Origin of the sequence: Demequina sp. (genome assembly GCF_047975725.1) — a bacterium.
GTDB lineage: Bacteria > Actinomycetota > Actinomycetes > Actinomycetales > Demequinaceae > Demequina.
The window spans coordinates 56,353-114,023 of record NZ_JBKEED010000007.1; the positions used below are offsets into that span (position 1 = coordinate 56,353).

At 68.1% G+C, this 57,671-nt stretch carries 48 protein-coding genes and 2 pseudogenes (2 of these 50 only partly in view); 16 read left to right on the plus strand and 34 right to left on the minus strand.

Translation table 11 applies throughout. The features are described from left to right. Both cimA and ACK5NO_RS01595 read right to left on the minus strand, forming a co-directional pair. A protein-coding gene (gene cimA / locus ACK5NO_RS01590; protein WP_416810915.1) for a citramalate synthase crosses the window boundary here: on the minus strand, window positions 1-112 show its beginning. The gene continues 1,484 nt to the left of window position 1, outside the view; only the first 112 of its 1,596 coding nucleotides appear in the window; it begins with the start codon at window positions 110-112; the stop codon falls past the left edge of the window. Window positions 113-324: 212 nt separating this feature from the next. Beyond that, window positions 325-882, minus strand: a complete 558-nt coding sequence (locus ACK5NO_RS01595; protein WP_416810916.1) for a M48 family metallopeptidase — start codon at window positions 880-882, stop codon at window positions 325-327. A 105-nt stretch (window positions 883-987) separates the two neighbouring features. On the opposite strand from ACK5NO_RS01595, the gene ACK5NO_RS01600 reads away from it, so the two are divergent. Continuing rightward, window positions 988-1,572, plus strand: a complete 585-nt coding sequence (locus ACK5NO_RS01600; RefSeq protein WP_416810917.1) for a SigE family RNA polymerase sigma factor — start codon at window positions 988-990, stop codon at window positions 1,570-1,572. Next, window positions 1,569-2,552 (plus strand): endolytic transglycosylase MltG, encoded by a 984-nt coding sequence (locus ACK5NO_RS01605; RefSeq protein ID WP_416810918.1) that lies wholly within the window; start codon window positions 1,569-1,571, stop codon window positions 2,550-2,552. The genes ACK5NO_RS01600 and ACK5NO_RS01605 overlap by 4 nt, the downstream gene beginning before the upstream one ends. A gap of 273 nt (window positions 2,553-2,825) precedes the next feature. Here the strand turns inward: ACK5NO_RS01605 and ACK5NO_RS01610 are convergent, their stop codons facing one another. Together ACK5NO_RS01610 and ACK5NO_RS01615 are read right to left on the minus strand one after the other, a co-directional pair. Next, window positions 2,826-3,932: a branched-chain amino acid aminotransferase gene (locus ACK5NO_RS01610; protein ID WP_416810919.1), complete on the minus strand. Its 1,107-nt coding sequence runs from the start codon at window positions 3,930-3,932 to the stop codon at window positions 2,826-2,828. A 145-nt stretch (window positions 3,933-4,077) separates the two neighbouring features. Beyond that, window positions 4,078-5,883, minus strand: a complete 1,806-nt coding sequence (locus ACK5NO_RS01615; protein WP_416810920.1) for an AMP-dependent synthetase/ligase — start codon at window positions 5,881-5,883, stop codon at window positions 4,078-4,080. A gap of 170 nt (window positions 5,884-6,053) precedes the next feature. Between ACK5NO_RS01615 and ACK5NO_RS01620 the strand changes: the two genes are divergently transcribed. Continuing rightward, window positions 6,054-6,437 carry a RidA family protein gene (locus tag ACK5NO_RS01620; RefSeq protein ID WP_416810921.1) on the plus strand — a complete coding sequence of 128 codons (384 nt, stop codon included), beginning with the start codon at window positions 6,054-6,056 and terminating at the stop codon, window positions 6,435-6,437. 6 nt (window positions 6,438-6,443) lie between these two features. Here the strand turns inward: ACK5NO_RS01620 and ACK5NO_RS01625 are convergent, their stop codons facing one another. The 4 genes from ACK5NO_RS01625 to ACK5NO_RS01640 all read right to left on the minus strand — a co-directional run bounded on the left by ACK5NO_RS01625 (window position 6,444) and on the right by ACK5NO_RS01640 (window position 10,138). Continuing rightward, window positions 6,444-7,661 (minus strand): MFS transporter, encoded by a 1,218-nt coding sequence (locus ACK5NO_RS01625; protein ID WP_416810922.1) that lies wholly within the window; start codon window positions 7,659-7,661, stop codon window positions 6,444-6,446. 109 nt (window positions 7,662-7,770) lie between these two features. After that, a complete protein-coding gene (locus tag ACK5NO_RS01630; protein WP_416810923.1) occupies window positions 7,771-8,190 on the minus strand; it encodes a hypothetical protein in 420 nt (139 codons plus the stop codon). Window positions 8,191-8,282: 92 nt separating this feature from the next. Beyond that, window positions 8,283-9,173 (minus strand): ABC transporter permease, encoded by an 891-nt coding sequence (locus ACK5NO_RS01635; protein ID WP_416810924.1) that lies wholly within the window; start codon window positions 9,171-9,173, stop codon window positions 8,283-8,285. Then, entirely contained in the window at window positions 9,170-10,138 is a 969-nt protein-coding gene (locus tag ACK5NO_RS01640; RefSeq protein WP_416810925.1) for an ATP-binding cassette domain-containing protein, read from the minus strand. The genes ACK5NO_RS01635 and ACK5NO_RS01640 overlap by 4 nt, the downstream gene beginning before the upstream one ends. A gap of 104 nt (window positions 10,139-10,242) precedes the next feature. Here ACK5NO_RS01640 and ACK5NO_RS01645 point away from each other — a divergent pair, with 104 nt between their 5' ends. Next, window positions 10,243-10,899: a TetR/AcrR family transcriptional regulator gene (locus ACK5NO_RS01645; protein WP_416810926.1), complete on the plus strand. Its 657-nt coding sequence runs from the start codon at window positions 10,243-10,245 to the stop codon at window positions 10,897-10,899. Here the strand turns inward: ACK5NO_RS01645 and ACK5NO_RS01650 are convergent. The 6 genes from ACK5NO_RS01650 to ACK5NO_RS01675 form a co-directional block, all read right to left on the minus strand. Then, complete coding sequence (locus ACK5NO_RS01650) at window positions 10,881-11,576, minus strand: response regulator (protein ID WP_416810927.1); 696 nt, start codon at window positions 11,574-11,576, stop codon at window positions 10,881-10,883. The genes ACK5NO_RS01645 and ACK5NO_RS01650 overlap by 19 nt on opposite strands. Continuing rightward, window positions 11,573-14,131, minus strand: a complete 2,559-nt coding sequence (locus tag ACK5NO_RS01655; RefSeq protein ID WP_416810928.1) for an ATP-binding protein — start codon at window positions 14,129-14,131, stop codon at window positions 11,573-11,575. The genes ACK5NO_RS01650 and ACK5NO_RS01655 overlap by 4 nt, the downstream gene beginning before the upstream one ends. A gap of 2 nt (window positions 14,132-14,133) precedes the next feature. Next, entirely contained in the window at window positions 14,134-14,781 is a 648-nt protein-coding gene (kdpC, locus tag ACK5NO_RS01660) for a potassium-transporting ATPase subunit KdpC (protein ID WP_416810929.1), read from the minus strand. Window positions 14,782-14,805: 24 nt separating this feature from the next. Further along, window positions 14,806-16,947: a potassium-transporting ATPase subunit KdpB gene (kdpB, locus tag ACK5NO_RS01665; protein ID WP_416810930.1), complete on the minus strand. Its 2,142-nt coding sequence runs from the start codon at window positions 16,945-16,947 to the stop codon at window positions 14,806-14,808. Then, window positions 16,944-18,620, minus strand: a complete 1,677-nt coding sequence (kdpA, locus tag ACK5NO_RS01670) for a potassium-transporting ATPase subunit KdpA (RefSeq protein WP_416810931.1) — start codon at window positions 18,618-18,620, stop codon at window positions 16,944-16,946. The genes kdpB and kdpA overlap by 4 nt, the downstream gene beginning before the upstream one ends. A gap of 271 nt (window positions 18,621-18,891) precedes the next feature. Continuing rightward, on the minus strand, window positions 18,892-19,812 hold the full coding sequence (locus ACK5NO_RS01675; RefSeq protein WP_416810932.1) for a LysR family transcriptional regulator: 921 nt from the start codon (window positions 19,810-19,812) through the stop codon (window positions 18,892-18,894). Between the two features lie 86 nt (window positions 19,813-19,898). Between ACK5NO_RS01675 and ACK5NO_RS01680 the strand changes: the two genes are divergently transcribed. After that, on the plus strand, window positions 19,899-20,957 hold the full coding sequence (locus ACK5NO_RS01680; RefSeq protein ID WP_416810933.1) for a YeiH family protein: 1,059 nt from the start codon (window positions 19,899-19,901) through the stop codon (window positions 20,955-20,957). Here ACK5NO_RS01680 and ACK5NO_RS01685 read toward each other — a convergent pair. The 5 genes and pseudogenes from ACK5NO_RS01685 to ACK5NO_RS01705 all read right to left on the minus strand — a co-directional run. Next, window positions 20,941-21,747 carry an amino acid ABC transporter ATP-binding protein gene (locus tag ACK5NO_RS01685; protein ID WP_416810934.1) on the minus strand — a complete coding sequence of 269 codons (807 nt, stop codon included), beginning with the start codon at window positions 21,745-21,747 and terminating at the stop codon, window positions 20,941-20,943. The genes ACK5NO_RS01680 and ACK5NO_RS01685 overlap by 17 nt on opposite strands. Further along, window positions 21,728-22,399, minus strand: coding sequence for an amino acid ABC transporter permease (locus tag ACK5NO_RS01690; protein WP_416810935.1), 672 nt, complete (start codon window positions 22,397-22,399; stop codon window positions 21,728-21,730). Before ACK5NO_RS01690 ends, ACK5NO_RS01685 begins: the two co-directional genes overlap by 20 nt. Further along, window positions 22,399-23,217, minus strand: coding sequence for an amino acid ABC transporter substrate-binding protein (locus ACK5NO_RS01695; RefSeq protein WP_416810936.1), 819 nt, complete (start codon window positions 23,215-23,217; stop codon window positions 22,399-22,401). The genes ACK5NO_RS01690 and ACK5NO_RS01695 overlap by 1 nt, the downstream gene beginning before the upstream one ends. 421 nt (window positions 23,218-23,638) lie before the next feature. After that, window positions 23,639-24,142, minus strand: a complete 504-nt coding sequence (locus ACK5NO_RS01700) for a hypothetical protein (protein ID WP_416810937.1) — start codon at window positions 24,140-24,142, stop codon at window positions 23,639-23,641. A 209-nt stretch (window positions 24,143-24,351) separates the two neighbouring features. Then, window positions 24,352-25,002: pseudogene (locus ACK5NO_RS01705) on the minus strand (NADPH-dependent F420 reductase); the annotation flags it as partial. A 79-nt stretch (window positions 25,003-25,081) separates the two neighbouring features. Here ACK5NO_RS01705 and ACK5NO_RS01710 point away from each other — a divergent pair. Further along, window positions 25,082-26,083, plus strand: a complete 1,002-nt coding sequence (locus ACK5NO_RS01710) for an HNH endonuclease (RefSeq protein ID WP_416810938.1) — start codon at window positions 25,082-25,084, stop codon at window positions 26,081-26,083. 136 nt (window positions 26,084-26,219) lie between these two features. Beyond that, window positions 26,220-26,783 (plus strand): dihydrofolate reductase family protein, encoded by a 564-nt coding sequence (locus ACK5NO_RS01715; RefSeq protein ID WP_416810939.1) that lies wholly within the window; start codon window positions 26,220-26,222, stop codon window positions 26,781-26,783. Window positions 26,784-26,854: 71 nt separating this feature from the next. On the opposite strand, the gene ACK5NO_RS01720 is transcribed toward ACK5NO_RS01715, so the two are convergent. The 4 genes from ACK5NO_RS01720 to ACK5NO_RS01735 all read right to left on the minus strand — a co-directional run bounded on the left by ACK5NO_RS01720 (window position 26,855) and on the right by ACK5NO_RS01735 (window position 32,923). Further along, complete coding sequence (locus tag ACK5NO_RS01720; protein WP_416810940.1) at window positions 26,855-27,148, minus strand: hypothetical protein; 294 nt, start codon at window positions 27,146-27,148, stop codon at window positions 26,855-26,857. A gap of 222 nt (window positions 27,149-27,370) precedes the next feature. Further along, window positions 27,371-28,369: an alpha/beta fold hydrolase gene (locus tag ACK5NO_RS01725; RefSeq protein ID WP_416810941.1), complete on the minus strand. Its 999-nt coding sequence runs from the start codon at window positions 28,367-28,369 to the stop codon at window positions 27,371-27,373. A 4-nt stretch (window positions 28,370-28,373) separates the two neighbouring features. Continuing rightward, window positions 28,374-28,817: a YbhB/YbcL family Raf kinase inhibitor-like protein gene (locus ACK5NO_RS01730; RefSeq protein WP_416810942.1), complete on the minus strand. Its 444-nt coding sequence runs from the start codon at window positions 28,815-28,817 to the stop codon at window positions 28,374-28,376. A gap of 137 nt (window positions 28,818-28,954) precedes the next feature. Continuing rightward, window positions 28,955-32,923 (minus strand): SdrD B-like domain-containing protein, encoded by a 3,969-nt coding sequence (locus ACK5NO_RS01735; RefSeq protein WP_416810943.1) that lies wholly within the window; start codon window positions 32,921-32,923, stop codon window positions 28,955-28,957. A gap of 362 nt (window positions 32,924-33,285) precedes the next feature. Here ACK5NO_RS01735 and ACK5NO_RS01740 point away from each other — a divergent pair, with 362 nt between their 5' ends. Then, complete coding sequence (locus ACK5NO_RS01740; RefSeq protein ID WP_416810944.1) at window positions 33,286-35,739, plus strand: response regulator transcription factor; 2,454 nt, start codon at window positions 33,286-33,288, stop codon at window positions 35,737-35,739. Here the strand turns inward: ACK5NO_RS01740 and ACK5NO_RS01745 are convergent. Further along, the gene (locus ACK5NO_RS01745) at window positions 35,736-37,430 is read right to left on the minus strand and encodes an N-acyl-D-amino-acid deacylase family protein (RefSeq protein ID WP_416810945.1); all 1,695 of its coding nucleotides are present in this window, start codon (window positions 37,428-37,430) and stop codon (window positions 35,736-35,738) included. The two genes, ACK5NO_RS01740 and ACK5NO_RS01745, sit on opposite strands and share 4 nt — an antisense overlap. After that, a complete protein-coding gene (locus tag ACK5NO_RS01750) occupies window positions 37,421-38,668 on the minus strand; it encodes an alanine racemase (RefSeq protein ID WP_416810946.1) in 1,248 nt (415 codons plus the stop codon). Before ACK5NO_RS01750 ends, ACK5NO_RS01745 begins: the two co-directional genes overlap by 10 nt. Before the next feature lie 41 nt (window positions 38,669-38,709). Between ACK5NO_RS01750 and ACK5NO_RS01755 the strand changes: the two genes are divergently transcribed. Continuing rightward, window positions 38,710-39,114 carry a RidA family protein gene (locus ACK5NO_RS01755; RefSeq protein ID WP_416810947.1) on the plus strand — a complete coding sequence of 135 codons (405 nt, stop codon included), beginning with the start codon at window positions 38,710-38,712 and terminating at the stop codon, window positions 39,112-39,114. A 5-nt stretch (window positions 39,115-39,119) separates the two neighbouring features. On the opposite strand, the gene ACK5NO_RS01760 is transcribed toward ACK5NO_RS01755, so the two are convergent. Both ACK5NO_RS01760 and ACK5NO_RS01765 read right to left on the minus strand, forming a co-directional pair. Beyond that, a complete protein-coding gene (locus ACK5NO_RS01760; protein WP_416810948.1) occupies window positions 39,120-39,446 on the minus strand; it encodes a YrdB family protein in 327 nt (108 codons plus the stop codon). 66 nt (window positions 39,447-39,512) lie between these two features. Further along, window positions 39,513-39,626: pseudogene (locus tag ACK5NO_RS01765) on the minus strand (branched chain amino acid aminotransferase); the annotation flags it as partial. Between the two features lie 230 nt (window positions 39,627-39,856). Between ACK5NO_RS01765 and ACK5NO_RS01770 the strand changes: the two are divergent. Next, a complete protein-coding gene (locus ACK5NO_RS01770; protein ID WP_416810949.1) occupies window positions 39,857-40,168 on the plus strand; it encodes a hypothetical protein in 312 nt (103 codons plus the stop codon). 378 nt (window positions 40,169-40,546) lie between these two features. On the opposite strand, the gene ACK5NO_RS01775 is transcribed toward ACK5NO_RS01770, so the two are convergent. Next, entirely contained in the window at window positions 40,547-41,359 is an 813-nt protein-coding gene (locus tag ACK5NO_RS01775; protein WP_416810950.1) for a hypothetical protein, read from the minus strand. 359 nt (window positions 41,360-41,718) lie between these two features. On the opposite strand from ACK5NO_RS01775, the gene ACK5NO_RS01780 reads away from it, so the two are divergent. After that, a complete protein-coding gene (locus ACK5NO_RS01780; protein ID WP_416810951.1) occupies window positions 41,719-43,281 on the plus strand; it encodes a DUF5979 domain-containing protein in 1,563 nt (520 codons plus the stop codon). Between the two features lie 316 nt (window positions 43,282-43,597). After that, window positions 43,598-45,973: a helix-turn-helix transcriptional regulator gene (locus ACK5NO_RS01785; RefSeq protein ID WP_416810952.1), complete on the plus strand. Its 2,376-nt coding sequence runs from the start codon at window positions 43,598-43,600 to the stop codon at window positions 45,971-45,973. A 201-nt stretch (window positions 45,974-46,174) separates the two neighbouring features. Here ACK5NO_RS01785 and ACK5NO_RS01790 read toward each other — a convergent pair whose 3' ends face one another. The 5 genes from ACK5NO_RS01790 to ACK5NO_RS01810 form a co-directional block, all read right to left on the minus strand. Then, entirely contained in the window at window positions 46,175-47,293 is a 1,119-nt protein-coding gene (locus ACK5NO_RS01790; protein ID WP_416810953.1) for a branched-chain amino acid aminotransferase, read from the minus strand. A gap of 111 nt (window positions 47,294-47,404) precedes the next feature. Continuing rightward, window positions 47,405-48,454 carry a 3-isopropylmalate dehydrogenase gene (locus ACK5NO_RS01795; protein WP_416810954.1) on the minus strand — a complete coding sequence of 350 codons (1,050 nt, stop codon included), beginning with the start codon at window positions 48,452-48,454 and terminating at the stop codon, window positions 47,405-47,407. An 11-nt stretch (window positions 48,455-48,465) separates the two neighbouring features. Next, window positions 48,466-49,494, minus strand: a complete 1,029-nt coding sequence (gene ilvC, locus ACK5NO_RS01800) for a ketol-acid reductoisomerase (protein WP_416810955.1) — start codon at window positions 49,492-49,494, stop codon at window positions 48,466-48,468. Window positions 49,495-49,577: 83 nt separating this feature from the next. Next, a complete protein-coding gene (gene ilvN, locus ACK5NO_RS01805; protein WP_416810956.1) occupies window positions 49,578-50,096 on the minus strand; it encodes an acetolactate synthase small subunit in 519 nt (172 codons plus the stop codon). Between the two features lie 3 nt (window positions 50,097-50,099). Further along, a complete protein-coding gene (locus ACK5NO_RS01810) occupies window positions 50,100-51,917 on the minus strand; it encodes an acetolactate synthase large subunit (RefSeq protein ID WP_416810957.1) in 1,818 nt (605 codons plus the stop codon). 640 nt (window positions 51,918-52,557) lie between these two features. Here ACK5NO_RS01810 and ACK5NO_RS01815 point away from each other — a divergent pair. After that, window positions 52,558-53,262 (plus strand): TetR/AcrR family transcriptional regulator, encoded by a 705-nt coding sequence (locus tag ACK5NO_RS01815; RefSeq protein WP_416810958.1) that lies wholly within the window; start codon window positions 52,558-52,560, stop codon window positions 53,260-53,262. A gap of 1 nt (window position 53,263) precedes the next feature. Continuing rightward, window positions 53,264-54,274 (plus strand): DUF5692 family protein, encoded by a 1,011-nt coding sequence (locus ACK5NO_RS01820; RefSeq protein WP_416810959.1) that lies wholly within the window; start codon window positions 53,264-53,266, stop codon window positions 54,272-54,274. 137 nt (window positions 54,275-54,411) lie between these two features. Here ACK5NO_RS01820 and ACK5NO_RS01825 read toward each other — a convergent pair whose 3' ends face one another. Continuing rightward, window positions 54,412-54,738 (minus strand): hypothetical protein, encoded by a 327-nt coding sequence (locus ACK5NO_RS01825; protein WP_416810960.1) that lies wholly within the window; start codon window positions 54,736-54,738, stop codon window positions 54,412-54,414. 180 nt (window positions 54,739-54,918) lie between these two features. Here ACK5NO_RS01825 and ACK5NO_RS01830 point away from each other — a divergent pair, with 180 nt between their 5' ends. Both ACK5NO_RS01830 and cydC read left to right on the plus strand, forming a co-directional pair. Next, window positions 54,919-56,502 carry an ABC transporter ATP-binding protein/permease gene (locus ACK5NO_RS01830; protein ID WP_416810961.1) on the plus strand — a complete coding sequence of 528 codons (1,584 nt, stop codon included), beginning with the start codon at window positions 54,919-54,921 and terminating at the stop codon, window positions 56,500-56,502. Continuing rightward, on the plus strand, window positions 56,499-57,671 hold the 5' portion of the coding sequence (gene cydC / locus ACK5NO_RS01835) for a thiol reductant ABC exporter subunit CydC (protein WP_416810962.1). 579 nt of this gene lie beyond the right edge of the window; only the first 1,173 of its 1,752 coding nucleotides appear in the window; it begins with the start codon at window positions 56,499-56,501; its stop codon lies off the right edge, out of view. Before ACK5NO_RS01830 ends, cydC begins: the two co-directional genes overlap by 4 nt.

Consider the following 57,671-nt stretch of genomic DNA (forward strand, 5'->3'; position numbering starts at 1 on the left):
CATCCAGCAGCGGGGCGATCGCCATCTTGTCCGCGACGGACAGGTTCATGCCCTCTTGCTGCGCGCCGTCGCGCAGCGTGGTGTCGTAGACCTCAACCGTGAGATCGGTCATCGCTAGCTCCTTGAGTCCGGGTGTCACCCGCAGGTCCCGGCGTCGCCGCCCCAACAAAAAAGCCCCCCTACGGTACGGGAGGCTGCGCGTCGGGGAGGTCTCGCCGACGCGCTACAGAATGATCAGAGCGGTGTGCATCCCGGCCAGTATGGCATACGGCCGATGCGCCTGGTAGTGGCGATGCGCCGTCACCTTTCGCTCGCACCGGGCCGCTACAGCCTGCCGAGGGCGCGCTTGCGCGTGCGCCAGTCCGGAAGATGGCGGTCCATGAGGGCATAGAAGCGCGGACCGTGGTTGAGTTCGAACAGGTGGCACAGCTCGTGCACCAACACGTACTCGAGGGCGTCGTGGCCGCGCCGCGCGAGTTCCACGTTGAGGTTGATCTTGTGCAGGCTGGGGTTGCACGATCCCCAGCGGGTCCGCATGACCTTGAGCGAGATGCGCGGCTCGTCGCGCACCCCCATCCGCTCACACCACAGCGGGAGCATCTCCACCAGTGACGTGCGCACCTGCTCAGCCAGCGCATCGGCCTCATGACCCCGCTCAAGCGGCGGCTCGCGCCGCGCCGTCTCGCGGCGCGCACGCTCAATCCATGCCCGCTTAGACGCCACAAGCTCGTCGATCCGGCGCAGCGGGGTGCTGTGTGGGGCGCTGACCTTGATCTCGAGTGTCGCCGAGTCGATCCGCATGCGGATGGTGCGCATGCGTTTTCGGGTGAGCACATACTCGGGCACGGGCGCGCTGTCGAGCGGGAGATCGCGGTGGGTCATGTCGCACGTCAGTATGCGCCACGCGCGAGGGCCGCGTCGCCTTGTCCCCAACCTCGCGGCGCGACAATGCGTAGTAGCAGTCATGAACACTTCAAGGAGGACACCGTGAGCACCTGGTCACGCACCCTCGATGAACTCGTCCGCGAACGCGGCCCCGCCCTGTTCGGTTACGCCTACGTTCTGACCGGCAACCCCACGGAGGCCGAGGACCTGCTCCAAGACGCCTTGGTGAGGACGTTCCGCTCTGGCCGCCGGGTGGGCACCATCGACTCCGCGCACTCCTACGTCAAGCGTGCGATCTCGTCGGCCTTCATCGACGGGCATCGGCGCGCATCGGCCCGGCCCGTGCGTGCCACAGGCGACGCGGGGGACGTCACCCAGCAACCCGCATCGGCCGTCACGACGGACCCAGCCGCGAATGTCGCGGCAACGCTCGACCTGCACAGCGCCATCCTCGACCTGCCGCCCCGCGAACGCGCGTGCGTGGTGCTGCGCTACCTCGACGACATGCCGGTCGCCTCGGTCGCGAGCGAACTTGGCATCGCCGTCGGCACGGTCAAGCGCTACCTGTCCGACGCGGTGGCCCGCTTGCGCGTCACCTGCGCAGACGTCGACTTCGACACCACCGACTCCGTGCCCGTCGACTCCCGATCCCACTCAAACGCACCTCAGCAAGGGGGCCCCCGATGAACTCCGCACACGACAAGCTCGCCGCGATCCAGCGTGCGGGCGCCCAGCAGTTCGCCGCCACTGACCTCGCCGCCGGCCATGGCTCTGTCACCCGCACGGTGCGCCGTCAGCGCGCGGTGCGCGGCTCCGTCGCCGCCGTCGCGGGCGTGGGTCTGGTAGGCGCGGGGGCGTTCGGCATCATGCAACTGGGAGGTCCCCAGGTGGTGGGTCCCATGGTGACCCCATCGGACTCGCTCACTCCGACACCCAACGAGTCCGCCTCGCCCACCCCTGCGGTGACGGACACGGAGACGCCTGTCGCCCAGACCGTCACCGTGGAGCCCGGCATGCGGGTCTTCGAGATCGTCCACAATACTGCCAATGCGTTCGGCATGAGCGAGGAAGAGGCGCACGGCGTGTTCGAGGCCGCACTGCCCTCGCAGGCCGACGGCGAGGTCGAGGGGTGGCTGGCCCCCGGCACCTATGACGACGCCACGTCCGTCGAGGAGATTGCCCAGCAGATGGTGGATGCCCAGCTCGCGGCGCTCGACGCGGCTGGTGTCGCAGTCGATGACCAGCACCGCGTGTTGACGCTCGCGTCGATTGCTCAGGCCGAGGCGGTCCCCACGGACACCGAGGACATGCGAGGCGTCGTGACGGTCATCGACAACCGCCTCGAGCAGGGCACCATGCTCCAGTTGGAGTCGCCGCTGCGCTACTACGCCGCCCTCAACGGCCTCGACCCGAGCGACGACGGCTGGCTCATCGACACCCCGTACAACACCTACATGTACGAGGGCCTGCCTCCCACTCCCATCGGTAACCCGGACGCCGCGGCCATCGAGGCGGCGCTCAAGCCGGCCGACGAGGACTGGCTGTACTTCGCCGCCAACCCCGACACCGGCGACCTGGCGTTCTCGTCGACCTTCCACGAGTTCCAACTGGATCTGGTGGAGTTCGGGCTCATCGAGGAGGGCGACGTGCTCCCGCCGGAGAACTGATCTGCCCCGTCCCACTCCTCCCCACCGGCTCTGCCCGCCCCCTCCCGGTTGATACCCGTCTCGACAGGATCTGGGCCTCGGGTGCGTGCCTGATACCCGCCGATGCGGTGGCGCCATCCCTCCGGGGGCGCCACCGCATCGGCGCGTCGGGAGGGGCACCACTGACGTAGACGGGTATCAGTGGCGCACACACGCGCAAAAACGCGCAGAGACGGGTATCAACGGCGCTGGGGCGGCAACGCACCACGCCGGCGGTGACGCCGCCGCCGACACTCAGACGATGCGCTGCATCCAGCCGTGCGGGTCGTCCGCCCGGCCGTACTGAATGTCCGTGAGACGACCGCGCATGGTGGCAGTGAGCGCACCCGCTCCGCCGTCGCCCACAAGCACGTCCATCTCGGGAGAGACCAGGCGACCGATGGGCGTGATCACCGCGGCGGTGCCGCACGCGAACAACTCCGTCACCGCACCGGACTCGATGCCTTCGCGGAGCTCAGCGAGGGGGATGTCGCGCTCGATCACGTCGCGCCCATCGCCGCGCAGCAGGGTGATCACCGAGTCGCGCGTGACACCCTCGAGGATCGTGCCCGTCACTCGCGGCGTCCACACGGACCCGTCGCGGCGCACGGCGAACACGTTCATGCCGCCCAGCTCTTCGATGTACGTGTCGTGCTTGGCGTCCAGGAACAGCACCTGCTCGCAGCCATGGTCGGCGGCCTGCTGTTGCGGGAGCATCGACGCGGCGTAGTTACCAGCGGTCTTGGCTTGGCCGGTGCCGCCTGCACCTGCACGGTGGAAGTCCTGCGCCACCCAGATGGACACGGGCTTGACCCCGTGCGGGAAGTACGCGCCCACGGGCGAGGCGAGCAGCACGTACTCGACGGTGCGCGACGGCCGCACACCCAGGCACGCCTCCGTGCCCATGAGCGTGGGCCGCAGGTACAGCGAGGACTCATCGACGGCGGGCACCCACGCGGCGTCTACGCCCACGAGCGCCTCGATCGAGGCCATGAAGTCGTCGACCGGCAGCGCCGGGAGCGCGAGTCGCTGGGCGGAGCGCGCCAGCCGCTCGCCGTTGGCCTCGGGGCGGAACAGGTGGATGCCACCGTCGGCCCAGCGATATGCCTTGAGCCCCTCGAACACCTGCTGGCCGTAGTGCAGCACGGTCGCTCCCGGGTGGAGCACCAGGTCGGCGAAGGGCTCGACCCGGCGAGCATGCCAGCCGTCCTCGACAGTCCACGTCGCCTTGGCGATGTGATCGGTGAACTCGGTGCCAAACGGCGGGGCATCCATGCGTCGTGCGCGCTCGGCATTGGATGCCGGAGCAGGATTGCGCGTCACCTCGTAAGCGAGCGGTTCTGAGGGCACCTTTTGCTCCATGATTTCACTGTACCTGCGCTATCAGAGGGCCGATGCGACGGCTGGGTGGCGTACTCCCGTAGACATGACTTGCCTCAAGACGCGTTGAGGCCCGCGAAAATGATCCTCACTTGCCTCCAGAGAGGGAGGGTGGGGGCGATGCCCGCTAGGCGGCAGGGGCCGGGGGCTTGCCTGAGTAGATGGACTCGACCACGTCGGAGAAGTGCTGAATGACGACGGCGCGGCGGATCTTCAGCGACGCCGTCACCTCCTCGCGAGCCTCGGAGAACTCGCGCGGAAGGATCCGGAACTCCTTGATCGCCTCCGCGTGGGAGACCTGGGCGTTCGCCACGGCGATGGCCCGGCCGATGAGTTCGCGCACCCGCTCGTTGACGGACGCAGTCTCGAGGTCCATCTCGGGCAGGTCGTGGGCCGCGAGCCAGTCAGGCAGCAGCAAGGGGTCGAGGGTGACCATGGCGGACACAAAGTGACGGCCGTCGCCCAGCACGACCGAGTCTTGGATCGCGGGGTGCGAGCGCAGGGAGTCTTCGAGGATCGCGGGCTGGATGTTCTTGCCCGACGACAACACCAGGATCTCCTTCTTGCGCCCGGTGATGACCACGTGGCCGTCCTGGATCTCGCCCAGGTCGCCGGTGGCGAACCAGTCTCCGTGCATGACCTGCGCAGTCGCCTCGGGGGCGTTCCAATAGCCGGCGAACAGGCCAGCACCCTTGGCGAGGATCTCGCCGTCGTCGTCGACCTTGATGGCGCAGCCCGCGATGGGGCGACCCACGGTTCCCATGCGGTTGTCGGACACGGGCGTGCCGATCACCGCGGCGGTGGTCTCGGTGAGCCCGTAGCCCTGCATCACTGTCAAGCCAATGCCGCTGAAGAAGTGCCCGATCGTGGGGGTCAGCTTGGCGCCGCCCGCGAGCACGTACTGAAGATTGCCGCCCAGAAGGGTGCGGATCTTGCTCAGTACCAGGGCTTCGGCGATGCCGAAGCGGACCTTCAGTCCGGAGCCCACCTCGCCGGCTTCGCGCGCGATCGACATCTCGCGGGCCACCTTGGCGGACCACCGGAACAGGGTCTTGCGGATGCCGTGCATCGACGTGTCGGCGCGGTTGTAAATAGTCTCGAACACGCGCGGCACGAGCGGCATCCAGGTGGGGCGGAACGTGCGCAGGTCGCTCGCGAGCGCCTTGTGGTTGGGCGTGTAGCCAATGACGGCGCCGCTGTAGAGCGCGAGCACCATGGCCAGGCGCGCGAACACGTGCGACAGCGGCAGGAACAGCAGCACGCGAGTGTCGCCTTGGACAAAGGCCCCAAAGTCGGGGTCTGCCTCGATATTCGCGGAGTGCTCGACGAGGTTGCGGTGCGTGAGCATCGCGCCCTTGGGCCGGCCCGTGGTGCCAGACGTGTAGATGATCGAGGCGAGGTCGTCGAGCACCACGTCGGTGGTGCGCGCGTCGAGTTCGCTGTCGGAAACTTCGGTACCGAGTGCCGCGATGGCATCGAGGCCGTCAGCGGTGAGGGGGACGACGGTGACGTCGCGTTCAAGCCCGGTGACGAGTTCTTGCGCGGCGTCCGTCTGCGCGCCGACCACGGTAATCGAGGCATCCTCGACGATCCACTCGCACTGCGAGGCGGAGGACGAGGGGTAGATGGGCACCGCGACGGCGCCCGCGGCGAATACCGCGAAGTCCAGAACCGACCATTCGATGGTGGTGTCACCCATGATGCCCACGCGGTCGCCCGCGCCTACACCCGACGCGACCAGGCCCTTCGCTACCGCGCGCACGCGGGCGTGGAACTCGCCGAGCGTCACGGGCTGCCAGTCGCCGTTGTCATCCTTGACTTCAGCGAAGGCACCTTGGGGGGCGGCCTGCGCCCGTGCATTCAGCAGCGCGGTGAGGTCGAAGTGCTCATCGACGGTGGCGAGACCGGGCGCGGTCATCTCGTGGGAAGCCATGCACAAAATCCTAACCTACGCGGGCGTAACTTACGGCGACGTAGGTCCCCCTTCGCACCGGCATGTTCCCACCCCCTCAAGGCCGATGCGCGGGCTCGCCTCGCGGCCACCGCACCCTGGGGTTACGGTCGAGGGACGACGGCGTTCGATCAACCCAGGAGGTGGTCACCGTGGCAGTGACACATCTGAACCCGGCTTCCCTTCACCGCTCCCCCGTCTACGCCGCAGGCGCCGTTGGCTCGGGCACCCGCACCGTCTATGTGGGCGGCCAGAACGGCACCGATGCCGCAGGCGCCATCGAGGGCGACCTCGTGACCCAAACCGAACAGGCACTGCGCAACGTGCTCGCGGTGCTCGCCGAGGCGGGTGCCACGCAGCGCGAGGTCGTGCGGCTAGCGATCTACGTCAAGGATGGCGCCGACATCCAGGAGGGCTTCGGCGCCGCCCAGGAGGTGTGGGGCAACTACGCGGTTCCCCTCACGGTGGTGGTCGTCGCGGGCCTCGCGCGCCCGGAGGCCGTCGTGGAGATCGAAGCCGTCGCTGTCTTGGACTGAGTCCCGCTACGCCCCGGCCACGGACATGTCGGGGATGGCATGGCGATCCACGAGCCGGTTCAGCCGCTCTGACATCACCAGGCCGAGGACCACCAGCACACCGAGGAACAGCGGCAGGATCCACAGGCCGAGCCAGGTGGCGAGCACCCCGAACAGCGGCGGCATCAACGCCGTACCCGTGTACGCGGACGCCATCTGGATACCGATGATGGCCTGCGAGTTGCGCCGTCCAAAGTTGACGGGCGTGGAGTGCACGATCGCCGGGTAAATGGGTGCGGAGCCCAGGCCCGCCACCACCAGCCCGGCGAGCGCCACGACGTCCGTCGGCAGGGGCAACGCAATCATGACCACGCCGAGGCCGACGACCGCGAAGCCTCCCCGAATGAGCATCCGGTCCCCCAGCCGGTCGGCCACGAACCCCGCCAGGAAGCGTCCGGCGGTGATGCCCAGCAGATACAAGGAAGCGAACGCAGCAGCGGTCGCCGGCTCGACGCCACGATCGTCGACGAGGAAGGTCGCCGCCCACAGGATGGCGGTGCTCTCGAGCGCGCAGTAGGCGAAGAAGGCCACGAGGATCAGCACGACGCCCGGCAGGCGCAGGGCCTGCATCAGCGGAACGTGGGTGGCGGACTTGCCCGAGGGCTCGTCCTCGTCATGAACCTGGGGTGTGGTCGCATTGACGCGGCCCCACAAGGGCAGGCTCACAAAGAGCCCTATCGCGAGCACCACCTGGATGATCGCGACCACGCGATACGCACTCGCCCAACCTGCTCCCGAGGTGAGGGCGGCACTCATGATGAAGGGACTGATGGCCGCGCCCACTCCCCAGAAGCTGTGCAGCCAGTTCATGTGCTTGGCCGCATAGTGCAGGGCGACGTAGTTGTTCAGTGCCGCATCGACTGCGCCCGCGCCCACGCCGTAGGGAATCGCCCACAAGCACAGCAGCCAGAACGAACCTGAGAAGGAGAAGCCGGCAAGCGCCGCCGCGGTCATGCCCACGCTGACAGCGGTGACCATTCCCGCGCCGAACCGGCGGGTCAGACGTTCCGAAGCCAGGCTTGAACAGACGGTGCCCACGGCGATGATCGTCGTGAGGATGCCCGCGTACGCCACGGAAACTCCCAGGTCGCCCTGCATCACGGGCCACCCGGCACCCACCAGGGAGTCGGGAAGCCCCAGACTCACGAAGGCGGCGTAGATGATGGACAGCAGCAGTGCATACATGCGGGGACTGGCCTTTCACACGCGGGAAGCGCCGCGCACCGCGACACGACGAGGGTGCGCCGTCACCAGCCTAGGTCAGGCCCCCCGCAAAGAACCTCCAGGGTGACGCTCAGCCGCACCAGTCGCAGATGCCGGACAGCGGCAGACCCATGTAGCAGGTGGGGCACGGGCGCGGCTCGTCGGCGTCGTGGCGCACGGCGGCGACGGGCTCCGCAAACGTCAGCGCGCCGGCATCGGGCGCAGCAGCCGCGACAGTCTCGGGCTCAGCGATCTCGACGAACGAGGGCTCGCCGCCCAGCGGGTGAAGGGCCACGAACATGGGCGTGATGTAAGCCACGGGCTTGGCCACGCCGGGAAGCTCGAGCGCGATGTGGTCCCGGCTGCCGGGGATCGAGACGTGCTCGTAGTCCAGGCCGGTGACGGCCGCACGGATTTTGTCGACCAGTCCGAGCGGGAGACCCAGGTCCGCGAGCGCGGCATCGAGAGTGCGGAAGTACTTGCGGGAGTCGAGATCAGTCGCGAGGGTCACCGGAAAATCTTTCCTCACTATCAGAACTGCGAATGACGCGTCACGCTCAGAGTGAGACAAGTGTCACGCGGCGTGTCGCGCGACTTTAGTGACTAACGAGGATCCCTGTACTTCCACATGGTGAGTGAGCCGAACACCGCCACCAATCCGGCCGACCACGCGAGCGTCATGGGCAGCTCGGATCCCACGGGGTTGCCATCCATGAGCGCCCTGACCGCGGTCACCAAATCGGACACGGGGTTGACGTCGACCCACGCCTGCAACCACCCCGGCATGGTCGAGGGATCCACGAAGATGTTGGACCCGAACAGCAGCGGCATGAGCACGAATGACGCGACACCCATGATCGAGCCGGGGGTGCGCAGGATCAGCGACAGGAAGGTCCAGATCCATCCCAGCGAGAAGGCAAACACGAGCAGCAGCGCCACTCCCGCCACGACCCCCACGAAACCGCCGGCAGGCCGCCACCCGATGGCGAGGCACACGGCCGAGGTGACCACGGCAGCGACCACAAACCGCACTGCGTCCCCCAAGAGCATGCCTACCAGGGGTGACGGACGCCAGATGGGCAACGACCGGAAGCGATCGAACACCCCCTTGTCAATGTCGGTGCGCAGCGTGGTGCCCGTGTACATCGTGATGAACAGCACCGACTGCACCAGGACTCCGGGCGCGATATACGCGATGTACTCGCTGACCGAGCCGGCAATCGCCCCGCCAAACAGGTACGTGAACAGCAGCGTCATCACCACCGGGAACACGGTGACATCAAAGAGCTGCTCCGGCACGTGCTTGATCTTGAGCAGCGCGCGCCAGCCAAAAGTGAGCGACGTGCTGAGCGCGCTCGGCGGCTTGGGCTTGTCCGTACTCGCGAGTGCCGATGTGATCGCATGAGCCTGCGGCACGTCCGATGCGGGTGCGGCCGGGCTACCGGCGCCAGGCGGGGTCTGGGTTGCCAGGTCCGTGGTCGTCTTGTCGGTCATGCCGCGACCTCCTCATCATTTGCCGCCTCGGCGGCGTGCCCGGTGAGTGCCAGGAACACCTCGTCGAGGCTGGGCTGGCCCAAGGAGAACTGCGCGAGTTCGAGTCCGGACTCCTCGAGCGCGGTGAGCGCGCGCGTCACGCGCGCACGGTCGTCGATGGCGGCGGTGAGCGCCTGCGGGTCGTTCGTGGCCTGCACGTCGACTCCCAGCTCGCGGACGAGCAGTTCGCGAGCGGCGTCGCGATCGTCACGTCGCATCACGCGGACATGGAGCGAGGCGTCTCCCACCGAGGCCTTGAGCTCGCTCGACGTGCCCTCGGCGATGATCTTGCCGGTGTCGATCACGGAGATGCGGTCGGCGAGTTGGTCCGCCTCGTCGAGGTACTGCGTCGTCAGCATCACCGTGGTGCCAAAGCCCACCATCGCCCGAATGATGTCCCACACCTCGTTGCGCGCGCGGGGGTCAAGGCCGGTCGTCGGCTCGTCGAGGAACAGCAGCTCCGGCGTGACCACAATCGATGCGGCGATGTCGATGCGCCTGCGCATGCCACCCGAGTACTTCTTGACCTGGCGGTCCCCTGCGTCGCTGAGCCCAAAGGCCTCGAGCAATTCATCGGCACGCTTGCTCGCGCCTTGGCTCGTGTAGCCGTAAAGCTTGCCCAACAGCCGCAAGTTCTCCTTGCCGGTGAGGTCCTCGTCTACGGACGCGAACTGACCGGTCAGGCTCACCCGCGAGCGCACCTCGTCGGACTCTCTCGCGATGTCGTACCCCAGAACGGAGGCCGAACCCGCATCGGGCCTGATGAGGGTGGCGAGCATGCGGATGGCGGTGGTCTTGCCCGCGCCGTTGGGACCCAGGAACCCGTGCACCCCGCCGCGCTCGATGCTGAGATCGATGCCGTCGACAGCGCGCGTGCTTCCGTACGTCTTCACCAGGCCGTGCGTCTCGATAGCCAGGTCTGCCATGAACCCTCCCCGATTCGGTGGCGCCGATGCCTGAAGCCGCGATATGTTCACAGTGTTCACATCAACTCGACCACTGTAATCGCCCCTCTGAGGAGGCGCAAGGGATGCCCCAAGTGACGCGCACCTATCACCACGGTGACCTGCGGGCCGCCCTGGTCGAGGCTGGACTCGACCTTGCTCGCGGCGGCGGCGTCGACGCCGTGACGGTGCGCGAGGTCACGAGGGTCGCGGGGGTCTCTCCCACCGCGGCCTACCGTCACTTCGACGACCACCGCTCGCTCGTGGTCGCCGTCGCACTCGCCGCTCAGGACCGCCTCGCAGAGACCATGACCGCTCGAGTCGCCGCCGTCTCGCCCGACCAGCCCGGCCCGGCCGATGCGGCACTCGCCCGCCTGCGCGGCGTGGGCCTGGGATACATCGAGTTTGCGCTGGCAGAGCCAGGGTGGTTCGAGCTCGCGCTGCTGACCTTCGACCCGCGACCAGGGGCGGCACCGTCGGTCTTGGTCGACCACGAGGTGCCGGCGCCATTCCAGATGCTTGTCGACGCGCTCGATGAATGCGAGGCCGTTGGCGTGCTCACCGGCGCGCAGCGCGAGCACGCCGAGTGGCCGTGCTGGTCAGCGGTGCACGGCTTTGCCGATATTGCGACGCGCGGCCCGCTCGTGGGTCAGGACGCGCTCGCGCTGGTCGCCCTCGGCGAGCGCGTGGTGGTCGCGATTATTGCCGGCATCACCGCCACGGCTCACAACTCGAAGCGGTAGCCCGCCCCTGGGTGGGTGTGGAGGTGGCGCGGAGCGGCCGGATCGTCTTCGAGTTTGCGCCTCAACTGCGCGGTGTAGACACGCAGGTAGTGGGTCTCCGCGTCGTACCCCGGCCCCCACACCTCGTGGAGCAACTGGGCGCGGCCGACCATGCGGCCGTCGTGGCGCACGAGCACCTCAAGCAGGGCCCACTCCGTGGGGGTGAGCCTCACGTCGACGCCGTGGCGCGCCACGGTGCGGCGCGCCAAGTCAATGCGAAGCGCGCCCGCCTCGACCACCGCATCGTCCTCAGCGCTGGGCTGTGCACGCCGTACCGCCGCGCGCAAGCGGGCGAGCAACTCGTTCATGGCGAACGGCTTGGTCACGTAGTCGTCCGCTCCCGCGTCGAGGGCGTCGATCTTGTCTTCGCCCAGTTGGCGCGCCGACAGCACCACGATGGGCACCCGGCACCATCCGCGGATCCCCGCGAGCACCTCGAGCCCCGAGATGTCGGGAAGGCCCAGGTCGAGCACCACCACGTCTGGCCTGCCGGTCGCGGCGGCTTCGAGCGCCTGCGCGCCCGTGTGCGCGGTGGTCACGTCCCAGCCCTGGACCCGCAGGTTGATGGCGAGCGCGCGGGCCAGACCTTCGTCGTCGTCGACCACGAGGACACGGCTGCCTGCTGGCTGTTGATTCACGGCTCACCCACGCCAGCATCTTCGCGCACCGGTGGCGATGACACGAGCGGCACGGCGACCAGCATGGTGAGACCGCCTCCAGGGGTGTCCTCTGCCGACACGGTCGCTCCCACTACCTGGGCGAGTCCCTGCGCGACGGCCAGACCGAGCCCCACTCCCCCGTCCGCCACCGCATCGAAGCGCTGAAAGGCCTCGAACATCTGGGCCTTCCTGTCGTCACTCAGGCCGGGGCCTTGGTCGACCACGCGGATCACCGCCTCGCCACCGTCGGTGCTGGCGGTCACCACCACGGGTGTACCGAGAGGGCTGTGGCGGACGGCGTTGGACACCAAGTTCTCCACCACGCGCTCGAGCAGGCCGGGATCGGTGGCGACCGGCGGCAAGTCCTCGGGCAGTGACAGCGACACCCACGCATTCCAGGGCTCGACCGCAGCCGGCACCACCTCTTCGAGCGAGCTTGCCCTCAGCCGGGCCTGGACGGAACCCACCTGAAGCCGGGACAGGTCGAGCAGGTTGTCGATGAGCCTCTCGAGCCGGGAGGTACCGTCCTGGATTGTCGCCGTCAGCGTCTGTCGATCCCCGTCCGTCATGGGCACGCCCGCCGACAGGCCGTCGACCGCCGCCCTGATCGCCGCGAGCGGGGTACGCAAGTCATGGGACACGGCCGCTAGCAGGGCCGTGCGAGCCCGCTCAGACACCTCGAGCTTGCGCGCCCCTGCGGCCTCTTCACGCAGGCGCCTGTGCTCCAGCACAATCCGCATTTGACTGCCAAAGGCCTCCGCCACCTCGCGGTCGCTGGCCGCGAGAGTGCGGCCCCTCAGCACCATGCGGTGGGCGTCGTCGATGTCGACGATGGTGGGCTCGCGTTGATCGTCGGCATCGCCGCTGACGGCGAGCGGCTTCCACGGGGACCGAGCGTCGTCGCGACTTTCGAGGCACACCTGGTCGAGCACGAACACCGCGCGCAGCCGCCGCACGATCGCCTCGGCCGTGTCCTCGCCAGACAACACGGACCGCGACAGCGCCGCGAGCGTCGAGGCCTCGGCGCGAGCCCGGTACGCCTGCACAGTGCGCCGCGCGCTCAGGTCCACGACCGAGGCGACCGCGCCCGCAACAGCGACAAACACCACCAGCGCAAGCACGTCGCGCGGCTGATCGATCGCGAGCCGTCCCGTGGGCTCCGTGTGCAGCAGGTTGAGCGTCAGAAACGACAGCACTGCGGAGACGATCGCGGGCCACAGCCCGCCGATGAGGGCGACGGCCACGACGACTGCGAGCTGGAGCATCAGCGCCGTCGACAGATCCTCGGCAGCCCCTGTGCCCGCCTCGGAGATGAGCGCCACCACGATGGGCGACACCACCGCCGCGACCCATCCCGCCGTCCTGCGCGCGGGCGACATCGACGAGGTACGGGACGGTCCTCGCACCCCCGCACCGGCACCCTCATGCGTCACCAGGTGCACGTCGATGGCCCCTGACAGCCGCGCAATCGCATCGGCGCTTGAGCCCGACAGCGCCTGGCGCCAGCGCGAGTGGCGGGAGACCCCCACCACGATCATGGTCGCGTTGACCCCGCGAGCGAAGTCCACGACGGCGGCCGCGACGTCCTCACCGGTCACCGTGTGAAAGGTGCCGCCGAGCGACTCAATCTGCAAGCGCTGCGCCGCGATCGCCGCAGGCGGTGCGGACGGCAGACCGTCCGTGGGCAGGACATGGACGGCCACCAACTCTGATCCCGCCGCGCGCTGGGCGATCCGTGAGGCGCGCCGGATCAGCCCTTCACTTTCGTCGCCCCCGGTGACGGCCACGACAATCCGCTCGCGCGCGGGCCAGGTCGCATCGATGGCGTGGTCGCTGCGATACCGGGTCAGCGCATCGTCCACCCTGTCCGCGAGCCACAACAACGCAAGCTCGCGCAGCGCCGTGAGGTTGCCCTCGCGAAAGTAGCGATTGAGCGAGGCATCGACCTGCTCCGCACGATAGATGTTGCCGTGCGCGAGCCGGCGGCGCAGCTGCTGCGGCGACAGGTCAACCAACTGGATCTGGTCGGCGTCGCGCACCACCTGATCCGGCACGGTCTCGCGCTGGCGCACCCCCGTAATGGCCTCGACGTCATCCACGAGCGAGGCCAGGTGCTGCACGTTGACAGTGGTGACCACGTCGATGCCCGCCTCGAGCAGTGCGTGAATGTCCTGCCACCGCTTGGCACGGGGGGCTCCGGGCGGGTTGGTGTGCGCGAGCTCGTCCACCAAAACCACCTGCGGCGATCGCCGGATCACCCCGTCCACGTCGAGGTCGGCGATCTCGACGCCACGGTGCTCGATCACCAGCCGGTCGATCACCTCAAGGTCGCCGATTTTGGCTGCAGTCGCCTTGCGCCCGTGGGTCTCGACCAGCCCGATCACCACGTCCGTGCCGCGAGCGCGACGCCGCTCGGCCTCGTCGAGCATGGCAAAGGTCTTGCCCACGCCTGGCGCGGCCCCCAGGTACACGGTGAGGCGACCACGCGGCGCATTCTCGCCGTCGACTCTCGGCACGGGGCGCGCATCGGTCATGGTCACATTGTGTCCGCTGGGGCCAGCCGCTCAAGGGAAATGTTGAGGGCGATCACGTCGACGTGAGTGTCTCCCAGGACGCCGAGCGTGCGAGCGTGCGTCGCGTCGGCCACCAGGCGTTCGACGGCCGCAGGCTCAAGTCCGCGCGCGGCAGCGACTCGCTCCACCTGAAGGGCGGCGTAGGCGGGGCTGATGCTCGCGTCCAGCCCGGACCCGGAAGCCGTCACCGCATCGGCCGGTACCTCAGCGGCGGTGACCCCTTCACGCGCGGCGACCTTATCGATGCGGGCGCTGATCGTGGCGACCAGGGCCTCGCTCTCTGGCCCCAGATTCGAGCCACCTGAGGCCAGCGGGTCATAGCCGTCGCCTGCCGCGGAAGGCCGCGAGTGGAACCACTCGTCCCCCTCGAAGTCTTGCCCGATGAGAGCCGATGCGGCCGCATCGGCTCGTGCTGTGGTGCGCTCGCCGTCCGCCGTCACGAGCGAGCCCGCTGCCTGCCACGGAAAGGCCAGCGTGGTCACCGCGGTCACGGCGAGGGGGTAGGCCACGCCCAGCAGCAGGGTGAAGGCGACGAGCATGCGTAGGCCCGCGCCGCTTGCCCTCGTGAGGGCGGACAGCGAGGTGGATAGGGATTGTCGGATGGAAGGCATGAGTCTCTCCACAATCGGGGGCCGTTACAGGCCGGGGATGAGGGATAGCAGCAGGTCGATGAGCTTGATGCCTACGAACGGGGCCACCAGCCCTCCCAGCCCGTAGATCGCGAGGTTGCGTCCGAGCAGGGCCGATGCGCTGGCTGGGCGATACCGCACGCCCCGGAGGGCGAGCGGCACCAGGGCGACGATGATGAGCGCGTTGAAGATCACGGCGGCGGCGATCGCGCTGAGCGGGCTCGACAGCCGCATGATGTTCAGGGCGTCGAGGCCAGGAACGATCGGCGCGAACATCGCGGGCAGAATCGCGAAGTACTTGGCGACGTCGTTGGCGACGGAGAAGGTCGTGAGCGCCCCCCTCGTGATGAGCAGTTGCTTGCCGATCTCGACGATCTCGATGAGCTTGGTGGGGTCGGAGTCGAGGTCGACCATGTTGCCGGCCTCCTTTGCCGCGGAGGTCCCGGAGGCCATCGCGACGCCGACGTCCGCTTGAGCGAGCGCTGGCGCATCGTTGGTACCGTCACCGGCCATCGCGACCAGGCGCCCGCCCGCCTGCTCACGCCGAATCAGCGCCAGTTTGTCCTCCGGAGTGGCCTCAGCGAGCACGTCGTCCACGCCCGCCTCCACCGCGATCGCCCGCGCCGTGATGGCATTGTCGCCCGTGACCATGACGGTGCGAATCCCCATAGCGCGAAGCCGGTCGAACCGTTCGCGCATGCCACCCTTGACTACGTCCTTGAGGTGCACCACGCCCAGTACCGTCGCGGGTGCCGTGTCGCGCTGCTGCGCGATGACCAGCGGGGTGCCGCCCGCACGGGAGATCGCCTCGATGGACTCCGCGATCGCGGCGTCCGCGTCGGGATCGGCACCGGTGCTCAGGAGCCACGTGTGCACTGCGCTCGCCGCCCCCTTGCGCAGGCGCAGGGTTTCCACGCCGCTGGACAGCGGCAGGTCGACACCGGACATGCGGGTCTGAGCGCTGAACGCGACCATGAGGGTCGACGGCGGCAGCGGATCCGCCACCACGTCGTCGCGGTGGTCGACGAGCTCGACGATGCTGCGGCCCTCGGGGGTGTCATCGGCAAGCGAGGCAAGCCGGGCGGCCACGGCCAGGTCGTGTTCGCTCACGCCCGGCGCCGTGTGCAGTTCGCTCGCCCTGCGGTTGCCGTAGGTGACGGTGCCGGTCTTGTCGATGAGCAACACGTCCACATCGCCGGCAGCCTCGACGGCCCTACCCGACGTCGCGAGGACGTTGCGCTGCACCAAGCGGTCCATGCCCGCAATGCCGATCGCAGACAGCAGCGCGCCAATCGTCGTGGGGATCAGGCACACCAGCAACGCGATGAGCACCACAATGGACTGCCGCCCGCCGCTGTAGACAGCGAAGGCCTGCAAGGTGGCGACGGCGAGCAGAAACACCACCGTGAGTGCGCTGAGCAGCAGGTTGAGGGCGATTTCGTTGGGCGTGCGGCGGCGCTGCGAGCCCTCGACGAGCGCGATCATCCGGTCCACAAATCCGTGCCCTGGCTGGGCTGTGATCCGCACGGCGATGCGGTCGGACAGCACCACGGTGCCGCCGGTCACGGCGCAGTGGTCACCACCGGATTCTCGGATCACGGGAGCCGACTCGCCCGTGATGGCGGACTCGTCGACGGACGCGATGCCCGCTACGACGTCACCGTCGCCTGGAATGGTCTGGCCTGCTTCGACCACCACCACGTCGCCCACCCGCAGCTGCGTTGACCCGACCTCGGTGACGGGTGCGGCCCAGTACTCGCGCTCCCCCGCAGCGCCTGCCCCCACCGCGATTCTGCGCGCCACGGTGTGCTGCTGCGTCGCCCTGAGCGAGGCGGCCTGGGCCTTGCCGCGGGCCTCAGCGATCGACTCAGCGAGCGCCGCAAAGAACGCCGTGGCCCACAGCCACACGGTCACGATCCACGCGAACACGTTGGGCTGGAGAACGGCGAGTGCGGTCGTGAGGGCCGCCCCTGCCTCCACGATCAGCAGCACCGGGCTGTGCCACAACTGACGGGGGTCGAGGCCGCGCATCGCGCCGGGAAGAGCGGCCTTGACCTGCCCCCAGGTGAGCCCTCGCGAGGGCGCCGCGGCGGCGGTGGTGACGGGCGCATCGGCCCTGTTGAAGGGAGGTGTGGTGGTGACGGTCATGACAGCGCCTCTGCGATCGGGCCAAGGGACAAGACGGGGATGAAGGTGAGGCCGACGACGATCAATGCGACGGCACTCGTGAGGCCCACGAACAGGGGCCGATGCGTGGGCAGGGTGGCGCTCGACGCGGGCACGGTGCGTTGCGAGGCGAGGCGGCCGGCGAGGGCGAGGACGATCGCGATGGGCACGAACCGCCCGACGAGCATCGCCAGACCGAGCGCCGTGTTGTAGAAGCCGGTGCCGGTGGCCAGTCCCGCGAACGCGGAGCCGTTGTTGTTGCCCGCCGAGGTGAAGGCGTAGACCACCTCCGTGAGCCCGTGCGCCCCCGGTTCCTGAATGCCTGCGAGCCCAGGGCCAACCGAGACGGCCAGCGCGGAGCCGACTAGCACGACGGCGGGAGTGGTGAGGACGTACAGCGCCACGAGCGACATCTCGTGACACCCGATCTTTTTGCCCAGGTATTCGGGGGTGCGGCCCACCATCAGGCCCGCGACGAAGACCGCGAGGATCGCGACAATCAGCATGCCGTAGAGCCCGGCGCCGACTCCTCCGGGAGCGATCTCGCCCAGCAGCATCTCGAACAGCACCACCCCGCCTCCTGGCGCGGTGTACGAGTCGTGCATCGAGTTCACGGCGCCGGTCGAGGTGCCGGTGGTCGCGGCAGCGAAGAGCGCACTGCTCGCGAGCCCGAATCGGGATTCCTTGCCCTCCATCGCGGCGCCCGCGAGTTGCGGCGCCGCGCCGGGACCCGCGAGCTCGGCCCACGTGACCAGCGCAAGCGCGCCGAGCCACAGCGAGGCCATCACGCCCAGGATCGCCCAGCCCTGGCGGCGGTCTCCCACAAGGATGCCGAAGGTGCGCGGCAGGGCGGACGGGATGAGCAGAATCAGGAAGATCTCCAGCAGGTTGCTCAGGTGGGTGGGGTTCTCGAACGGGTGGGCGGAGTTGGCATTGAAGAAGCCGCCACCATTGGTGCCCAATTCCTTGATGGCCTCTTGGGAGGCGACAGGTCCCCCGACCATGGTCTGGGTGCCGCCCTGCAAGGTGGTGATAGCGGTGTGCCCGTCCAAGTTCTGGATCACACCCTGCGTGACGAGCACGATCGCGGCGATGGCACTAATGGGCAGCAAGATACGCACCACGCCCCTCGTGAGGTCCTGCCAGAAGTTGCCGATCCGCCCGTCCGCACCCGTCCGGGCGAAGCCGCGCACGAGCGCGATCGCGACGGCCATACCCACGGCGGCTGAGACGAAGTTCTGTACCGCGAAGCCCGCCATTTGGAGCAGGTGACCCGCGGCTGCCTCCCCGGAGTACCACTGCCAGTTGGTGTTGGTGGTGAAACTCACGGCGGTGTTCCATGCGCCCGCGGGGTCCAGACCCGTGAAGCCCAGGTTCATGGGCAGATACGCCTGAAGCCGGCCCAGCGCGTACAGCGCCAGCACGGAGGCCAGCGAGAAGCCCAGCACCTGCACCAGGTACGTGCGCCAGCGCTGGTCCGTGGTCGCATCAATGCGCGTGGCCCGGTACCACCAGGCCTCGACCCGCCAGTGGTGTGCCGACGAATACACACGGGCCATGTAGGCACCCAAGGGCGCGTGGACGGCCGCGAGCGCAGCGAGCAGGAGGCCCGCCTGGCCTACGGCGGCAAGCACAGCGGTGGAGGTGGCACCCATGGGTCAGTCCTCCCGCGCGTCGCGCACCATGTGCACGAGCACGTAGACCGCTGCCACGGCGAGCAGGCCGATGAAGGCGAGGTCGAGGACGCTCACTTGGCACCTCGCCTAGCGATGAAGGTCAATACGGCGAAGAAGGCGACCGTGAGCGCCACATAGATCAGATCGTTCACGACTCCTGGTCTAGCCGCGCATGACGTGACTCACCAGGGGCGTTGACGGTTCCTTGACGGTCGGGCCCGCAACCCTGACGGGATTTTGATGGCGCGCGTCAGGCCGGGTGTGGTGGCTTCGCAGCGCACTCGCGTGCGATCGCTTCGAGCATGGCCCGTGCCTGAGCGTTCGGCCTGGCTCCGGCCCAGATGGCGGTCAGTGGCCGATCAACCCCGAGCCCCTCGACCTCGACTCGCACCAGGCGACGCTCGGCAAGGTCAGCGGCCACGGCGAGGCAACTGAGCACGCCGGGGGCGGAACCTGCCATCACGGCGCTGCGCACGCCCAAGGTCGTGGCCGCCGTCGCGGCGGGCTCGGCGTGCAGCGGATGACCCGCCGCGGCCAATGCCGCCTCAAACGTGCGCCGGGTCCCGGAACCCTTCTCACGCAAAATCAGCTCGGTATCCGCCAGTTCGGCGACGCTCACGCGCCCCTTCCGTGCCCACGGGTGGCGCGGCTGCACGACGACTTCCACAGTGTCGTGTGCCACCGTGAGCGACCCCAACCCACGGGGCACGACCGCGCTTTCGATGAACCCGAGGTCCAGGTTTCCGCCGCGCACGTCTTGCGTGACGGTGCGGCTGTTCGCCGCGGTGACCTGGGCGGTGGATTCCACGTGAGGCAACGCCCTCCACGCGGCAATCCATCCGGGCAACAGGTGCTCCGCGATGGTCAAAGAGGCGCCGATGCGCAGGAGGCCTGTCCGCTGAGCACTCAAGTGCTCCACAGCGTCCACAAACGTGTCGGAGGCAGCGAGCAAAACGGCGGCCTCGGCTGCCACCTTCTCGCCCGCCTCCGTGAGCCGGGAACCACGCGCTGAGCGCGCCAGCAACCGTATCCCCAGATCGCGCTCGAGCGCACGGATGCGCAGCGAGACTGCCTGCTGACTCACCCCCAACACCTCCGCCGCGGCCGACATACTCAGATGCCGCGCCACGAGGGTCAGCGCGCGCAATGCGTCGAGATCGGGTGTCCTCATCGGGCGCCCCGGCTACAAGTCATGCTTGTAACCTAGGCTTTTTTTGGCTCTACCGCACACGTGGTTGGCCCAGCGAATCTGGTGTCATGACCGCGACCCTCACCGACTCCCCCACCGCACCCTCGTTCCGTCAGCGCCTCACCAGCCTGGCGCCCGGGCTGCTGGTGGCTGCGACAGCGAGCGCGGTGGCTTGTGGCGTGGGCACCCTGGGTCAGAGCGTGAGCCCGCTCCTCGCGGCCATCGTCCTGGGCACCCTGATGGCCAACCTCGCTCCTCCGCTTCCCGGTGTGCAAGCGGGGATGGACTGGTGCGCCAGGACGGGCCTGCGCGCGGGGATCGTGCTGCTCGGCCTAAAAGTAGTGCTGGCGGACGTGCTTGACCTCGGCTGGCCCGTGATCGCCGTCGTCGTGTGCGTCGTCGCCGGGGGGATCCTGGGCACCATCGCGATGGGCCGAGCGCTGAAGGTGTCACCCTCTCTGACACTCCTGATCGCCTGCGGCTTCTCCGTCTGCGGCGCTGCGGCTGTCGCCGCGACGGCCGGCGTGACCGACCCCCACAAGAAGCGGGAGGCCGAGACGGTCACAGCGGTGGCGCTCGTGGTGCTCTTTGGCACCGCCATGATCGGCGTGGTGCCACTGATCAGTTCCACCCTTGGTCTCAGCGAAGTGTTCGCTGGCCAATGGGCTGGCGCCTCAATCCACGAGATTGCTCAGGTGGTCGCGGTCGGGGGCATCATCGGGACCACCGCCCTCACGGTGGCCGTGATCACCAAACTCGCGCGGATCGTGTTGCTCGCCCCCGTGATGATGATGCTGAGCCTGCGCGAGCGGCGCGAGGCCGCGGCACAGCAACTCGATGATCAGGCGAGGAACTTGCCGCCTGTCGTGCCCGCCTTCGTGCTCGGGTTCATTGCCATGATGCTGGCGCGGTCTGCATCCGTGGTGCCGGACGCAGTCCTGGCCGTCGCCGACGTCGCACAGACCTTGCTCTTGGCAGCGGCAATGTTCGCTCTGGGCTACGGCGTGAAGGTACGGCGCTTGCTGTCCGTGGGACCGCGACCGTTCCTTCTGGCCACGGCCGCCACGGTGCTGGTGTCGACGATCGCCTTCGCAGGCTTGTGGCTCAGCGCTACAGCGGGTGCGTGAGCCGCCTGACGAACTGACGGGTGCGCTCCTCGCGCGGCTCTCCCAAGACCTGGGCAGGAGGCCCGTACTCGAGCACGCGGCCCTCATCGATGAACGCGACGGTGCTGGCGACCTCACGAGCGAACTGCAGCTCGTGGGTGACCACGACCATGGTCCAGCCCTCCGCGGCAAGGTCACGCATGAGCAGCAGCACTTCCCCCACCAACTCAGGGTCGAGCGCGGAGGTGGGCTCGTCAAAAAGCAACAAGTCGGGCCGCAGGGCGAGCGCCCGCACAATGCCCACGCGCTGCTGCTGACCGCCCGACAACTCATGCGGGTACGCATCGGCTCGGTCGTCGAGCCCCACGCGTTCGAGCAAGGCCCTGGCCTCGGCCTGCGCCTGTTCGCGCGGACGCTTGTGGACCACGATGGGACCCTCGGTGATGTTCTCAAGCACGGTCTTGTGCGGGAACAGGTGATAGTGCTGGAACACCATCGCGGAACGGTCCCGCAGCGCAGCGCGCTGGCGGTCAACGATCCCGTGCTTGGCGCCTGCCAAGGAGGCGAAGTCCACGGTGACGTCACCCACCGAGACCACCCCCGTATCGGGCGTCTCGAGGCCGTTCAGGCTGCGTAGCAGCGTCGTCTTGCCGGAACCGGAGGCGCCGATGATCGCCACCACCTCGCCGCGGGCGACGGAGAGGTCGACGGAGCGGAGCACCTGGTGGTCACCGAATGACTTGGTCACACCTGACACCGACAGGAGCGGACCGGCGGGCGCGGTGGAGTTGCTATCGGGCGACAGCGACATGGCGATCGAGCCTCCTTTCGAGGGCACTCTGGCCCGTGGACAGCACCAAGCAGATCACCCAGTAGATGAGACCCGCCTCGACGTAGAGCAACATGAAGTCCTGCGTGAAGGCCGCGATCTCTTGGGCCTTGCGGAACATCTCGGAGAACAGGATCAGCGAGGTCAGCGACGTGTCCTTGACCAGCGAGATGAAGGTGTTGGACAGCGGCGGCACCGCGACCCGCGCGGCCTGAGGCAGGATGACCCGCCTCAGGGCCGTGCGGCGCGACATGCCGACCATGTACGCGGCTTCCCATTGGCCCTTGTCGACCGACAGGATCGCGGCGCGCACCACCTCGGCCGCGTAGCCGCCCACGTTGAGAGACAACGCGATGACGGCGGACGGCCAGGTGTCGATGACTAGCCCCACGGATGGCAAGCCGTAGAACACCACGAACAGCTGCACGAGCAGCGGCGTGCCACGGATCACCGAGATGTACAGCCGTGCCGCACCGGACAGCAGCCGGTTGCGCGAGAGCCGCGCGAGCGCCGCGGCGATCGCGAGCACCATGCCCACCGCGAAGGAAACCAACGCGAGCGGGATGGTGCCGACGATCGCAGCGGCCGCCAGCGGGCCGGCCGAATCCCAAAAGAGGGGCCAGTCGATGTTCATTAGGCAGCGGGCTCCGCAGAGACGTCGTCACCAAAGAACTCGGTCGAGATCTCCGCGAGCGTGCCGTCGGCGGCGAGCGTCGCGAGAGCCTCGGACACGGCGTCCGCCAGCGCGTCGTCACCGCCGGCGAAGGCGATGGCGCTGCGCGAGTAGTCGTCGGTTTCCGCGACCACCTTGAGGCCGTTGGAGCCGTGGGTGGTCTGGTAGTCGAGCCACGTGAGCTTGTCGTTGATGGTGGCCTCGACACGGCCCTGAAGCAGCAGCTCGACGGCCTGCGCCCAGCCCTCGATGGCTTCGATCTGCGCGCCGGAGTCCTTGGCGAGCTGGCCGAACGCGGAGGTGAGCGACTGGGCGAGCACGCGACCCTCGACGTCGTCGAAGGAGGCGATGTCCGCGTTGTCCTCAGTCACCACGAGCACCCCGTTGGAGAAGGTGTACGGGGTCGAGAAGGAGTAAACCTCCTCGCGCTCGGGCGTGATGCCCACCTGGTTGGCAACGGCATCAAAGCGGCCGGCCTCGAGGCCCGTGAGCAGCGCGTCCCACTGGGTCTCCTCGAACTGAACCTCGACACCGAGCTGCTCGGCGACTGCGCGAGCGACCTCGACGTCATAGCCGGTGAGTTCGCCGGTGCCCTCCTCGTGGAAGGTGAAGGGGCGGTAGGTGCCCTCGGTGCCCACCACCCACACGCCAGCGTCCTGGACGTCGGTGAGCGAGGTGTCGGTCGCCGTCTCGGCGCCCTCGGGCTCGGCGCTTGAGCACGCGGCCAGCAGCAGGGCCGATGCGGCGGCGACGACGGGGAGAGCGTGACGGATCTTCATAACTTGCCTTTCGAAAGGACGCAAGCAGCACGGTGCGGAAAGCACCGCACCATTGCGTGGGGAAATGCGCACCAAGGCGCTACGACAGGAATGTCGGGGGTGGCGAATGCCGGGGGTCGTCGATTGACGACGAGGGGCCGATGCGGCGAAAGCCGGGGCGGCCGGGCTCAGGTGGCGGGGGTGTTCAGTCCGCTCAGCACGAGCACATCATGACGCCGCGACAACACGGCATGCACATCGCGCGGCGCGCGGGCATGGAGGGCGTGTTGAAGGTGGGGGCGTTCATGGTGGGATTCAACCATGGATTCGGGGGCGTGTATTCCACGAACACACACATCACATACGTCACCCCAGGTAAAGGGCGGAAACCTATGGGCCCGACGGCAGGCGCATCGGCCCTGCTGGCGTCGCTAGGCGGCGCCTACTCCCAGGTGGGCTTGGCGGCTCTGGCATCAAGCTGAGTCTGCGACAGCGGCTTCTTGATGACGAGGGTCACCACGAAGAACACTGCGCTCACCACGAACCACAGGAGCACCACCATTGCGTAGAGCATCCAGGCAAACCCCGCATCGAGCACCGGCTCGGTGGCAATGAGAACAAGGTTCAGGGCGACAACCGCGAACACCGTCTCCGCGCACCACGCGATGATGCGCACCCAGGAATTCTCGCCCCGCTTGGCGGCGAGCTTTTTGTATCCCAGATAGCGCAGCAGAACCGCGACCAGGAACAGCGGGTTGATGATCAGCGCGCCCGCAGTGGCCTCCAGACCACCGACCAGGGCAGTCTCGGGAAGCGAGTCCAGCACCTCGCTCGACTGCGGGCCGACCCGGCTCAGCGTTGTCATTCCAATGATGAAGGCGCCCACCACCGTCGCGCCTGTGGCGTACAGCGGAATCGCTCGAGCCTGAGCGGCGAAGCCTGACATGTGACCCCCCAAGGAACACGTCTCGCGGGCGGCCCAGTTGCCGCCTGCGCGCGAGTCTAGTGCGCAAAGGTCCTGGTCTACTGGATGCGCGCCAACGTGCGTGGAGGCGCCCTAAGCCGACGAGGCCGTCATTGGTGGCCTCCGCGAGAACCTTGCCGTCGAACACCGCCTTCTTGGGTGGCGTTCTGGCTGGTTCACCTGTGACTGAGTCAGGTCTGGTCGACCCGCTCGACGTCGCGCGTGAGGTCCTTGAGTTGCTCAAGGGTGACCCGCTTGCCGTAGGCGGGGGTGTCGCGCTCGACGCGCCACGACTCGCTCAGCGGCCCCAAGTCGAGGGCGTCGTAGCCCAGGTCGTCGAGGAACGTGGCGACCTTGGCCTTAGCGCCGTGGTCCGCTCCCGCGATGGGAAGTGCACGGCGGCGCTGGTCGCCGTCGGGGAGGCCGTCGGCGGCGATGTCCTTGGCGAAGATGTTGTTGAACGCCTTGACCACATGGCTGTGCGGCAGGCGCCTTTGGAGCAGTTCCGAGGTCGTGGACTCGTTGCGGTCGAGCGCCTCGATCCGGCCGTCGCGCTGCGGGTAGTAGTTGCCCGCGTCCATGACGACCTTGTCCTCGAAGGGCTCAACCGGCAGCGAGTCGATGGCCTTGAGAGGGATGGCCACCAGAATCAGGTCGGCCGCGCGTGCCGCGTCCTCAACCGTGGCCGGCCGCGCCTTCTCCCCCAGTTCCGCGACGAGTTCGCCGAGGCTCTCGGGACCGCGGGAGTTCGCGATCACCACCTCGTAGCCGTTCGCGATCGCTGCGCGCGCGACGTTGGAGCCGATATTGCCTGATCCGATGATGCCGAGCGTGGTCATGGTGCGGTCAACGTGGGCGTGGTGGTGGGTATTCCGTCACGCCACGCTTGTCGGGCCGGCCAGCAGCTGCCAAGCTGCCGACATGGTTCGCGAAGGTCGACACGCCTGGTTGCTGATGGCAGCCGGAGACAGCCGTGGCCATGGGGGCAACGAAGGCTACGACGACCAAATCGATGCCTACTACTCGTGGGACAGCAACGTTCCGAACGCGCGCAACCTTGCTGAGGGCGACCCCATCGCCCTATGGGATAAGAAGCGAGTCCTGGGCGTGTCCGTCATCGAGACCATCGAGAGTTGGCCGGGCACCAAGCAACTCAATCGATGTCCTGGATGCGGAAGCACCAGGATCGCATTGAGGACCACCAAGCAGCCCCAGTACCGCTGCGCCAAGCGCGGCTGCCATCGCGAGTTTGACGTGCCACGTATCGAAGTGATCGAGGTCACCCAGTACCGCGCCCGATACGACGCCGGATGGTCTGCACTCGAGAGCCGGATCAACGCCGAGGAGATCAAGACACTCAGCGTGCACGCCACGGACATCAACGCGATGCGCCCGATTCATTGGGAGGCGCTTCAGGTGTCGCTGGTCGAGCACCACTCGGACCTCGCGCTCCGCCGCCTCGCGTCGCGCTTGCCAGCACCCAGCATGGGACACGGCGATGGCCTCGTCGTCACGATTCCCGGCGGGTTCAGCGAGACCGTGGTGCGCGTGCGCCGCGGCCAAAGCGAGTTTCGCCAGCACATTCTTCAGCGATACGGGAACGTCTGCGCATTCACGGGTGCCGCTCCGCTTCGCGCCCTCGAGGCCGGGCACCTCTATCGCTACGCCAAACTTGGCGAGCACCATCCTCACGGCGGCCTCATGCTGCGGCGAGACATCCATCGGCTCTTCGACGACGGGGCACTCGCCATCGACCCGAGCCGCCTCAAGGTGGACGTCAGCGAGGACCTTGCGACGTACCCCCAGTACGCGCGCCTGCAGGGCTCAGAACTTCAAGTACGGCTGCTGGACACGCAGGTCGAGTGGCTGGCACAGCACTGGGCTGAGCACAGAGAGTCGCCAAGGGCCGCTGGCTCGCGGTAGCCACCACCGCTCCTTGCCGCCCATCACGCGAGCAAAGCGCCCGACACTCCTCCCCGAGAAAAGGAAAATGGATCCATTTGACGGGGAGGGCGGGCACGGCGCGCGCATCGGCCGCACACGCCGTACCGTCAGATCCATGGGTCGCATCATCGTTGAGCAACACGTCACTGCCGATGGCTTCGCCGCTGGACCGGGCGGAGAGCTCGACTGGGTCGACGCCTCCCTGACGGACACCACCGCGATCGTGAATCGCGCCCTCGCGGAGCTCGACCAAGCCGATGCCATCCTGCTGGGCCGGGTGACCTACGAGATGTTCATCACCTACTGGCCGGCCGCGACCGACGACCCCCTCGCCGCGCCCATCAACTCACTGCCCCGCCACGTGGTCTCCACCACGCTCGGCAAGGCGCCGTGGGGCGAACACGAGCCGGCCACACTCGAACCCGGCGACGCCTGCGAAACCGCCGACCGTCTGTCAGCCATGTACGAGCGAGACATCATCGTGTGGGGAAGCCTGTCCCTCGCATCGGCCCTTTTGCAGGGAGGATGCGTCGATCAGATCCGCCTGCGGGTCGCGCCCGTGGTCATCGGAGCGGGGCTGCCGCTGTTCTCGGGCGCGTACCAGCCGCGCTCCGCCAGGGTCGTCGAGAACGAACGCCTGAGCACCGGCCAGGTGCTCCTCACCTACGACCTCACCTGACACACATGAGCCGCCCGCACTCGCAAGGAGGGGGGCGACGAGTGCGGACGGCTCATGCGGGCCAAGGAGATCTAGGTGCCAAGCGCGTCAAGCCGCTCGCGGTACTCCGCGACGTCAATCTCGCCGCGCGCAAGCCGCTCATCGAGGATCGCTCTCGCGGGAACCGCAGGCTCCACCACGGGCATGGGCACGTTCGGAACGGCCGATGCGGTCGCGGCTTGCGCTCGCGCCTCACTACGCCGGTCAAGCAGCAGACGGGTCAAGGCATACACAAACGCGCCAATCGCGATGATCGCGAGAAGCCAGAACACTCCGGCCCAGATGGCTGTCGCCCCACTGTCGTGGCCACGTGCGATGAGGTCCATGATTCTCCCTTCACGGCGGGTTGGGTGTGACTGGTGAGCCGGCCCGCGACATGGCAGGTGTCGCGGACCGGATCGTGGTCGGCGGCCGGTAGCTCCGGTGGATGGGGGGGTGTCAATGCCACCGGCCGCCCTTGAGGCGTGTCGAAAGATGGCCTCGACATGCCCCAGGTCTTCAGTTGTCGAAGGCCGTGGTGTGCCTCCGTGACAACCATCCTGTGATGCCTACCTGGGAACGGCCTGAGAGTCCGGTGAGGATCGCCGGGGAGTGTGGCCCGCGGCCTGCCACCACTGTTCGAGCATGCGTGCGTGCCCCTCGGGGTCGTCGAGCCACGGCTGGTGGCCGCACCCTTCGAGCACGGTGAACTCCGAGTGCGGGGCCCTGCGTGCCCAACGCCGCACCCGCTCGGGATTCGCGAACGGATCCTTGTCCCCCACGGCCCACAGCGAGCGCATGGCGAGTGCGCCCACCTCCCGGGGCCCCGGCACCCAGGCGCGGCGGGGCCCGCGCCAGTTGGCGGCCACCGCGAGCAAAGCGAGCTCGTGCACGAACGTGTCGGTGCAAGTCGACAGCGCCGTCCGCCACTGAATCTCGGGAGCGGACAACCCACCGGAGTCGAACAGGCGACCGTGGCCCATGGAGCGGAACGACCGCCGCAGGTCCGCCGCCGTGACGGTGTGCCGCGACACCGCGCGGGCCACCCACGGCATGGTCGCGGCCCGCATGGCAGGGGGCAGACGCATGCCGCTCACCGCGGGAACGCCATCCAACACCAGGGACCTCACCAAGTTGGGCCGGGATGCGGCGAACATGATCGCAGCCATGCCACCTGCGGAGTTGCCCACCACGTCGACCGCAGGGGCATCCAGGGCGGACACCAGCTCACCCAGCCACGCCGCGTTGACGTCGCGCAACGACTGTGGGGTCAGGCGCGTGAGATCCATCGGCTCGCTGAGCGCGCAACCGGGCCGGTCCACCACCACCGCGCGCACCCCTCGCAGCCGCGCTACCAGCGGCGCCCACACTCCCCCGGCCGTGGGCGTGCCATGGACGAACACCACCGGCCTGCCCTCGTCGGGTCCCACCACAAGAGCCCGCACTTTCAGCCCCAGGTCCGCCACCTCGACCCACAGCTCCGTGGGCACCAACCCGAACTGCTCCCACAGGGCCGTCTCAGCGGCCCTGTAGCGCGCATCGTCCCTACGGGAAGGCCCGGTGCCCACGTGACTACCTCGAGAAGGTGCCCACGAGCCGGGCCTGCTCGACCACCGCATCGGCGTAGCGGTCCAGGAACTCGCCGCGCGAGGGCTCCCCCTCGACGGCACGCGACAGCGCGTACACCCAGAAGTAGTACCGATGCGTGCCGTGCCCGGGCGGTGGGAACGGCCCCACGTATCCCATGCCACCGTCATCGTTGGGGCCCGGGCGTCCAGCCGATGCGGGTACGGGCCCGTCGCTCGCATCCAGCCCGTACCAGGTCCAGTGGGTGAAGCCGTGCGGCATGGGCGCGTCGGGATCGTGGCACACGATGGCAAGTTCAACGGCTCCGTCTGGTACCCCGTCGACCACTAACTCGGGTTCCGAGGCGGCGTGTTGGCCGGCATACACATCGCCGATGCGCTCGCCGTCTCGTACATCGGGGCTGGTCAGGCGCAGGTTCGCCACAGGCATGGACTCTCCTCAGATCGGAACCGTCGGTTCCTTCCATCCTGCTGGGGCGGGCGCGTTCGCGCCAGTGCTCGCCGCAGATCACATACGGCGGTGCCCGCCGAGCACAGGGCTCGGCGGGCACCGTCGGTCAGGGCTCGTTAGCCCTCCGCGCGGCGGCGTAGGGCGACCAACCCTGCACCGGCCGCGAACAGCAGCGCCGCGAGGGCCACCCAGCCGGCCACGTCTGCACCGGTCGAGGACAACGTCTCCTCGTCGGGCACGGAGGGAACGGCGCCCTCATCGACGACCTCGTCTGTGGCCCCCTCCTCGGGCTCCGTCACCGGCTCCTTCTCGGGCTCCTTCTCGGGCTCCGGCACAGCGACCTTGATGAAGCCAAAGTCGAGTGTCGGGTCCACCTCACCGTCGAGCGTGAGCCCTTGCGAGGACGCGACCCACAGCGACGAGTCGCCACTGCGGTCGCCTTCCTCGGTGCGTGTGGGCACCAGAGCTTCGAGGGCCGTGGCCGACGACTCCCGGTCGATGCTCACCGCATAGGACTGTCCCTCGTCGAGGATGGGCAGGTTGCCAAACCAATAGCGACCCTGGTCGTCCGTCGTGGTGGGCCTGACCTCGCGGCCATCGATGTCGACGACAGGCTGGCCGTCGGGCCCGACGATGGTGAGCACCACTCCGGCAATCCCCGGCTCGCCCTCTTCCTGACGCCCGTTGGCGTCGGTGTCGAGCCACACCAGGTCACCGACGGCGACGCTGCCCGGACGCAGGACGACACCTGCGTCCCACGTGGGGTCCACACCCATCAGGGCGCGCACCTCGCGGTAGGCGTATTCGTCCGCCGCCACCAGGGGCGACGTCGAGGCGTCGAGCGTGATGACCTCGGTGGTGCCCGTGGCGCGATCGGCGTCGGAGTCGATCCCGTCGTCGTCACCCACCTGGGCCGTGGTCAGCGTGTACACGAGCGCCTGCTGCTCCGTGAGGGTGAAACGCACCTGGTACGCGCCCGCTTCGAGCAGGTCGAACAGGTAGCGACCGTCCTCACCGGTCGTGGTCGAGGCGACCACGCTCCCGGTCTGGGCGTCGATCAGCTCGACGCCGACACCCGCAAGGACCTCTTCGCCGTCGGACTGCAGGCCGTCCTGGTTGGCGTCGACCCACACCAGGTCACCGATCGCCATCAGCGGCAGCGGGTCGTTGTACAGCGTCACCGGAGCGGAGGTGCCGTCCTCGCCAACAGTCACCACGAGGGGAGCCGTCGCGAGCGCATAGCCCGCGGGGGCCACCGTCTCGGTCACGGTGTACTGGCCGGCAGGGACCGCATCGGGTGAGCCAGCATCGGCCGGCACCACCAGCCCGGCATCGCCGTCCTCACCTGCGACCATCAGCTGGCCGTCGACCACGTAGGCGCTGTCCGTGAGGACCTCACCGTCCGGGCCGGTCACGGTGAAACGCGCGTCACGGTCGGTGATGACCACATCAGGGCGCTCCGAGTCCGCCTTGAGCACCATGAGCGGATAGCCGTGCGACGGCGTGATGGTGGCCTTGGCGGATCCCACGGAGTTGACGATGCCCAGATCCTCGGTGAACTCGTCCACCCTGACCTTGAAGTGGACCTCAATGGGCGCCCCGGCAGCGAGCGTGGTTCCCGCCCGCTGTGCGATGGCGACGGTGCGATCGGCCTCGATCCACGTGGCCTCGACATTGCCTCCCATGGCGATCGTCGAGTCACCGACGATCGCTCCGGAATCGAGCTGATTGCCGTCGACAAAGCCCAGGAAGGTGACGCCCTGCGGGAGGACGTCCGCGAGCGGGATGATCCGCACGCCGGAGTAGGCGCCGTGAGGGATCAGCTTAACGCGGTAGATGAACTCGTCGTTGACCAAGGCACCGGACTCGTCCAGTTCCGCACGCACGTTTGAGGTCCACGAGCCCTCGCCCGCGTACACCTGCTTGGCCACTTCGAGTTCGTCGCCATAGGTGGTCGCGGAGCCACTGGACTGCGAGACCCAGACGTAGGCCCGGTCATCCTCACCCTCGACGCGAGCCGAGTTGGACACGTCAATGCTCTGCTTGCCCTGCAGCGGGAAGGTGGGCAGTTCCAGGGTCAGCGACAGGCGTCCCGTGAGCGGCGCCTGCGGTGAGGCGCCCCACTCGAGATTCGCGCCAAAGGTGGCCGACGGCTCGATGACGAGGTCCCCGTCCACCACGCTGAGGTCGAAGTCGGCACCCGTGAGTCCGGGCGCCCAGCCGTAGGTACCGGTGATGGTCTGCGCGATCGCATCGAGGTCGCTGATGTCGAACACGGCAGTGTCCACATCGTCCACGATCCACGAGCGCGCAAGGTCCGGCACCGCACCCTCAGCGAGCGTGAAGGTCCACGGCACAGATGCCACCTCGCCAGGGTTGAGGGTCACCGCTGTCGGGGGCGTGGACTTGGTGAACTCGCTGGGGTCGTCGATGACCGATCCCGGCGCCTTGGGCTGCAACAGCGTCACGTCCGCGCTGAAGGAGCGGTCCGCACCCGAGTGGTAGTCGAACGTTGCCGTGTTGCGCACGCGGTAGCGGGTCTGGACCTGAGGCTGGCCAGAAGGGTCGTGAGTGGCGGTCATGCCCTCCAGCGTGGTGACGAGCGCCGAGACCTTGATCACGTACGAGGCCGTCACGTCGCGCCCGACGTTGATGACCAGTTGGTCGCGGCCGTCCGCCGTCTCGGTGACGACGTACTGGCCTACGCACAGGTCGGAGCCAGGGTCGCCGGCCGCGAGGCACTGCGCGGTCGCCGGCACCAACGTGCCACCGGTGACCGTGAGGAAGTCCTCGTCGAGCAGCGAGAGCTGGGCCGGCAGCGTGTCGGTGATGACGATGTTCTGCGCGAGCTCATGCTTGGTGCCCGTGAAGGCGGCAAACTCGCTGAGCTTGGCGCGCAACGCGTACGTCACGGGGGTGGGCAGCACGGGCTGGGCCTGGTCGTCCAGCGCCAAGGGAATCGTGCTCAGGCTGTCGACCCACTTGCCAAAGGCCGCGCCGATGCCCGGCTTGGCGATGGTGCCACCGATGGTGACCGAGGCACCGTCGGTGAAGTCACCCACCGATGCCGTGTTCGCCAGCGTCAGCGAGTAGTTGTTGGCGTTGTCGTTGCCTGCGTCGGCAGCGTCAGCGGCGGCCTGCAGCGCTGCCTCGAGGTCCGCGACCTTGTCCGCGCGCACGTGGGCGACGTACGTGATCGACAGGTAGGAGTACGCAGGCAGGTCAAGCCCCGCGACCGTAAAGGTCTGACCATCAATCTGGACCGCGGGCAGGTCATACGCCGCGACGGTCTTGTTGAAGCCGTACTGATCCCAACGCGTCAGGGTGGCCGCGAACGACCCCGCATCGTAGGCGAGGTACTCCGACAGCTCATCATGGATCGTGACGCCGCTGACGGCCTGCGCCGTGCCCACCATCAGGGTGTACGGCACCGCGACCGAGGCCACCGATGGCGCCACAGTGACCTGACCGGTCAGGACATCGCGGCTGACCTTGCCACTCAGGTTGGCACTTCCCACGCGCTTGTCGAGCCCTGCGACGATCTCGCCGCGCAGTTCGTCACCGGGGTCGCGCACAATGACAGTGAACGAGTGGTCCGCGCCGGGCAACGTCCACGTAAACGTCTCGAACCCGGTGCCCTCAGTGGGCTCATCGAACTCGAAGGTGAACGCGATCACACCCTGGTCGATCGTGAGGTCGAGCGGGTCTTTGAAGGTCAGCACCACGTTGCCATCGCCGTCGAGCGCGAGCGACTCGACCACCGTGTTGGTGCTCGGAACACTCAGTGCCGCGGCGGGCACGGTGATGCCCTCGGGAACGGTGATCGTCACCTGTTGGCCAGGCGTGAGCCTGGGCACGGAATACTGCAACTTGGCTTGGTAGGAGGTGCCAGGGTCGACGAGCGTCTCGCCTTCATACGTGGCGCCACCGTGCTCAATACTGAGCACGACCGCGGCATCGTCGCTCGGTGCGGCGCTCGCCGTTCCTTGAACCCCCGCGCCGACGAGCACCGCCGCCAACGTCGCAGCCATGACCGCTCGCACGCGCGTGCGCAGTCGTGACCGGTTTCCCATCGTTCTCGCCATGGTGAGCCTCCCTCAGCTGAAGACCGCGCTGACGGCGGGCAGGCGAGGGCAAGCGGCGCGGCCGATGCCGCGCCGACGTAGCACGTGTGCGCCTCGGGTAGCGAGCGCTACGCCGCTCGGTACCCGCCCTCAACTGCCACCGCCTTTGCGGTGCCGGGAAGCGGCGTCCACCCCGCCGGCACCATCAGTGGACCCTGGCTCGGCATCCTGCACGCCCGTTCTGTACAGAAATCACCCCCCGAATCACCCCTGCCCGGCCGATGCGCGGAGCACCCCTCGATCAGGGGTAACGTCACAGGCATGCAGGCGCGACACCCGCGCCCGTGGCGCGGCGCGCTGGGGTCAGTCGTGAAGGGGGAACCATGGATGCGGTGGCGGCCACAGTCGCGGCGCCGTGGGAGGACCTGACGCGCAGCAGCGCCCACGTGCGCCACGCCGACCTCGCCCCGCTGACGTTGGTGTGCGCGCTCCCCGGCTGGGGAGGCTCGACATGGATGCGTCAGCTTGGCGACTACCTGGAGCTCACCGACGGCTGCACGGTCCGCTGGCTGCGGTCGCGCCCCCTCGTGGACAAGGCGCTGAAGTCGACCGAAACCCACCACGCCGACGTGATCGTGATCGACGACCTCACCATGACCGCAGCCGACCCGCTGTGGCCTGCGATCCTCGGGATGGCCGCGACTGACGGTGCTCCCGCGCTCGTGGTGCGCTGCCTTGACCTTCCCCTGTCACTTGAGCGCGAAGCGGCCGTCGTCATCACGGAGGCCGACCTCGCGCTCTCACTCGAGGACATTGAGCAACTGAGCACCCTCAACCAGGCAGCCATTCCCCCGGGGCTGCATATGACTCTCGCCTCGCGCTACCGAGGCAACCCCAGCATCGTCCGCCAGCGGCTCGAACGCTCCACTCCGGGCGCTCCGATGCGCTTGGCGCACAGCGACGCCAGGCTCGACGTGGATCTCGCGGCCGACCTCGCCGCCCGGCTCACACACATTGCTCCCGCGATGCAGGTCGCCAGCCCTATGCTCAACGTTCTGCGCCAGGCCTGCGGGAGCAGGCGAGTGAGCCTCGGAGTGCTGCATGCGGACGGGTTCGACGACGCGACCCTGCGCGAGCAGTTCACCCGCCTCACCACGCAGCCATTTGGCACATTGGATCTTGACGTCGAGACGGGTGAGACCGTGCTCGACTGGAGCGACGAGGTGTGGGCGCTGTTGGGCCGCATCATCGACCCCACCACTCGCCGCGAACTGCGCGAGCGCACACTCGCGGCAAGCCGCGCCACGGGCCACATCACCATGCAGCTCATGACGCTGCTGGCGCTAAGCCGCTACGGCGAGGCCGACCGCCTGGTCTTCGATCACTTCCGCTTTCTGTCCGAGCAGACGCCGGCACTGCTCGCGCGAGCCGTGACCAGCATCCCGCTCGACGCCATCCGCGCATGCCCGAGCCTGTGCCTGCTCGCAGGGCACGTGCGGCTCACGACGCCAGAGGCGGTGCCGTCGACCTACTCGCCCTACTTCGATAGGGCCATCGCGGGCTACGCGCGTCGCGAGGCCGCTGACGCCGTGGACACGCTCCGGATCGCCTTGCGGCGTGCCTACGCGTCCGTGTCCAACGGCGATCGTGCCGGGGCGCGGCGCAGCCTGGCGCTGGTCACGGACATCCTCGCGAGCGACGCGGACGACAGCGTGCTCGCCCTCGCTGCGACCCGGCCGGACATCGCACGCACGCTCACCGCCGAGGCCTACCTGGGGATGTGGGCCGCGACCCAGCTCGACGACCACGACTTCTCACGGGAGATGGCTACGGTCATGATCGACCACCACGACCCACTGTCCAAGACTGCGGCCGCTGACCTTCACTACGCACTCATGGGACGTGTCTTTGCCGGAGTGATCACCGACACCCCTCACGACACCGTGGGCGCCGCGATCACCGATGCACTCGTCGCCCTCGACAACGGGGACGAGTCCACCGCGCTCGGCATCATCGATTACGTGGGAGCGCTGACCGGCTACGCACCCTCGGCTTCTGCGGCCGAGGGATTCATCCTCGCCGTGCGAGCGCTGGTCGCTCCCCACACGCTCGACGCCCATGTGCCGGCGACCTCACTCGCGACCAGCCAGGGCTTCTGGACGGACGGGCGGCCCAGCAGTTTCATCGTCGCCGCGACCTCGCTCGCGATGCTCGTGCGCGGAGAGGCCCGCGGAGCGCTCGCACTCGTCGATGATCATGGGCGCCGCGCAGGCCACGACTGGTTCACCGCCATCGCGCAGGCGCTGGCGCTGCTCGCACTCGATGAGCCGGTTCAGGCGGCGGAGCGGCTGCGGGCAGCCGAGGCGGGGGCGACGTCGCCGCGCCCCCGCGCTGTCAACCTCGTGATCGCGGCGATGGCGCAGTCACGGCTCGGCCACGACGGCGCGGCACGCGAACTGCTCGCTACTGCTCTGTCCATGACAGGTACGCGTATGACCCGCTTTGCGCTCAGGTGCGTTCCAGCCGCCGACATCGAGCAGTGGAGGGCAGGGCCGCTCGACGACCCACTCCGCGCGACGCTTGACCTCTCGGCAGGCGACACCCACGCCATTCCTCGCCACGCGTCGATCGTGCTCACGGCTATCGAACGCGAACTCGTGGAGTACATCCGCGATGGCCTGACGTATCCCCAGATCGCCCAGCGCCGCTTTGTCTCGATCAACACTGTGCGCACCCAGGCGCGGGGGCTGCTGCGCAAACTCGGCGCCGCCGATCGGGTCGAGGCCGTCGCTGTCGCCGCCGAACTGGGACTGATCGGCACCCGCACGCGCCCCTAGTGGCGCGTGCCTACATCACCCGCAAGCGCATCGGCCCTGCGCAGGGGCGTGCCGGGCGTGGCTCCTGTGACGCGGCCGTCGATGACCACCGGGGTGCCCGCCACGGCCACCTCGGTCACGCCTACGGGTGGCGTGCGGGGGCCCTCGAGGCCGGCCCGGTCGGCGATCGTGGCAGGATCGAACAGCACGAGATCCGCGCAGGCGCCCTCTCGCAACACACCCCTGGGCCGCTCGGCGCGGTCGAGCCCGAGCCGACGCGCGGGGGCACCCGACAGGTGGCGGATGGCTTCTTCGAGGCTCAGCACGGCCTCCTCGCGCACGTAATGGCCCAGGTAGCGAGCGAAGGTGCCAAAGCCACGCGGGTGCGGGCTGCCTCCGATGAGGATGCCGTCGCTGCCGCCCGTGTGCTGAGGGTGGCGCATGATCGCGCGCACGTTGTCCTCGTGGCCCACGTGCATGAGCACTGAGGTGGCGAGGGAGTCGGCGATCAGGAGGTCGATGACGACGTCGACCGCGCGCTCGCCACGCGACTGGGCAATCTGGGCGATGGTGCGTCCCACGAAGGGCGCACAGTCCTCGTTCGCCACCCCGGCGACCTGGATGGCGTCCCAGTCGGCGACCTCACCGTGGAAGCCGTCGCAGCCCACCTCCTCAAGTTCGACCCGCAGGGCCTCCCGCTGCGCGGGCCCCATGCGCGCGAGCACCTCGCGCAGGTCACCATCGGCCGCGAGCGCACTCGGCAGCAACGCGGACAGCGTGGTGGCTCCCGGCAGGTATGGGTAGGTGTCAAGGGTGATGTCCACGCCGTCCGCGAGGGCATCGTCGACGAGTTCCAGCAGTTGCCCTGCGCGGCCCCGGTTGGGCGCGAAGTTCATGGTCGCGTGGGTGAGGTGGAGCGCACAGCCGGCCTCACGAGCGATCGCGATGGCCTCCGCATACGCGGCGAGCGCTCCCCCTCCATAGCTGCGCGTGTGGGGCGCCCAGTAGCCGCCGTGGCGCGCGACCACGCGACACAGCCGGGTCAGTTCGTCCGTGCTGGCGAACATGCCCGGCGCATAGGTCAGCCCACTGGACATGCCGAAGGCGCCCTCCGTGAGCGCCTGGTCAAGGATGCCCTCCATGGCTCGCTGCTGCGCGTCCGAGGCGGACCGGTTCTGCGTTCCCACCGTCAGCAGGCGCAGGTTGCCTTGTGGCACCAGGACCGCAGCATTCGCCGCGAGGGAGCCCGTCATCCGGTCGAGGTACTCGTCGACGGTGCGCCAGGTGAAGTGCTCCGGCGCGATCGCGCCGTTCCAGCCTGCGATCTGCTGGGCGACGTGGGGCGCGACGCGGTCGTCGACCGGCGCGTAGCCGATTCCGTCCTGGCCGAGCACCTCCGTGGTCACGCCCTGGAGGATCTTCGCCGAGTGATCCGCGCCGCGCAGGACTGCGAGGTCGCTATGGGCGTGCATGTCGATGAACCCCGGGGCCAGCACAAGGCCGTGGGCGTCCACGACGCGCACCTCCCCGCCGCCTGCATCCCCGCCACCCGCATCCCCACCGGTGGGGTCCCCGCCGGCGAGCCTCACACCCCCGCGGTTGATACCCGTGACGACGCCTTGGCGGACCTTGACGTCAGCCTGATACCCGGGAGCACCGGTTCCGTCGACGACGGTGGCCCCGACGTACAGCGTGCGCCCGCCTAGAAGCATGTCGCCACCGCGCCGATCACCAGCGGGTCATCAGCATCGGGGTCGTCGATCGCCGGCACCACCCGCCACTTGTCGAATGCGGTACACGGGTGCGAAAGCCCCAGCCGCACGACCTCACCCATGGCGAGCGCATCGGCGCTACCGGGCTCCCAGCGCACGAAGGCGTGCTGATCGTTGAGGGCCGTCACCGCGCAACCGGCGATCTCCCCCGCGCGTCCCATGACGCGCTGCGGCAGCGGCAGGTCGATGTCGAACGGGACGTCGCGGCGGCCAGCATCGAGCAGCGCGAGCCCCGGCTCCGGCGCCGACACCACGCGCGACCAGGCATGCATCGCAGAGCGCAGCGGCGCGGTCCCAATGTCACGCCCAAAGGGAGACATGCGCTGGTAGAAACCGTCATCGTGGATTTGGAAGGCTCCCGAGCGCAGCAGGACCGTGGCCTGCGAAGCAAGAGTGCCCAGCACCGCCGCGACGCGGTCTGGCCACGCGCTGCCGCCTGCGGTCACGATCCCGGGAAGTTCGTACAGCGGCGCCAACTCGTCGTGCAGCCGGGCCACCGTCTCCAGGTAGGCGTCGACGCGTGCGACCTGCTCTGCGCTGCGGTCTGCCCCGAATGGACCCTCATAGGCCGCCACGCCCGCAAGCCGCAACGACGGTGCGGCGACGATGGCCTGCGCTGTCTCGCGCGCCTGCTCGAGGGTACGCGCCCCGGTCCGGCCACCCTTAGCGCCGAGCTCGACCAGCACCGCCAGCGGCCGCGAACCGGGACTCGCGACCTGGTCAAGCACCTCGACCGCTGCGAGCGAGTCCGCCCACACCACGAGCTCAACGTCCGTACGCCGGTCCAGTTCTTGACGCAGCCAGCGCGCCGCGCCGGGGTCGGCGACGGAGTTCGCCAGCATCACCCTGGGAACGCCAGCGTCGAGGGCGACCTGCACCTGCCACGGCGTGGCAAGCGTGATGCCCCACGCGCCCTGGTCGAGCAGACCCTGCCACAGCGCGGGCGACATGGTGGTCTTGCCGTGCGGCGCGAGCTCCACGCCCTGAGCGCGAGCCCACTCAAACGCCGTGCGTTCGTTGTGAGCCACCGATGCCGGATGCACCGTCAGCACAGGCGTCGAGAACTCCGACAACCGCGCCCCTGCCTGTGCCACCTGCGACACGCGAAGGCCCCACAGCCGCGCCGGGAACGCCTTGGCCCAGGGACCCAGGACCGGGTCGGGAACGGTAAGGGTCATGCGTTTCGTCCTCTCTGACAGGTAAGGCTAGGGTGAGCGCCATGGCAAAGACGCGCGTCTTCACTGACCTCGCCCCCGCACCCGCGCACACATTCTCGCAGGGAGTGCGCAAGGGTCCGTTCGTCCAGGTATCAGGGCAAGGACCCGTCGATCCTGTCACGAACGAGTACCTGTTCCCCGGCGACGTCGCCGCGCAGACCACACGCACCCTGGAGAACGTCAAGGCAATCGTCGAGGCGTCGGGCGCGACCTTCGACGACGTAGTCATGCTGCGCGTGTACCTCACCACTCGCGACGACTTCGCGACCATGAACGAGGCGTACGGAGAGTTCGTCACCCAGCACACCCCTAGCGGAGTGCTGCCGTCCCGCACGACGGTGTTCACGGGCCTGCCCCGCGAGGAGATGCTCGTCGAAATCGACGGCATTGCCATCGTCGAGGACTGACCCTCCTAGTTCTGGTCCCGCTCGTACAGCGCCGTTCCGGCGACGGCGAGCAACGCCTGCCCCATCGCGAGCACGGGTTCACTGACCGCCCAGAACGCCGCTGCGCCGCCAAGCAGGAGCGCGAGACGTAGCAACACCCGCGCCGCGTGCGGCGGTGGACGCGTTGCCTTGGGCGACAGGAACACGCCCCACGCCACCATCACGGCCACCGGCAAGCCGACGCCCATGACCCACGAGAGCGGGCTCGCGAAGACCACCAGGCCCCACCAGGCGAACGCGACCAGCATGCCGAGCTCGGCGACAAAGACCAGCGCCCCTCCGGCCATCCTCATGACCACAGCGTGCCAGAGCGTCGCGTACGCGGCGCGACGAGCGCATCGGCCCTCCTGGCCCTGCCCTTAGCCGATGCGGCGCATCCAGCCGTGCACATCCTCGGCACGGCCGTACTGGATGTCCGTGAGGCGCTTGCGAATGCGCATGGTGACCTCACCGGGCTCACCGTCGCCCACCGTGACGTGCTCGAGCCGGTTCCACCGCCAGTTTCACTCACGCGACTCACCCCCGCAGGCGTCTTCGCGGGACCTTGTGCCCCGCGATCACGACACCATGTCGCTTGAGGTGGAGTGATGAGTTCCCACCGACCCCTCGCCCTGCGATCTCCCATGCGCCACCACAGCCAAGGTCACTCGCGCAGGAAGGGTGCGTTGTGATTACCCTGTGCGCCCGGTGGGACAGCGATTTCGTGGAGGTGCTCACCAGCGCTCCTCTCGTCGACACCGTCCTTGACCCGGACTACCTTCTCGACGTCACCATGAACATTGCTGGAGAAGTCGGCTGGGAGCGAGTGCTCGTCGCCGTCGAGCATGTTGGCGATGCCGAGGACCCAGCCATATGGGCGTTGCGGCGCACCGGGGGCGGGCGAACGAGCCGCACCGAGTTGCGAAGGCTGGCGCAAGACGTCGCGCGCCTCGCCGGAGTGCCTGTCAAATACGACTGGCAGGCAAGAAGCCCTCTCCACCACGAAGCAGGTCGCATCGACCCACCAACCGCGTAGGTTTCACGGCTAGCGGCCCGAGCCGCCTGGCCACGCTGCAGGCCGGTCAGGACCAAGTTGGTCGACCAAGGTGCATGACCGGGTCGACGGAACCGGGCCACGACCGGTGGTGATGGCCGCGCCCGGCCTGGCCACGGACTCGCCGAGGAAGTTCTCGCCACTGCGCCAGTGGCGCATCGCCCGACCACTCGACCGGCCCGGCTCCAGACCGCGCTCGGTACGCGCCGACAAGGCCTACGCCTCACGAGCGATTCCTAGCGATCTACGCGGTCGCGGGATCACCGCCGTCGTCCCCGAGCCCGCCGACCAATTCGGCAACCGTCAACGCCGTCGTCCTCCATGCCAACATCGCCTGCGCCCAACGATCCCAGCCACGACCTAGTGGAGCTGTCGACGACGCACGAGTGCTGCGCCGAGCGCGATGGTCGCAAGCGCGAGACCAGCGCCCACCAACGCGAGCCCAGGCCCAGTTTCGGCAAGTTCGTCTGACTCCGCCCCATCAGGCGAGTCGGGCGTGGTGGATTCGGAGGGCGACGGAGTGGGGGAAGGAACGGCGGTCGGCGACGGCTCGACAGTCGCAGTGGGGCTTGGGGTGGGAGTCGGGGCGGGCGCACACTCCAACGCCTCGATCAAATAAGCGAGCCGCAGCGTCGGCTCCGTAAGCCACGCCCAACCATTGCCCGATTCCAACTCTGCATCGCCAGCGAGCTGTGTAAAGATCAGGAACTCATCCTCGATGTGGATCGTGCCACCTCGCACCGCGAGCGGTGCGCTGTTCTCGAGGATCGTCGCGACTTGCTCGCACGTGGGCACGTCAGGCACGAGAGCCGGAGGCACTTCGCCACACTCCAATGCCTCGATCAAATAAGCGAGCCGCAGCGTCGGCTCCGTAAGCCACGCCCAACCATTGCCCGACTCCAACTCACCGATGCCTACCGCAGGAGTAAAGATGAGGAAGTCGTCCTCGACGTGGATGGCGCCGCCCGTCACCTCAAGCGAGTCTGCCCCCGTCGAAAGCTGAGCCACCTGGGCGCAGGTGGGCGTATCGGGTGTGAACGCCTCGACCACCATCGACGCACGCTGGGTCGCAACCGAGCCTGTTGCCCCAAACGCTGCGGGCGAGGCCCCGACAGCGAGTGCCACTAGCACCGCCACCATGAGCCCGCGCGCCATCCGCTGTGTTCGCACCATGTTCTCCCCTGCCACCCTTATCGCTACGCCTCACACGCCCACCCGAGCAATGGATGATTTTTGCCACGCTAACACAAGATAAACGGCGACGTGGGGTGGGAGTAGGGGTGAATCACCAGGGTGAAGATCGCAATTTCGGCCGACCCCGCTCGCCCTGCCCTCTCGCCTGCTCCTGGCAAATACCAGGAGAGACACTCCCGCTTGCGGTAGCGCGCGAACCGCGCCAACGCGCGGCAGCAACGCACCTATTGCTATCGTGCCAAATGGGACTTGACAGCACGTCCCCCAAGGAAAAAGGGCAAGACCACGGGAGATGGCTCATGACGCAACACCTACGAAGGCACCCACTACGTGCAACAGTGGCGGCACTCACAGTCGCACTTTTCGCCGTGGTGGCGGGCGCGATGGCGGCGGTTGCTGCACCAGTCGCGACCCTCAGTGGCATCACGATTGATGATGCGGACGGTTCCATTTCCGTTGGCGACCGCACCACGGTCTCCATGGACTGGTGGGTCGACGAGCCCGAGCCCGGCTTTGAGTTCACCGTAGGGCTTCCCGGCGAGTTCCGCCGCGGCGTCACCTCATTTGAGGTCCTCGACGGCAGTGGAACCGCACTGGCCACCTGCACGCTGACCGAGGGGAGTGGCGGCGTCGCGACGTGCACCCTGACCGACGCTGTCGAGGGCCTCGAGGGAGTCGGCAACCGCGACGGCACCGGCGCTACCGTGGAGTCACAGCGGCTCTGGTTCACCGTCATCGCGTCACAGGAGACCACCGAGTCGACGTCAACTTTTGTCGCTAACGGAACCGAAGTCGAGGTCCCGATCCCTGGTGGAAACATCGGCCCGTACGAGCCCGAAGGCCTGCCTACGGAGTACTCCAAGTCGAGTTACATCGCGACGGACGGCACCGTTCGCTGGAACGTTTCCCTGCCTGGAATCAAACTTGTCGGGCTGGACTCCATCACCGTCACGGACGACTTGATCGACGCGAGCGGTGGCGTCTATGAGAGCCACGAGGCCGTAGCGGACCAGGTGCGATTCCGGTACCGCACCGCCACTGGCGCATGGACCACGATCGCCACCTATCAAGAGGTCTGGGACGAGGATCTCCGTGGGTTCACGCTGACGATCGACGCGCCCGCAGGCGGCTTTCTCGCGGACCGCGAGTATCTGCTGGATTACGCAACCCAGGGGACACCAGCGAGCGTGGAAGGCGACCGTTACCGCAATGTCGTGACCGTGGCGGGCACGACATTGTCGTCAACAATCCGATACACGGCCCAGGGCGGCGGCGGCGGAAGCGCGGCTGATTATGGCCGCTTTTCCGCGTCCAAGGTGGTCACCGGCCCTGCCGCGGATCTGGTGCCCGCAGGCACGACGTTCACGGTCCGCTACACGTACGGGAGCCCTCAGGTAGCGGGTACCCTTTCCGTGCTGGCGGACGGCACCGTGGCGTATAGCGACCGCGTTCCCGCCGGCACGGAGATCACCTTGTCCGAGGTTGAGTTCCCCGACGTCGCTGGCGTTGAGTGGGGCGAGCCCGAGTTCCTCGTCGATGGAAGCGAAGTCTCCACGGTGACTGTCGACGGAGGCACTACCACGGCAATTGTGGTCCGCAACACGGCGAACGCCACGCCACAGCCTGAGCCGTCGGTGACCCCTGAGCCGTCGGTGACCCCTGAGCCGTCGGTGACCCCTGAGCCGTCGGTGACCCCTGAGCCGTCGGTGACCCCTGAGCCGTCGGTGACCCCTGAGCCGTCGGCGACCCCTGAGCCGTCGGTGACCCCCGTCCCCGACGGCGGACTCAGCCAGACCGGCCCCGGCAACGGGACATGGGGCGTCGGCGCAGCCGCCGTCCTTCTCATCGCGTCCGGGGCCCTCGTGACCGTGCTCGTGCGGCGTCGGGACCACGCGGCCTGACCCGCCCCCATCCCCAGCGAGCAAGACGACGTGTAGCACCGATGACGCTTCTGCGGCCATCGGTGCTACACGGGTGGGGACTGCAGTTAGGAGCGTGCGAGGTCGCGCTTGAGTCACCTGTCGCCAATACTGTCTTATGGGCAAAGGAGAGAGTCTCGTGACGGCGGACAACCCTTGGCACAGGGTCGAACGCAACGGGCTACCTGCACACCCCAACGAGATGCCCAGGTTGACCGTTGCGGCGTGCCTTCCGGGCTGGGGCGTAACAACGTGGCTCAGGACGCTCGCGTCCCGGGCCCAGGATGACGGTGTCGACGTGACATGGCTGCGGACCAGCGACGATGTCCTCGCGTTCATCGGAGCGGCCCAAGTGGAGAGCGGGCGCATCCCGACGCTCGCGATCGTCGATCGCCACCTATTTCGATTCGACTCGGAGGAGTGGTCAGCACTGCGGCAGACCGTGCACGACGTGCCGGGCCTCACCCTCGTCGTACGCTCATTTGACTCCCCTGGCGCCGCAGCCGATCCGGGTAGCCTCGTCCTCACCGAGCGAGACTTTGCGCTGAGCCAGGCAGAGATCGCGGAACTCGCGGAACTCAACGCCGCCTCTGCCCCACCAGGTCTTATCGAAACGCTCGCCGTGCGATACCGCGGCAACCCCAGCATCGTGCGCCAGCGCCTCGACCATCAGCGCCGCGGCACGTCCGTTGGGACTTGGACCAGCGGCGATGCAGCACTCGAAGCCGTCCTCGCGGCTCGGCTCTGGCCACAACTCGAGTCTGCTATACCCGAGCACCGGGATTCGAGCACCATGCTCGCAACGCTCGAACGCGCCATCGCACTTCGCTATTTCGATCCGCTGCTTCTGGAGACGGATCCCGCACATGCGAGCGACACAAGGGAACATTTCGCGCGCATCACGGCGCTCCCCTTCGGGGCTACCGACGCCGACGTGAGTACCAGCGAGACCAACTATGTCTGGAGTGAGCCCGTCTGGGCATTCGTTCGTCGGATGAGCGAGCCAGCCACGTGTGAAGCGCGCGCGCGACTCGCGGTCGACGCAGCACGCAAGGCACACAACGTCTTTCTCGAGTTGTACGCCCTCGTCGACCTCGGCGAGCTCGCCGCTGCAGATCAGCTGGCATACGTGAACTTTCGCGCCTTCGCTGACCACGCTCCCGCCGTGGTGGAGCGCGCGGTTAACGAGGCGGTCACGGCCACGAGCGAGTCCGTGCCCTCGCTCACGCTCCTGGGCGCTATCTATGCAGATCGACACGGGGTTCTCCGTGCGATTTCTGTGGAGCGAGCGACGCGCGCACTGACGGGTCTCGCTGGGATCCGTCCTGCCGACGACGTGGACGCGCTGCGTGTGGCCGTGCGCCAGGCCGTTGCGCATGTCGTACGTGGTGACCGTCAGTCGGCAGTCCAATGCCTAGTCCTGGTCGAGGGACTTTTCACCAGCACAAGCCCGACGGGCGTCCTCGCGCGAGCGGCACGTGATCCGCTGATCGCAGCATGTTTGCCCGGCGAGGCGCTCCTCGCCATGCGATCTGCCACCCAGGTCGACAACCACACGCTGCCGCTGATGTTCTCTGACATCATGCTGCGATTCGCCAATCCATCGTCGCCCACGGCGGGAGCGGACAATCAGTTTGCCGCGACGCCACGGGTGTTCGCTGGGCGCGTGGACGAGGTGAGCGACATCGTCCCGGGCGCGAGCCCGACCGATCCGTTGCTGGCACTCGAAGTCGGCGATGACGTGGCTGCTCTCGACATGTTGCGCTACGCAAACGCCAACAGTTCGCAGCCCCTGACGCACTCTGCGCTTGACGGCTTCTCCATCGCGTTGCGCTCGCTACTCGAGCCCGAGTCTGTGACGTCGATCATGCGCGACGAGGTTCTTGCGATGAGCGCCCAGTACTGGATCGACGGCGTACCAAGCACTGTCGTCATCGCCGGCGTAGCCGTAGCCACCACCGTTGCCGGTTCTCCTCGTGAAGCCCTGGCGCTATGCAGGCGATACGACGTACAGGACTGGTTCACCTGGGCTGCAGAGGGCATCGCGCTCCTGTCGCTCGAGCGGCCCGACGAAGCTGTGCCAGTGATCTCCGCGGTGGAGCGCACCAGCGAGAACACCCGCGCGGCGGCCATTGCGGGGGTCCTAGCGGCATCAGCCCAATGGAGCCTGGGTCACACAGACGCCACGATTCAGCTGCTCGAGCGGGTGCTCCGCGAGTCAGGGGCACGGGTCCTGCGCATGGCGCTGCGTTTCGCGATCGACGACCATGTCACTCACTGGACGCAGCTCGATACGAGCCCGGCTCTGAGTGCAGCGCTCGCGACCGCGGAGCCAGACCGGCGCACACTGCGGTGCTGGCCAGCCCCCACGTTGACGACCATCGAGCTCGAACTGCTTGCCTTCATGCGTCAGGGCCTGACATACCGCGCCATCGCCGAGTACAGGTTCGTCTCGATCAATACAGTGCGGAGCCAAGTCAAGACGCTGTTGACGAAGTTGGACGTGTCCAGTCGCGCCGAAGCAGTCGCGACCGCAGAGGAACTCGGGCTGTTCGCACAGGATCGACGCCACTCGGCGCCCACCAACAACCGCCCCTACGCCCAGCATCCGTCGGACCCGTCGGACCCATCACCTCGATATCCCTCCGCATCGACGGACCGCACCGTGCGTTGAACCGCCGACCGGGTGGTGCGACGGGTTGCGCGCCGGTCGCACTCAACGTGGGGCCACCACCCGGCCCCACCAGGCCAACGCGACCAGCATGCCGAGCTCGGCGACAAAGACCAGCGCCCCTCCGGCCATCCTCATGACCACAGCGTGCCAGAGCGCCGCGTACGCGGCGCGACGAGCGCATCGGCCCTCCTGGCCCTGCCCCTAGCCGATGCGGCGCATCCAGCCGTGCACATCCTCGGCACGGCCGTACTGGATGTCCGTGAGGCGCTTGCGAATGCGCATGGTGACCTCACCGGGCTCACCGTCGCCCACCGTGACGTCGAACGTGGGTGACGCGAGCCTCCCCACGGGCGTGATCACGGCGGCGGTACCGCACGCGAACACTTCTGCGATGTCACCGGACTCGATGCCGTCGCGCACCTCATCAAGGGTGATGTCCTTTTCGATCACCTTGAGGCCGTCGTCGTCGAGCAACTGGTTCACGGAGTAGCGCGTGATGCCCTCGAGGATGGTGCCCGTCAGGCGCGGCGTCTCGATGGTGCCGTCGGAGCGCACCACGTAGAGGTTCATGCCGCCGAGTTCCTCCAGGTAGCGGCTCTCGCGCGCGTCGAGGAACAGCACCTGCTGGCAACCGTTCTCGTAGGCCTGCTGCTGAGGAAGGAGCGAGGCCGCGTAGTTGCCGCCGCACTTGGCGTCGCCAGTGCCGCCGGGGCCAGCACGGTGGTAGCCCTGAGCCACCCAAATACTCACAGGCTTGATGCCGCCCGGGAAGTACGCGCCCACGGGCGAAGCGATCAGCAGGTAGTCGATGACGTGCGCGGGGCGCACCCCGAGGAACGCCTCGGACGCAAACATGAAGGGGCGCAGGTAGAGGCTGGATTCCTCGACGTCGGGCACCCAAGCACGGTCGACAGCAACCAGCGCCTCGATCGAGCCGATGAAGTCCTCGACGGGGATCTGCGGCAGCGCCAGACGGTGCGCGGACTTGTTGAAGCGCTCGGCGTTGGCCTCGGGGCGGAACAGCTGGATGGAGCCGTCGGCCCACCGGTACGCCTTGAGTCCCTCGAAGATCTCCTGCGCATAGTGGAGAACGGCCGCAGCGGGGTCGAGCTGGAGCGGGCCGTAGGCCTCGACCCGATGGTCGGACCAACCCTCACCCTGGCGCCACTGCGCGCGGGCCATGTGATCAGAGAACTGGGTACCGAACTTGAGGTCGGCAAGGGCGGCGGCACGCGCATCGTCGCTCAGGGCGTTCACGTTGGGACGAACCTCGAACGCCGCAGCGTTCGTGGTGGGCGCTGATGCCGTGGTCTCCGTCATTCCTGTTCCTTCTGATTGGGCCCCGTGTGGGGCCTCCAGTGAGGTGCTGAATGCCCACCATCGACCGATTCGGGCACTCAGCACCTCGCGGGGTATGTGAGTGTGAGGAGCCTAGCCGCGAATGCGAGCAGCCAGCGCGTCGCCCACCTCGGAGGTGGAGCGCCGGCCCCAGCCCTCGGCGGACTTCGCTGCGGCGTCAGCCGCGACGGCGTCCTCGACCCGTGCTGCCAACTCCGGGTAGCCCAGGAAGTCCAGCATCAGGCCCACCGAGAGCACGGTCGCGGACGGGTCCGCGATGCCCTGCCCCGCGATGTCGGGCGCCGAGCCGTGAACGGGCTCGAACATCGACGGCGCGGTGCGGTCGGGGTTGACGTTGCCGGAGGCCGCGAGACCGATGCCGCCGCTGATGGCCGCGGCCTGGTCCGTGAGGATGTCTCCGAACAGGTTGTCGGTCACGATCACGTCAAAACGGCCGGGGTTGGTCGTCATGACGATGGTCGCGGCGTCGATGTGCAGGTAATCCCACGTGACGTCGGGGAACTCGGGCGCGACGGCCTCGACCGTGCGGCGCCACAGGTGGCCCGCGTGCACCAGCACGTTGTGCTTGTGCACGAGCGTGAGTTGCTTGCGCTCGCGCTTGGCCGCCACCGAGAACGCGTAGCGCACCACGCGCTCCACTCCGTGACGGGTGTTGATAGACACCTCAGTCGCGATCTCGTGGGGGGTGTCGACGCGCAGCGCGCCGCCGTTGCCCACGTAAGGACCCTCAGTGCCCTCGCGCACGACGACAAAGTCCACGGACTCGACGTCGCGCAGCGGCGACACCTCCCCCGGGTACAGGCGCGACGGACGCAGGTTGACGTACTGGTCGAGCGCAAAGCGCAGCGGCAGCAGCACGCCGCGCTCGAGCACGCCGGAGGGCACGCTCGGGTCACCGATGGCGCCCAGCAAGATCACGTCGTGGCCCTTGATGGCGTCGAGGTCGCCGTCGGTGAGCGTGTCACCGGTGGCGTGCCAACGCTGCGCACCCAGGTCGAACTCGGTGGTCTCGAACGAGATGTCCGTGCCCTCGGTCGCTGCGGACAGGCACTTGAGCCCCTCCGCAACAACCTCGGGTCCAATGCCGTCGCCTGCGACGACGGCCAATTTGTAGGTGGTCATCGAGTCAGCCGTCAGCGAGCGGTCTGGCCGTCGACGTAGTCGGCGTCCACGTCGTCCTTCCAGGCGAACAGCTGACGCAGCTCGCGGCCGGTGGCCTCGATGGGGTGGCCCTCGCCCTTGGCGCGCAGCTCGGCGAACTCCTCGCCGCCGCCGTCCTGGTCGTCGATGAAGCGCTTGGCGAACACGCCGGTCTGGATGTCGGTGAGGACGGCCTTCATGTTCTCCTTGACCTCCGGGGTGATCACGCGCGGGCCGGAGACGTAGTCGCCGTACTCGGCCGTGTCGGACACGGACCAGCGCTGCTTGGTGATGCCGCCCTCCCACATGAGGTCGACGATGAGCTTGAGCTCGTGGAGGACCTCGAAGTAGGCGATCTCGGGCTGGTAGCCGGCCTCGGTGAGGGTCTCAAACCCGTACTGCACCAGCTGCGACACGCCACCGCACAGAACGGCCTGCTCGCCGAACAGGTCGGTCTCGGTCTCCTCGGTGAAGGTGGTCTTGATGACGCCAGCGCGGGTGCCGCCAATGCCCTTGGCGTACGACTTGGCGATCTCCCAGGCCTGGCCCGAGGCGTCCTTCTCGACGGCGATGATGTCCGGGATGCCACGTCCCGCGACGTACTCACGGCGCACGGTGTGGCCGGGAGCCTTGGGGGCGATGAGGATCACGTCGACACCCTCGGGCGCCTCGATGTAGCCAAAGCGGATGTTGAAGCCGTGCGCGAACGCGAGCACCTTGCCCTCGGTCAGGTGGGGCGCGATGTCGTTCGCGTAGATGCCGCGCTGGTGCTGGTCGGGCGCGAGGATCATGATGACGTCGGCCCACTGGGCGGCGTCGGCGACCGACTGCACGGTGAAGCCGTCGTCCTCGGCCTTGGCCACGGAGCGCGAGCCCTCACGCAGTGCGACGCGCACCTCGACGCCGGAGTCGCGAAGGTTCTGCGCGTGGGCGTGGCCCTGCGAGCCGTAGCCCACGATCGCGACCTTCTTGCCCTGGATGATCGACAGGTCGGCGTCCTGGTCGTAGTACATCTCTGCCATGATTCCTTGATTCTCCTTAGGGATAAACGTGTGCTGCTGCGGTGATGACGGGATAGGGCCGATGCGCTGGCTGGGCTGGCGCGTCAGGCACTGACGCGCTCGAAGGCGCGCTCGGTGATGGAGCGGGCGCCGCGGCCGATGGCCACGGTGCCCGACTGGACGATCTCGCGGATGTCGTGCGGCTGGAGCGCGGCGAGTAGCGCCTCAAGCTTGTCGGGAGCCCCGACGGCCTCGATGACGAGGGAGTCAGTGGCGACGTCGACCACGTGGGCGCGGAACAGGTCCACGATCTGGAGGATGTCCGCACGTTGGCGAGCGTCGGCGCGGACCTTCACGAGGATCAGGTCGCGCTGGACAGACTTGTCGCGTTCGAGCTCGACAATCTTGAGCACGTGCACCAGCTTGTTGAGCTGCTTGGTGACCTGCTCGAGAGGGAGCGCGTCCACGTCGACCACCACAGTGATGCGGGAGATCTCCGGGTGCTCGGTTTGGCCCACGGCCAGCGAGTGGATGTTGAAGGCGCGGCGGCTGAACAGGCCAGCGACGCGCGCGAGCACGCCGGGCTTGTTCTCGACAAGCACCGAGAGGGTGTGCGTGGTCATGGCTTACTCCTCCTCCCCGCGGTCCCATTCAGGGGCGATTCCGCGGGCGTACTGAATCTCGTCGTTGCTGGTGCCAGCGGCGACCATCGGCCACACCATGGCGTCGCGCGAAACGGTGAAGTCCACGACCACGGGCTGGTCGTCGATCTCCATGGCGCGCTTGATGGTTGCGTCCACGTCCGCATCGGACTCGCAGCGCAGTCCCACGCAGCCCATCGCCTCTGACAGCTTGACGAAGTCGGGGATGCGCTTGGTGCCGTGGCCGGTGTGCAGGTCCGTGTTGGAGTAGCGCTGGTTGTAGAACAGGGTCTGCCACTGGCGCACCATGCCCAGCGACGAGTTGTTGATGATCGCCACCTTGATGGGGATCTCGTTGAGGGCGCAGGTCACCAGTTCTTGGTTGGTCATCTGGAAGCAGCCGTCGCCGTCGATCGCCCACACGGTGCGGTCGGGCTCGCCCACCTTGGCGCCCATCGCGGCGGGGACCGAGAAGCCCATGGTCCCGAGGCCGCCGGAGTTGATCCAACTGTTGGGCCGCTCGTACTTGATGAACTGGCTCGCCCACATCTGGTGCTGACCCACGCCCGAGGTGAAGATGGTCTCCGGTCCGGAGATCTCCCCCAGTCGCTGGATGACGTGCTGAGGGCTCGAGTGGCCGTCGTCCGTGGGCGTGAAGCCCAGTCCGTACGTGTTGCGCCAGTCGTCGAGCTGGGCCCACCAGGCACCCAGGTCGGGCTTGCCGTGGCGTTCGTGCTCGACCTCGAGGGCCGGCACCATCGCCGCGAACACGTCCTTGAGGTCGCCCACGATCGGCACGTCGACGGCGCGGTTCTTGCCAATCTCCGCGGGGTCGATGTCAGCGTGGACGATGGTCGCGTGGGGGGCGAACGACTCGAGCTTGCCCGTCACACGGTCGTCGAAGCGAGCGCCCAGCGCGACGATGAGGTCCGCCTTTTGCAGCGCCGCGACCGCCGCCACGGTGCCGTGCATGCCGGGCATGCCCAGGTGCTGGGGGTGCGAGTCGGGCAGTGCGCCACGCGCCATCAGGGTCGTGACAACGGCCGCTCCAGACAAGTCTGTGAGCTTGCGCAGGCCCGCCGCAGCGCCCGAGCGGATCACTCCGCCACCCACGTACAGGACGGGACGGCGTGAGGTCGCGAGCAAGCGCGCGGCCTCTTGGATGGTCTTGGCATGGGGTCGCGCGCCGGAGTTGAAGCCGGGCAGCTCGATGCGCTCAGGCCAGTGGAAGGTGGTCTGGGTCTGCATGGCGGACTTGGCGACGTCCACGAGCACGGGGCCGGGGCGGCCGTGGGTCGCGATGTAGAACGCCTCGGCGATCGCACGAGGGATCTCGGCCGGGTCCGTCACCAGCATGTTGTGCTTGGTGATGGGCTGGGTGATGCCGACGATGTCAGCCTCCTGGAAGGCGTCCGTGCCGATCATGCCCGCCGCCACCTGACCGGTGATCGCGACCATCGGGATCGAGTCCATGTTCGCGTCAGCGATGGGCGTCACGAGGTTGGTCGCGCCGGGGCCCGACGTCGCGATGCACACTCCCGGCTTTCCGGTCGCGTGGGCGTACCCCTGTGCCGCGTGGCCCGCACCCTGCTCGTGACGCACCAGGATGTGGCGCAGTTGGGTGGAGTCGAACAATGGGTCGTAAGCCGGCAGGATCGCACCGCCCGGCAAACCGAAGATGTCCGTTGCGCCCGCCGCTTCGAGCGAGCGAATAAGCGACTGGGCGCCCGACATCTGCTCGCCCGCGTGCCGTGTGGCTGCGGGGGTCGCTTGCGCCCGCGCACTCGCTGGCGCAGGGCTCATCAGCGCCGAAGGCTTCGGTGCCCTGACCTGTCCCATCGTGTCTCCTCTTGGTTGCCGAGGTGGTGCGGTGATTCCCCGCCCCACATGGAAAGACCCCTCGGCCACTGGGGCTGTCGGGGTCGGCGCGCGGACTTGCCTGGCTGTGGACTTAGGAGTCCGCGCGCCCGGTAAGTACGAGAATCAACTGCATGGAAAGGACTCTACGCCCGCGATTGCGTGGATGTCACCATATGGACACCTAATCTCACATTGTGGTTCACCGTCTTGAATACTGAGACGAGGCCTCATCGCGCCACCCTTCCCCTGCCTTAGCGCCCCAGCAGGAGACCATGGTCGGTTTCAAGGGCCCGCGCGCATCCTGGAAGGCACTCACGTCCGGACAGCCGATGCGCCCTCACCGAGCGCCGTAGGCACCGCGGCGATCAGTGACCTCACACACCCACCCCTCACGAGTCAAATGGATCCATTTGACTCGTGGAGGAAGCCAAATGGATCCATTTGACTCGTGAAGGAGGAGGAAGAGGAAGGGGGTCTGGGACAGGAGGGCGGCCCGTGCACGCCTCCACCTCGTGCAGGCCTCGCCCCACGCTGGGACCAAAGCCCCAATTGACGATGTGTCAATAGCGCGTACGGTCATGACATGGACCAGCGCCGATCCCGCACCGTGAAGGCGCCGGACGAGCGCCGCGAGGAGATCGTGGCCGCCGCCCGGCAGTTGTTCGCGACCCAGGGAGTGCACGCCACGACCTTCGGGCAGATCGCCAAGGCCGCCGGCTGCACGAGGGGCCTCGTCTACCACTACGGCGGCTCGATGCCCGCGCTCGTCGACATGGTGCTCGACGCGTGTGTCGAGGACTTCGCCGCGGATCTGCTGGCTTGGGACCAGGGCCGTACGCGCGGCGACATCGACGGCGCCGTCCGCGACTACATCGCGCTGTTCCGCCGCCACCTGCCCGGCCGAGCGGGCATCACCGCCCCGGCAGCCCCGGCAGCCCCAGCCACAGCGCAAGACGACTCGACCGCCGAAGCCCCACCCGCATCGGCCCCACTCGTGCCACGCGTCGACGACGCGGGGCTCTACGTCCGCTACGTGGACGCCTCGGTGACGGCCCTCCTGGACATCCTTGAGGCCAGCACCATCCCCGCGTACGCGCAGCGTCACCGCATCGAGATCGCGCACGTGCGCGAGACGTTCGTGGTGCTGCTGCACGGCCTCATCGGCCTGATGCGTACACAGCCAGAGGTGGGCGACGACGTGCTCGCCGACCTCGTTCGCCAGACCCTCCGTCTGGCGCCCAACCCCTCCCGGGGCCCCGGCCGGGACCAATCGCTCGAAGGAGAGTGACATGTTCCTGTTCGAACCGCTCACGCTCGTCCAGATCATCATGTGGTTTGTGGTGCTCGGCGCGCTGATCGGCCTCAATGAGCTCTCGCGCCGCGGCCCGTGGGCCGGCGCGGCTTTCTTCATCGCCCTGCCGATCATCCTGACCATCTTCGTGTGGCCCACGACCGCCGGCGCCGACTCGTCGACCGGCACCTGGTTCCACTGGGTCAAGGTGTACTCCGCACTGGCGGGCTGCCTTGGCTTCATGGCCATCCGCTACATTCCGCGCCTGCAGAACAACAAGTGGGCACTCATGTTCCCCGCGGGAATCCTCGCCCTCAACATCTTCGAAGCCGTCCTGCGCGACTTCCAGGTGGGCGGCATGGGCGCCGACGGCATCGTCGACGGCGTCTACATGCTGTCCGGCCCGTGGAACTACATGAACGGCATTGCCGGTCTCATTAACCTGCTCGCCATTACCGGCTGGATGGGTATTTACATTTCGCGCGATAAGACCAAGGACATGGTCTGGCCCGACATGATTTGGCCCTGGATCATCGCTTACGACCTGTGGAACTTCGCGTACGTGTACAACTGCGTGGGTGACCACGCGTTCTACGCGGGTGCCGCCCTGCTGATCTCGTGCACCATTCCTGCATTCTTCATTCGCAAGGGCGCATGGCTCCAGCACCGCGCCCACACGCTCGCGCTGTGGATGATGTTCACGATGGCGGTGCCTGCCTTCACCTCGACCTCGGACTTCGCGGTCAAGGCGTCGGGCGACCCGGCCGCACTCATGACGGTCTCTGCGCTCGCGCTGGCCGCGAACGTCGCTCTTGCCGTGCTGCAGATCTGGCTCATGGTCAAGCGTCGTCGCAACGTGCTCAAGCAGGAGCTCTACGACCACACCGGCGCGTACCGTCGCGTGGTCGCGGACATCCCTGGCGCCTCGCCTGCGCAGCTCGTCGCTGCTGGCGTGGACACTCCCCCCGCCTCCGATACGGACGATGCGGTGGCTACCTCGCGCACCTAGGCGCGGCTACTGAACCCCTCACCCCTGGGACCCGAGGGCCCCGCTTCCATCAGGAGGCGGGGCCCTCGGTGTGTCGAGACCACGCTCGTCTGCGCGGCACGACGTCGCGAGGGAAACTCCGCCCCATCGGGTCAGTCCTACAGCGAAGCGACTGCCTGTTCTGCCTCGGGAGCGGCGGGCTCTCCGGCGAGGGTCGTGGGCTGGTCGACGACCTGGACTTTCGCTGGCGTAGAGGTCCACGGCTCGGAGGAGTCCGTCCCTTCGACCAGGACATTGTCAGAGAGGTCCTCAAACGTCACGACTGCGGTGAGGTGGCCCACCACGAACTCGTCGTCCTCGGCGTAGTCGTAGAAGGAGTGCGTCTCCGGCGCCGGCGCCGCATCTTCGCTGGGGTGCCACTCCCACGTGGCGCCTCCGCCCGCACATCCCGAAAGCGAAGCACTCGCGAGGAGCACTCCCGCCACGATTGCGGACCACTTGGTCGTGGGCTCACCATAGGGTCGCCGTCTTCACTCCTCTATAGAGCAATGACCAGTTCATTCGACGGCATTCCGAAGCCGTATCGACGCACGTGAGACCCAGGTCCGCGCCGGCCCGGGACCATGGGAGATTATCGTGTCAGACCCGTAGCGATAATGGTGCACATGCTCATCGTCAGGCCCGCCGCGAGCGCGGTGCTCATCACGCTCACCACCGCGTTGCTGTATCTGACGGCCGGCACCGCACTGGATCGCGGCGACGGCGCGCTCCTCGGGGGAGCCGCCATCGCGCTCGGCGCACTCATCGGCCTCCTGACCTGGGCCGATGCGCGTCACACCTCCCGCACCCAAGGCTCGCTCGAGCGTCACGACAGGGGGCGGCTCATGGCCTACGTCTTCAGCGCTGGCCCCACGCGTCGTACCCGCCAGCAGACCGGCAAGCTCGTGTCGACCCTCACCGACGCGGTTGAGCGCTCCGCGCAGTACCGGGCGGCCTTCCTGGGCTCGATGATCGGCTCCCTGATCGCGCCGCTCGCCGTCGTCGCGGTGATCGCCATCGCGATCGACTGGCGCATCGCCGCGTGGCTCGCGCTCGCAGTCCCAGTGATCCCGCTCGCGATCGGTGGCTTCCAGCGCCTGTTCCGCAAGGTCTCCACCGAGTACCGGATGTCCGCCAGGCGCCTGTCCGCCGAGTACCTCGACTCCCTCCAAGGCCTGCCGACCCTGCGCGCGATGGGGGCGGGCAAGGCCCGCGGCGCCGCCCTCGCGGTGCACGCCGAGCACGTGCGCGCGGCGGTCATGCGGCTACTGGCGGGCAATCAGGTGGTCCTGTTCGTGTCCGACGCGGCGTTCTCGCTCGCGATGATCGCACTCGGCACCGGACTAGCGCTGACCTCGCTCGCCGCAGGAACCATCAGCGCGGGCCAAGCCCTGGCCGTGATCGCCCTGTCGAGCCTCATGACCGAGCCCCTCGACCGCATCGGCCAGTTCTTCTACATCGGCATGGGCGGCATCGCCGCAACCAAGGAGATCGCACGCACCCTCGCGAGTCCGGTCGCCCACGTCACCGACGAGTCCGCTCCCGCTCCGGACAGGGACGATGCGTCCGTCACCCTGGAGAACGTCACGTTCACCTACGGGCGTGCGGACACCCCCGTGCTCGACGGATTCTCGCTGACAGTTCGCCCTGGCGAGCGGGTGGTGCTCACCGGCCGCTCGGGCGTGGGCAAGTCCACGGTGCTAGGCCTCATCCAGGGCCAGCTCTCCCCCGCCGCTGGCACCGTGCGCGTGGGCGGGCACGATGTCCCGACGGTGCCCGGCGAGTGGCTGCATGGCCAGATCGGCATCGTCGCCCAGCAGACCTACCTGTTCACCGGCACGCTCGCGCAGAACCTGCGGCTCGCGGCGCCCAATGCCAGCGACGAGGACCTCTGGGCGGCGCTGACCCGCGCGCACCTCGCCGACGAGGTGCGGGCATGGCCCGACGGGCTCGACACCCCGGTAGGCGAGCGCGGGCTGGGCGTATCCGGGGGCCAAGCCCAGCGCATCGGCGTGGCTCGAGCGCTGCTCGCCGACGCCCCGATCCTGTTGCTCGACGAGCCGACCTCCCAGACCGACCTCGACGCCGAGGCGCAGATTCTCGCCGCCATCGAGGAGGCGTGCCGGGACCGCACCGTCATCGCTGTGGGCCACACGGAGGCCATCACGGCCTCTGCTACCCGAGTGATCGCGATGGAGGACGTCCGATGAACCGCGATCTGACCCGCTGGATGATCGGCCAGGCGCGACCGGTGATCGCCCCGCTAGCGCTGTCGATCGCCATGAGGATGGTGGCGCTCGTGGGCGGGGTCGCCCTGCTGGTGACCGCAGCGAGCGGCCTGTCGCGCGCCATGGGCGACGAGCCCGTCGCGCCCGTGATCTGGGCCCTCGTGGCGATCGCGCTGGTCAAGGCTCTCGCCCGCTACCTCGAGCAGTACTGCGGCCACTACGTCGCGTTCCGGGCGCTCGCGCTGCTGCGGGTGCGCGTGTTCGACCTGCTCGAGCCGCAGGCCCCCGCCGCCGTCGAGGGGCGCGAGACGGGCGACCTGCTCTCGCGCGCCACGAGGGACGTAGACCGCGTCGAGGTCTTCTACGCCCACACCATCGGTCCCGCGTTGACAGCCGTGGTGGTGCCGGCAGGTGTTGCCGTGTGGCTCGCCATCACTGTGGCGCCCGCCGCGGCGGCCGCCGCCGTTGCCGGGTGGGCCGCGATGCTGGGCATCGCCGCACTCGGCGCGCGGTCGTCCATGGCCGCGTCAGCGGAGCTTCGCCGTGCGCGCGGGGTCATCGCCCAGCACCTGACCGACACCGTGCAGGGCGTGGCAGAGGTCGTCGCCTATCGCGCCGAGCACCGCCGCACGGGTGAACTTGCGACCCTCGAGGACGCCGCTGATGCGGCCCAACTCAGGCGCGCCCGGTGGTTCGCGCTGCGCCGCGGCCTCACCCGGGCGCTCGTGGCCGCAGTGCCCCTGCTCGTGCTGGCCGCGACCCTCCCTGCGGGGCTCGAGGCCGCCGCGGTCGCGGCACTCGCAGTGCTCGGCACGATGCCGGCCGTCGTCGCCGTCGAGGAGTTCGCCGCCGACCTCGACCTCGCGTATGCGGCCGCCGGTCGCCTGCGCAAGGTGATGGACGCAGCCCCGGCGACCCCGGAACCTGCAGCCCCCGCTACTCCCCCGAGCGGCCCTGTGGGGGTCCGGCTGGAAGGTGTGTCGTTCGCCTACCCGGCCCGCGCATCGGCCGTCCGCGAGACGGGGAGCGGCACGGGCCCCCGTGTGCTCGAGGGGATCGACCTGGAGATCCCCGCGGGCACCACCACCGCACTGGTGGGCGTCTCCGGTGCCGGCAAGTCGACCGTGGGCGCGCTGATCGCGCGATTCCAC

Coding starts and splice junctions, on each gene's coding strand:
- ACK5NO_RS01610 (WP_416810919.1), bottom strand. CDS start 3,932: ATGGAGCAAAAGGTGCCCTCAGAACCGCTCGCTTACGAGGTGACGCGC.
- ACK5NO_RS01595 (WP_416810916.1), bottom strand. CDS start 882: ATGACCCACCGCGATCTCCCGCTCGACAGCGCGCCCGTGCCCGAGTAT.
- ACK5NO_RS01750 (WP_416810946.1), bottom strand. CDS start 38,668: ATGACCCTTACCGTTCCCGACCCGGTCCTGGGTCCCTGGGCCAAGGCG.
- ACK5NO_RS01680 (WP_416810933.1), top strand. CDS start 19,899: ATGACCGCGACCCTCACCGACTCCCCCACCGCACCCTCGTTCCGTCAG.
- ACK5NO_RS01775 (WP_416810950.1), bottom strand. CDS start 41,359: ATGGTGCGAACACAGCGGATGGCGCGCGGGCTCATGGTGGCGGTGCTA.
- ACK5NO_RS01760 (WP_416810948.1), bottom strand. CDS start 39,446: ATGAGGATGGCCGGAGGGGCGCTGGTCTTTGTCGCCGAGCTCGGCATG.
- ACK5NO_RS01695 (WP_416810936.1), bottom strand. CDS start 23,217: ATGAAGATCCGTCACGCTCTCCCCGTCGTCGCCGCCGCATCGGCCCTG.
- ACK5NO_RS01685 (WP_416810934.1), bottom strand. CDS start 21,747: ATGTCGCTGTCGCCCGATAGCAACTCCACCGCGCCCGCCGGTCCGCTC.
- ACK5NO_RS01720 (WP_416810940.1), bottom strand. CDS start 27,148: ATGGACCTCATCGCACGTGGCCACGACAGTGGGGCGACAGCCATCTGG.
- ACK5NO_RS01645 (WP_416810926.1), top strand. CDS start 10,243: ATGCCCCAAGTGACGCGCACCTATCACCACGGTGACCTGCGGGCCGCC.
- ACK5NO_RS01710 (WP_416810938.1), top strand. CDS start 25,082: ATGGTTCGCGAAGGTCGACACGCCTGGTTGCTGATGGCAGCCGGAGAC.
- ACK5NO_RS01690 (WP_416810935.1), bottom strand. CDS start 22,399: ATGAACATCGACTGGCCCCTCTTTTGGGATTCGGCCGGCCCGCTGGCG.
- ACK5NO_RS01740 (WP_416810944.1), top strand. CDS start 33,286: ATGGATGCGGTGGCGGCCACAGTCGCGGCGCCGTGGGAGGACCTGACG.
- ACK5NO_RS01745 (WP_416810945.1), bottom strand. CDS start 37,430: ATGCTTCTAGGCGGGCGCACGCTGTACGTCGGGGCCACCGTCGTCGAC.
- ilvC (WP_416810955.1), bottom strand. CDS start 49,494: ATGGCAGAGATGTACTACGACCAGGACGCCGACCTGTCGATCATCCAG.
- ACK5NO_RS01755 (WP_416810947.1), top strand. CDS start 38,710: ATGGCAAAGACGCGCGTCTTCACTGACCTCGCCCCCGCACCCGCGCAC.
- ACK5NO_RS01735 (WP_416810943.1), bottom strand. CDS start 32,923: ATGGCGAGAACGATGGGAAACCGGTCACGACTGCGCACGCGCGTGCGA.
- kdpA (WP_416810931.1), bottom strand. CDS start 18,620: ATGGGTGCCACCTCCACCGCTGTGCTTGCCGCCGTAGGCCAGGCGGGC.
- ACK5NO_RS01640 (WP_416810925.1), bottom strand. CDS start 10,138: ATGGCAGACCTGGCTATCGAGACGCACGGCCTGGTGAAGACGTACGGA.
- ACK5NO_RS01830 (WP_416810961.1), top strand. CDS start 54,919: ATGCTCATCGTCAGGCCCGCCGCGAGCGCGGTGCTCATCACGCTCACC.
- ACK5NO_RS01715 (WP_416810939.1), top strand. CDS start 26,220: ATGGGTCGCATCATCGTTGAGCAACACGTCACTGCCGATGGCTTCGCC.
- ACK5NO_RS01605 (WP_416810918.1), top strand. CDS start 1,569: ATGAACTCCGCACACGACAAGCTCGCCGCGATCCAGCGTGCGGGCGCC.
- ACK5NO_RS01615 (WP_416810920.1), bottom strand. CDS start 5,883: ATGGCTTCCCACGAGATGACCGCGCCCGGTCTCGCCACCGTCGATGAG.
- ACK5NO_RS01700 (WP_416810937.1), bottom strand. CDS start 24,142: ATGTCAGGCTTCGCCGCTCAGGCTCGAGCGATTCCGCTGTACGCCACA.
- ACK5NO_RS01815 (WP_416810958.1), top strand. CDS start 52,558: ATGGACCAGCGCCGATCCCGCACCGTGAAGGCGCCGGACGAGCGCCGC.
- ACK5NO_RS01675 (WP_416810932.1), bottom strand. CDS start 19,812: ATGAGGACACCCGATCTCGACGCATTGCGCGCGCTGACCCTCGTGGCG.
- ACK5NO_RS01790 (WP_416810953.1), bottom strand. CDS start 47,293: ATGACGGAGACCACGGCATCAGCGCCCACCACGAACGCTGCGGCGTTC.
- ACK5NO_RS01795 (WP_416810954.1), bottom strand. CDS start 48,454: ATGACCACCTACAAATTGGCCGTCGTCGCAGGCGACGGCATTGGACCC.
- ACK5NO_RS01635 (WP_416810924.1), bottom strand. CDS start 9,173: ATGACCGACAAGACGACCACGGACCTGGCAACCCAGACCCCGCCTGGC.
- ACK5NO_RS01730 (WP_416810942.1), bottom strand. CDS start 28,817: ATGCCTGTGGCGAACCTGCGCCTGACCAGCCCCGATGTACGAGACGGC.
- kdpB (WP_416810930.1), bottom strand. CDS start 16,947: ATGACCGTCACCACCACACCTCCCTTCAACAGGGCCGATGCGCCCGTC.
- ACK5NO_RS01655 (WP_416810928.1), bottom strand. CDS start 14,131: ATGACCGATGCGCGCCCCGTGCCGAGAGTCGACGGCGAGAATGCGCCG.
- kdpC (WP_416810929.1), bottom strand. CDS start 14,781: ATGCCTTCCATCCGACAATCCCTATCCACCTCGCTGTCCGCCCTCACG.
- ilvN (WP_416810956.1), bottom strand. CDS start 50,096: ATGACCACGCACACCCTCTCGGTGCTTGTCGAGAACAAGCCCGGCGTG.
- ACK5NO_RS01820 (WP_416810959.1), top strand. CDS start 53,264: ATGTTCCTGTTCGAACCGCTCACGCTCGTCCAGATCATCATGTGGTTT.
- ACK5NO_RS01810 (WP_416810957.1), bottom strand. CDS start 51,917: ATGAGCCCTGCGCCAGCGAGTGCGCGGGCGCAAGCGACCCCCGCAGCC.
- ACK5NO_RS01625 (WP_416810922.1), bottom strand. CDS start 7,661: ATGTATGCACTGCTGCTGTCCATCATCTACGCCGCCTTCGTGAGTCTG.